The organism is Paraburkholderia sp. UCT31 (genome assembly GCF_014397655.1).
Taxonomy (GTDB): domain Bacteria; phylum Pseudomonadota; class Gammaproteobacteria; order Burkholderiales; family Burkholderiaceae; genus Paraburkholderia; species Paraburkholderia tuberum.
In genome coordinates, this window is the sequence record NZ_VZQP01000047.1 from 1 (window position 1) to 57,671 (window position 57,671).

General features: G+C 61.9%; 48 protein-coding genes and 6 pseudogenes (1 of these 54 running past the window's edge). 24 read left to right on the top strand and 30 right to left on the bottom strand.

Annotated features, from left to right (window positions below; translation table 11 throughout):
- Positions 1-523 precede the first annotated feature (523 nt).
- Positions 524-886, top strand: coding sequence for a DUF72 domain-containing protein (locus tag F6X40_RS30715; protein WP_187630418.1), 363 nt, complete (start codon positions 524-526; stop codon positions 884-886).
- A 72-nt stretch (positions 887-958) separates the two neighbouring features.
- Here the strand turns inward: F6X40_RS30715 and F6X40_RS30720 are convergent, their stop codons facing one another.
- The gene (locus tag F6X40_RS30720; protein ID WP_311540379.1) at positions 959-1,300 is read right to left on the bottom strand and encodes a LysR substrate-binding domain-containing protein; all 342 of its coding nucleotides are present in this window, start codon (positions 1,298-1,300) and stop codon (positions 959-961) included.
- Between the two features lie 191 nt (positions 1,301-1,491).
- On the opposite strand from F6X40_RS30720, the pseudogene F6X40_RS30725 reads away from it, so the two are divergent.
- Positions 1,492-1,725 (top strand): annotated as a pseudogene (locus F6X40_RS30725) (GntR family transcriptional regulator); the annotation flags it as partial.
- On the opposite strand, the pseudogene F6X40_RS42725 reads toward F6X40_RS30725, so the two are convergent.
- Positions 1,718-1,882, bottom strand: a pseudogene (locus tag F6X40_RS42725) (DDE-type integrase/transposase/recombinase); the annotation flags it as partial. The pseudogenes F6X40_RS30725 and F6X40_RS42725 overlap by 8 nt on opposite strands.
- Before the next feature lie 352 nt (positions 1,883-2,234).
- On the opposite strand from F6X40_RS42725, the gene F6X40_RS30735 reads away from it, so the two are divergent.
- Complete coding sequence (locus F6X40_RS30735) at positions 2,235-3,302, top strand: purine-nucleoside phosphorylase (protein ID WP_184044550.1); 1,068 nt, start codon at positions 2,235-2,237, stop codon at positions 3,300-3,302.
- 350 nt (positions 3,303-3,652) lie between these two features.
- On the opposite strand, the gene F6X40_RS30740 is transcribed toward F6X40_RS30735, so the two are convergent.
- The 4 genes and pseudogenes from F6X40_RS30740 to F6X40_RS30755 all read right to left on the bottom strand — a co-directional run bounded on the left by F6X40_RS30740 (position 3,653) and on the right by F6X40_RS30755 (position 6,653).
- Positions 3,653-4,189 carry a nucleoside deaminase gene (locus tag F6X40_RS30740; RefSeq protein ID WP_187630419.1) on the bottom strand — a complete coding sequence of 179 codons (537 nt, stop codon included), beginning with the start codon at positions 4,187-4,189 and terminating at the stop codon, positions 3,653-3,655.
- Positions 4,190-4,215: 26 nt separating this feature from the next.
- The gene (locus F6X40_RS30745; protein ID WP_187630420.1) at positions 4,216-5,328 is read right to left on the bottom strand and encodes a BMP family ABC transporter substrate-binding protein; all 1,113 of its coding nucleotides are present in this window, start codon (positions 5,326-5,328) and stop codon (positions 4,216-4,218) included.
- A 288-nt stretch (positions 5,329-5,616) separates the two neighbouring features.
- Positions 5,617-5,856: pseudogene (locus F6X40_RS42730) on the bottom strand (DDE-type integrase/transposase/recombinase); the annotation flags it as partial.
- Complete coding sequence (locus F6X40_RS30755; RefSeq protein ID WP_316251864.1) at positions 5,817-6,653, bottom strand: transcriptional regulator; 837 nt, start codon at positions 6,651-6,653, stop codon at positions 5,817-5,819. The gene F6X40_RS30755 and the pseudogene F6X40_RS42730, both read right to left, overlap by 40 nt.
- Before the next feature lie 326 nt (positions 6,654-6,979).
- On the opposite strand from F6X40_RS30755, the gene F6X40_RS30760 reads away from it, so the two are divergent.
- The 4 genes and pseudogenes from F6X40_RS30760 (at position 6,980) to F6X40_RS30775 (ending at position 11,566) form a co-directional block, all read left to right on the top strand.
- Positions 6,980-7,909 carry a LysR family transcriptional regulator gene (locus F6X40_RS30760; RefSeq protein WP_187630421.1) on the top strand — a complete coding sequence of 310 codons (930 nt, stop codon included), beginning with the start codon at positions 6,980-6,982 and terminating at the stop codon, positions 7,907-7,909.
- Between the two features lie 95 nt (positions 7,910-8,004).
- A pseudogene (locus F6X40_RS30765) lies at positions 8,005-8,340 on the top strand (hypothetical protein); the annotation flags it as partial.
- A gap of 185 nt (positions 8,341-8,525) precedes the next feature.
- Positions 8,526-10,523 carry a PhoX family protein gene (locus F6X40_RS30770; protein ID WP_187630422.1) on the top strand — a complete coding sequence of 666 codons (1,998 nt, stop codon included), beginning with the start codon at positions 8,526-8,528 and terminating at the stop codon, positions 10,521-10,523.
- Between the two features lie 440 nt (positions 10,524-10,963).
- Positions 10,964-11,566: an SCO family protein gene (locus F6X40_RS30775; RefSeq protein WP_187630423.1), complete on the top strand. Its 603-nt coding sequence runs from the start codon at positions 10,964-10,966 to the stop codon at positions 11,564-11,566.
- A 329-nt stretch (positions 11,567-11,895) separates the two neighbouring features.
- Here F6X40_RS30775 and dmeF read toward each other — a convergent pair.
- Together dmeF and F6X40_RS30785 are read right to left on the bottom strand one after the other, a co-directional pair.
- Positions 11,896-12,441, bottom strand: a pseudogene (dmeF, locus tag F6X40_RS30780) (CDF family Co(II)/Ni(II) efflux transporter DmeF); the annotation flags it as partial.
- A gap of 8 nt (positions 12,442-12,449) precedes the next feature.
- On the bottom strand, positions 12,450-12,725 hold the full coding sequence (locus F6X40_RS30785) for a metal/formaldehyde-sensitive transcriptional repressor (RefSeq protein WP_187630424.1): 276 nt from the start codon (positions 12,723-12,725) through the stop codon (positions 12,450-12,452).
- Between the two features lie 493 nt (positions 12,726-13,218).
- Here F6X40_RS30785 and F6X40_RS30790 point away from each other — a divergent pair, with 493 nt between their 5' ends.
- From F6X40_RS30790 to F6X40_RS30805, 4 genes are all read left to right on the top strand, one after another.
- Positions 13,219-13,500, top strand: a complete 282-nt coding sequence (locus tag F6X40_RS30790; RefSeq protein ID WP_167368795.1) for a CopD family protein — start codon at positions 13,219-13,221, stop codon at positions 13,498-13,500.
- A 241-nt stretch (positions 13,501-13,741) separates the two neighbouring features.
- Positions 13,742-14,344: a DUF1326 domain-containing protein gene (locus tag F6X40_RS30795; protein WP_184071866.1), complete on the top strand. Its 603-nt coding sequence runs from the start codon at positions 13,742-13,744 to the stop codon at positions 14,342-14,344.
- A gap of 433 nt (positions 14,345-14,777) precedes the next feature.
- A complete protein-coding gene (locus tag F6X40_RS30800) occupies positions 14,778-15,113 on the top strand; it encodes an ArsR/SmtB family transcription factor (RefSeq protein WP_184071864.1) in 336 nt (111 codons plus the stop codon).
- A 256-nt stretch (positions 15,114-15,369) separates the two neighbouring features.
- Entirely contained in the window at positions 15,370-15,717 is a 348-nt protein-coding gene (locus F6X40_RS30805; protein ID WP_090811191.1) for a hypothetical protein, read from the top strand.
- Between the two features lie 80 nt (positions 15,718-15,797).
- Here F6X40_RS30805 and zigA read toward each other — a convergent pair whose 3' ends face one another.
- Complete coding sequence (gene zigA / locus F6X40_RS30810) at positions 15,798-16,988, bottom strand: zinc metallochaperone GTPase ZigA (RefSeq protein ID WP_090811193.1); 1,191 nt, start codon at positions 16,986-16,988, stop codon at positions 15,798-15,800.
- A gap of 103 nt (positions 16,989-17,091) precedes the next feature.
- Positions 17,092-18,099 carry a CobW family GTP-binding protein gene (locus tag F6X40_RS30815; protein ID WP_187630455.1) on the bottom strand — a complete coding sequence of 336 codons (1,008 nt, stop codon included), beginning with the start codon at positions 18,097-18,099 and terminating at the stop codon, positions 17,092-17,094.
- A 227-nt stretch (positions 18,100-18,326) separates the two neighbouring features.
- On the opposite strand from F6X40_RS30815, the gene F6X40_RS30820 reads away from it, so the two are divergent.
- Genes F6X40_RS30820 through F6X40_RS30835 form a run of 4 tightly spaced genes read left to right on the top strand, consistent with a single transcriptional unit; the run spans position 18,327 to position 21,963 of the window.
- Positions 18,327-19,343, top strand: a complete 1,017-nt coding sequence (locus F6X40_RS30820) for a metal ABC transporter solute-binding protein, Zn/Mn family (protein WP_262421601.1) — start codon at positions 18,327-18,329, stop codon at positions 19,341-19,343.
- Between the two features lie 5 nt (positions 19,344-19,348).
- The gene (locus tag F6X40_RS30825) at positions 19,349-20,170 is read left to right on the top strand and encodes a metal ABC transporter ATP-binding protein (protein ID WP_187630457.1); all 822 of its coding nucleotides are present in this window, start codon (positions 19,349-19,351) and stop codon (positions 20,168-20,170) included.
- Between the two features lie 6 nt (positions 20,171-20,176).
- Positions 20,177-21,088, top strand: coding sequence for a metal ABC transporter permease (locus F6X40_RS30830; protein WP_184071860.1), 912 nt, complete (start codon positions 20,177-20,179; stop codon positions 21,086-21,088).
- A gap of 2 nt (positions 21,089-21,090) precedes the next feature.
- The gene (locus F6X40_RS30835) at positions 21,091-21,963 is read left to right on the top strand and encodes a metal ABC transporter permease (RefSeq protein WP_260336598.1); all 873 of its coding nucleotides are present in this window, start codon (positions 21,091-21,093) and stop codon (positions 21,961-21,963) included.
- Here the strand turns inward: F6X40_RS30835 and F6X40_RS30840 are convergent.
- A complete protein-coding gene (locus F6X40_RS30840; RefSeq protein ID WP_262421603.1) occupies positions 21,885-22,073 on the bottom strand; it encodes a hypothetical protein in 189 nt (62 codons plus the stop codon). The genes F6X40_RS30835 and F6X40_RS30840 overlap by 79 nt on opposite strands.
- Before the next feature lie 137 nt (positions 22,074-22,210).
- Between F6X40_RS30840 and F6X40_RS30845 the strand changes: the two genes are divergently transcribed.
- Complete coding sequence (locus F6X40_RS30845) at positions 22,211-22,930, top strand: IS6 family transposase (RefSeq protein ID WP_187630425.1); 720 nt, start codon at positions 22,211-22,213, stop codon at positions 22,928-22,930.
- Between the two features lie 55 nt (positions 22,931-22,985).
- Complete coding sequence (locus F6X40_RS30850; RefSeq protein ID WP_187630426.1) at positions 22,986-25,766, top strand: LuxR C-terminal-related transcriptional regulator; 2,781 nt, start codon at positions 22,986-22,988, stop codon at positions 25,764-25,766.
- Between the two features lie 230 nt (positions 25,767-25,996).
- Here the strand turns inward: F6X40_RS30850 and F6X40_RS43645 are convergent.
- The 12 genes and pseudogenes from F6X40_RS43645 to F6X40_RS30910 form a co-directional block, all read right to left on the bottom strand.
- Positions 25,997-26,230: pseudogene (locus tag F6X40_RS43645) on the bottom strand (IS3 family transposase); the annotation flags it as partial.
- Positions 26,231-26,433: 203 nt separating this feature from the next.
- On the bottom strand, positions 26,434-26,904 hold the full coding sequence (locus F6X40_RS30860) for a YbhB/YbcL family Raf kinase inhibitor-like protein (RefSeq protein WP_187630428.1): 471 nt from the start codon (positions 26,902-26,904) through the stop codon (positions 26,434-26,436).
- A gap of 466 nt (positions 26,905-27,370) precedes the next feature.
- Positions 27,371-28,108 carry a GntR family transcriptional regulator gene (locus tag F6X40_RS30865; protein WP_260330550.1) on the bottom strand — a complete coding sequence of 246 codons (738 nt, stop codon included), beginning with the start codon at positions 28,106-28,108 and terminating at the stop codon, positions 27,371-27,373.
- An 84-nt stretch (positions 28,109-28,192) separates the two neighbouring features.
- A complete protein-coding gene (gene hpxZ / locus F6X40_RS30870) occupies positions 28,193-28,591 on the bottom strand; it encodes an oxalurate catabolism protein HpxZ (RefSeq protein ID WP_090811898.1) in 399 nt (132 codons plus the stop codon).
- 5 nt (positions 28,592-28,596) lie between these two features.
- The gene (locus tag F6X40_RS30875; protein WP_187630429.1) at positions 28,597-29,259 is read right to left on the bottom strand and encodes a cysteine hydrolase family protein; all 663 of its coding nucleotides are present in this window, start codon (positions 29,257-29,259) and stop codon (positions 28,597-28,599) included.
- A 43-nt stretch (positions 29,260-29,302) separates the two neighbouring features.
- Entirely contained in the window at positions 29,303-30,916 is a 1,614-nt protein-coding gene (locus F6X40_RS30880) for an ABC transporter ATP-binding protein (protein ID WP_187630430.1), read from the bottom strand.
- A 2-nt stretch (positions 30,917-30,918) separates the two neighbouring features.
- Entirely contained in the window at positions 30,919-31,611 is a 693-nt protein-coding gene (locus tag F6X40_RS30885) for a cysteine hydrolase family protein (RefSeq protein WP_090811211.1), read from the bottom strand.
- Positions 31,612-31,682: 71 nt separating this feature from the next.
- Entirely contained in the window at positions 31,683-32,609 is a 927-nt protein-coding gene (locus F6X40_RS30890; protein ID WP_187630431.1) for an ABC transporter permease, read from the bottom strand.
- A complete protein-coding gene (locus tag F6X40_RS30895; protein WP_187630432.1) occupies positions 32,602-33,756 on the bottom strand; it encodes an ABC transporter permease in 1,155 nt (384 codons plus the stop codon). Before F6X40_RS30895 ends, F6X40_RS30890 begins: the two co-directional genes overlap by 8 nt.
- Before the next feature lie 30 nt (positions 33,757-33,786).
- A complete protein-coding gene (locus F6X40_RS30900) occupies positions 33,787-34,884 on the bottom strand; it encodes a BMP family ABC transporter substrate-binding protein (protein WP_187630433.1) in 1,098 nt (365 codons plus the stop codon).
- 32 nt (positions 34,885-34,916) lie between these two features.
- Positions 34,917-36,767 carry an allophanate hydrolase gene (atzF, locus tag F6X40_RS30905; RefSeq protein ID WP_187630434.1) on the bottom strand — a complete coding sequence of 617 codons (1,851 nt, stop codon included), beginning with the start codon at positions 36,765-36,767 and terminating at the stop codon, positions 34,917-34,919.
- A gap of 957 nt (positions 36,768-37,724) precedes the next feature.
- Complete coding sequence (locus F6X40_RS30910) at positions 37,725-38,444, bottom strand: TetR/AcrR family transcriptional regulator (RefSeq protein WP_184071848.1); 720 nt, start codon at positions 38,442-38,444, stop codon at positions 37,725-37,727.
- 344 nt (positions 38,445-38,788) lie between these two features.
- On the opposite strand from F6X40_RS30910, the gene F6X40_RS30915 reads away from it, so the two are divergent.
- The 5 genes from F6X40_RS30915 (at position 38,789) to hydA (ending at position 45,951) form a co-directional block, all read left to right on the top strand.
- Positions 38,789-40,054: a Zn-dependent hydrolase gene (locus tag F6X40_RS30915; RefSeq protein ID WP_184054146.1), complete on the top strand. Its 1,266-nt coding sequence runs from the start codon at positions 38,789-38,791 to the stop codon at positions 40,052-40,054.
- A gap of 127 nt (positions 40,055-40,181) precedes the next feature.
- Entirely contained in the window at positions 40,182-41,576 is a 1,395-nt protein-coding gene (locus tag F6X40_RS30920; RefSeq protein WP_187630435.1) for an NAD(P)-dependent oxidoreductase, read from the top strand.
- Between the two features lie 38 nt (positions 41,577-41,614).
- Positions 41,615-42,895, top strand: a complete 1,281-nt coding sequence (preA, locus tag F6X40_RS30925; protein ID WP_187630436.1) for an NAD-dependent dihydropyrimidine dehydrogenase subunit PreA — start codon at positions 41,615-41,617, stop codon at positions 42,893-42,895.
- A 53-nt stretch (positions 42,896-42,948) separates the two neighbouring features.
- Positions 42,949-44,451 (top strand): NCS1 family nucleobase:cation symporter-1, encoded by a 1,503-nt coding sequence (locus tag F6X40_RS30930; protein ID WP_187630437.1) that lies wholly within the window; start codon positions 42,949-42,951, stop codon positions 44,449-44,451.
- A gap of 42 nt (positions 44,452-44,493) precedes the next feature.
- Positions 44,494-45,951: a dihydropyrimidinase gene (gene hydA, locus F6X40_RS30935; protein ID WP_090811231.1), complete on the top strand. Its 1,458-nt coding sequence runs from the start codon at positions 44,494-44,496 to the stop codon at positions 45,949-45,951.
- Positions 45,952-46,178: 227 nt separating this feature from the next.
- On the opposite strand, the gene F6X40_RS30940 is transcribed toward hydA, so the two are convergent.
- The 5 genes from F6X40_RS30940 to F6X40_RS30960 form a co-directional block, all read right to left on the bottom strand.
- The gene (locus F6X40_RS30940) at positions 46,179-46,769 is read right to left on the bottom strand and encodes a hypothetical protein (protein ID WP_187630438.1); all 591 of its coding nucleotides are present in this window, start codon (positions 46,767-46,769) and stop codon (positions 46,179-46,181) included.
- A 76-nt stretch (positions 46,770-46,845) separates the two neighbouring features.
- A complete protein-coding gene (locus F6X40_RS30945) occupies positions 46,846-47,553 on the bottom strand; it encodes an IS6 family transposase (protein ID WP_410452551.1) in 708 nt (235 codons plus the stop codon).
- 186 nt (positions 47,554-47,739) lie between these two features.
- Positions 47,740-49,176, bottom strand: a complete 1,437-nt coding sequence (locus F6X40_RS30950; RefSeq protein WP_187630440.1) for a CoA transferase — start codon at positions 49,174-49,176, stop codon at positions 47,740-47,742.
- A gap of 40 nt (positions 49,177-49,216) precedes the next feature.
- Positions 49,217-50,809 (bottom strand): sodium:solute symporter family transporter, encoded by a 1,593-nt coding sequence (locus F6X40_RS30955; protein ID WP_316251865.1) that lies wholly within the window; start codon positions 50,807-50,809, stop codon positions 49,217-49,219.
- Positions 50,806-51,063 carry a DUF485 domain-containing protein gene (locus F6X40_RS30960; RefSeq protein WP_187630441.1) on the bottom strand — a complete coding sequence of 86 codons (258 nt, stop codon included), beginning with the start codon at positions 51,061-51,063 and terminating at the stop codon, positions 50,806-50,808. The genes F6X40_RS30955 and F6X40_RS30960 overlap by 4 nt, the downstream gene beginning before the upstream one ends.
- Here F6X40_RS30960 and F6X40_RS30965 point away from each other — a divergent pair.
- Both F6X40_RS30965 and F6X40_RS30970 read left to right on the top strand, forming a co-directional pair.
- Positions 51,053-51,463: a hypothetical protein gene (locus F6X40_RS30965; protein WP_187630442.1), complete on the top strand. Its 411-nt coding sequence runs from the start codon at positions 51,053-51,055 to the stop codon at positions 51,461-51,463. The genes F6X40_RS30960 and F6X40_RS30965 overlap by 11 nt on opposite strands.
- A complete protein-coding gene (locus F6X40_RS30970) occupies positions 51,445-52,389 on the top strand; it encodes a LysR family transcriptional regulator (RefSeq protein ID WP_187630443.1) in 945 nt (314 codons plus the stop codon). Before F6X40_RS30965 ends, F6X40_RS30970 begins: the two co-directional genes overlap by 19 nt.
- A 762-nt stretch (positions 52,390-53,151) precedes the next feature.
- Here F6X40_RS30970 and F6X40_RS30975 read toward each other — a convergent pair.
- Both F6X40_RS30975 and F6X40_RS30980 read right to left on the bottom strand, forming a co-directional pair.
- Positions 53,152-56,331 (bottom strand): EAL domain-containing protein, encoded by a 3,180-nt coding sequence (locus tag F6X40_RS30975; protein WP_187630444.1) that lies wholly within the window; start codon positions 56,329-56,331, stop codon positions 53,152-53,154.
- Positions 56,332-57,096: 765 nt separating this feature from the next.
- Positions 57,097-57,671 carry the 3' portion of a TetR/AcrR family transcriptional regulator gene (locus tag F6X40_RS30980; protein WP_187630445.1) on the bottom strand. Its footprint extends 145 nt past the window's final position, so the window shows 575 of its 720 coding nt (coding positions 146-720); the start codon falls outside the window, past its right edge; the stop codon is at positions 57,097-57,099.

Here is a 57,671-nt window from a genome sequence, read left to right on the forward strand (position 1 = left end):
ACCATGCGCACGGCTTCTATCATGAATTCCTGCGTGTACCGTGCTCTCGGATTACCCATCTTTCCTTCCTCCTCGCGTGAGTTTTACACACTCAGCAAGGGATCCATTTTTTACGGGCAAGCTCAGACTGCTGGTTTGGACCATCGCGCGACTATGGAAACAGAATAAGTGAAATGACATTTAATTCAATCAATTCGTCAAACTGTTATAAGACAAAGGGTGCGAATTAAGCGTGCTCCATCAATTCCTTTCATTCCAGATCTTGACTTCTATCCCGCGACAAAGATTGGGCTGACCTGGTTACGGCCTGACTGGCTTCCGGCACGAAGGCGGCGCGTGCCCGTCTCCAGCACGATCACGGTGGCAAGCGTTTGTCCAATGCCGGGTACTGGAGTAAAGAGGGCGCAGTCCGCGTGTGTGCGACGTTTTCCCGAAGGCGCTTTTCCACGATGGCGATCCGTGCGGAGAGCGTCGTAATGACCGCGACGTTCGCGCGGACCGCGAGCGCAACGTCGTCGGCGAGATGCAGCTGGTCGACAGGCGCTTCCACCCCCTCGGCGCCGAGGCTCTTGCCGAACAGAACGAGCGGGAGTCGACGCCCGCAATGGAAAGGCAGCGCGGGATCGCGCACGTCATTGTCGATGCGCCGGAGCTCGCGATCGTGCGGCTGCATGGCCGCAACGCGCAGACTTGGAGCGGCGCAGACTCGGCCGCCGGCCGGTTCAACCAGGCGTACTCCGAGGACGATCTGCGCGCGCTCGCGCCGGAAATCGAGGCAGTAGCGAAGAACGTCGGGCGCACGCATGTCTTGTTCAATAACTGCTATCGGGATGTCGCTCGGCGCAACGTGGGAATGATGATGCGGCTGCTCAACGCCGAACGGTAGGGGCTCGGAAGGCGCAGTTCGGCCGGGAGTTGCCGTTCGCGCAACACACAAAGTCGTCATTCCAACGGCTGTTCACCTGGCGGATTGCTGTCGGTGGCGGGAGCCTCCCGAGGGGTAGCTGGCCAGCAATGCAGAGCAGCGCTCGCGCAGGAAGGCATTCAACGCGCTGATCGTCGGTGTCAGTTGCGCACGGTGAGCACAAATCAAGTGCAGCGGCGAAGGCTCGCAATACGCCGGCGGAAACAACTCCACCAGTCGACCTGCCTTCAGATCGTCGATGAGGTCCAGTCGCGACTTGTAGACAAGGCCTTCCCCGGCTATCGCCCAGCGACGAACTGCATCGGCATCGTCGCTGATGCGATTACCCGTGACTGCCACTGTGCGTTCGCCGCCAGGCGGGGTAAAGCGCCAGATCCGAGACCCTGACCTGGTGGATACCCTGAATCGGCGACATTTTCAGAAATTGCGCTTGCGCCAAAATTCGACTTCCCGCATCTTGTCTAGACAAGATGAAACCGCGATTGGCTCGCTACCGGGGCGGTCGGTACTTGAGGCTGGCGTCGCGCGGCGCCGCGCAAATCGTTCACGGTGCAACCAGGACAGTCATGACTGAGGCGGCGCGGGCGGGTGGAGAGGCGAAGCGGTTGAAGCTGCAGCGCAAGCTTGCGCCAGCATACGAACAGATAAAGCGCTATGCAATCGAGCGCATAGCCGATGGCACCTGGAAGCCTGGAGACGCAATCCCTTCGGAAACCGAGTTGGTCAAGGAGTCCGGAGTCGCACGCATGACCGTTTCGCGCGTGTTGCGCGAGTTGAGCGCACAACGTGTGCTCACGCGGCGGTATCTTTGAGGCCGAGCTTCGCCAGGTTGAATTGGCCTTTGCGAATGCGATGCGTCAACTCAATGCCTGCCAGAGTGATCGCGGCGTTCCTGAAACGGTTGAAGCCGAGCATGACATTCGTCCGGGACTTGATGTTGCGGTGGTCCTGCTCGACGTCGGCCCTCATCTCCCGCACAGCACGGTGTGAGGCGGCATAGCCATCGAGCGTAATGGTCTTTGGCGGCTTGCCCTGATGTTTGGTTGCCAACACTTTAATCGATTCACCTTCACTATTTGCGCCAGAACCAGTCGCTGTACATTGTGTCCGCCGTTGCCGTTTCGTCCGCATCAACATTCGCCGCCGCCTGGCAATACAGATTTTTCTCTGCTTATACTCACTGTCACCTGAACGGCTCACGCCCAGGTCCCACGCTGCACGCCGACAAAAAACCACGACGTCAGTCGACAACACGGCACGCGACTCACGTTTCGCAACCGCAGTTCTTACATATCAGGTGGGACCTCTTATGCTAAATCGTGCTTTTGGTGCAGCGATTTCATCGTTGCTCGTGGCAGGCGCGGCAGTTGCACCGGCCATCGCGCATGCCGACGACAGCTTCGCGCAGGACGACGGCGCGTCGCATGGCCGGCCGGTCAAGGTGATGATCATTTCGATGTTCGGTCCGGAAGGCCAGGTGTGGCTCGATCATCTCGGCCCGTGGCAGGACATCACCGTCGCGGGCCTGTCTCCTGACTACCCTGCCGTACACTGCAATCGCAAGGAGGTCTGCGTGATGACGACGGGCATGGGGCACGCGAATGCCGCCGCGTCGATCATGGCGCTGACGTTCTCGCCGCGTTTCGACTTGCGTCATACGTACTTCATGGTGGCGGGCATCGCTGGTATTGATCCGCTTCAGGGCACCGTCGGTTCCGCTGCGTGGGCGAACTGGCTCGTCGACTTCGGGATTCAATGGGAAATCGACGGACGCGAAATTCCGCCGGGCTGGAATACCGGCTATCTCGGCATCAACACGACGGGCCCGACGCAGAAGCCGCCGCTCGACTATCGCACCGAAGTGTTCCAACTCAATCCGGCGCTTTCGAACGCGGCATTCGCGCTGTCGCGCAACGTGACGCTGACCGACGACGCACAGGCGCAGGCTGCCCGCGCCAAATACAACTATGCGCCCGCGAACCGTCCGCCGACCGTGATCCAGTGCGACACGCTGGCGGGCGATACCTGGTGGTCGGGCACCGATCTCGGCGAGCGCGCGCGGCAATGGACGAAGATCCTGACCGACGGCAAGGGCACCTATTGCACGACGCAGCAGGAAGACAACGCCACCTTCGAGGCGCTGACGCGCGCGGCGACCGTGCATCGCGTTGACCTGAACCGTGTCGCGGTGCTGCGCGCTGGCTCGGACTTCGACCGGCCGTACGCGGGCCAGTCGAGTGCGGACAATCTGCTCAACTACTCGTCGCAGGGCGGCTTTACGATCGCGATCGACAATCTGTTCCTCACGGGCAATCCGCTCGTGCAGGACATCGTCACGCATTGGGGCGAGTGGCGCGACGGCGTACCGCAGCGGTAGCGCGTTTGCGGCGTGGTGGAGGGTACCGCGTGCCGGTCTGCACAGCGATCGTGTCCACCGTTGTCGTCAGTTGCCGCGGCGCGAGCGGTGGCCGCGCCTACGCCAACGCAGACCGGTGGTGTGCTCGGAGCACCGGCATGCGGCCTCACGGGATCTGACCGCGCCATCTCAGCATTTGTGCTCCTACCTCAGCGTGGAGGTACGTTCGGGTGGTCTGATCCGGCGAACGGCCGCAACTGCGCAAGGCCCGAACTGAGTCCTGCGGGCGCGCTGGCTGCGGCGGCCGCTGCGCGGGCGGTGGCGGCTCCGCGCGCGGCATGATGCGAACATAAGGCCGCGATGCGCCATGCTCATCGGCGTCCCCAGAACCTGCGCTGCACCTGCATCACTTGTTCCTCGACCTCGGCCACGGGCCCAACCAGTTCAATGCGCTTCTGGCAATGGTCGAAGACATACCGCGACGACACACTCATCGTGGGATTCTCTGCATGATTGCCCGTGGCTCGCAGCAGGCGCTCTTCCGTCATTGCAAAAACCACCCGCCCAATGTTGGCCCAATATGCCGTGCCTGCGCACATGCAACATGGCTCAACCGTCGTATAGAGCGTGCAACCCCACAAGAATTGCGGCGTAAAGTTGAGCGCGGCGATACGCGCGAGCACCGCTTCCGCATGATTGACGGAATCGACATTGCCCTGTTCTATTAGAACCGACTCCTGATCGGGCCCGACGAGTATGGCGCCAAACGGGTGACGGCCCAACAGCATCGCACGTTCTGCGATGACGCTTGCATGACGCAGATGGCGGACGATCTGCTCGCGTGTCGGCGCGAGCCCCTGCTCAGGGAACGCCGACGCGTTCTGTTTCGGGGAAATGACAAGGCTCAAAGTGTGTCTCCTCCACGTTGGCTGAGTTACTTCGGCAACGTGCCCTCGACCCCCTGCACGAACCAGTTGAGCCGCAGCAACTCGGCGTCGGGCAGCGACGTGCCGGCTGCCACCTTGATCGCGCCATTCTGATCCCTGATCGGTCCGGAGAACGGATCGAATCTGCCCGCGATAATGTCGTCGCGCTTTTGCGCCAGCGCCTTTTGCGCGGCAGGCGATACGGCTGCAGTGTTGATGTCAGCGAGGTCGATTGCTTTTTCCTTGAGACCCCACCACGTCGGCGCGTTGGTCCACGTGCCGGATTGCACCTGTTCGATCAGGTGAGAGTAGTAGACGCCCCAGTAGCTCACGCATGCACCCAGTTGGGCATTCGGGCCGAACTTCTTCATGTCCGAGTCCCAACCGAACGCGTGCACTTTCCTCTGCTCGGCAGTCTGCATTGTCGCCGTCGAATCGGTGTTCTGGATCAGCACGTCGGCTCCCTGGCCAATCAGCGTTTCGGCCGCCTGTTTCTCCTTGCCTGGATCGAACCAGCTATTGATCCATAGGACCTTTACCTTCGCATTCGGATTGATCGAACGCGCACCCATTGTGAAAGCGTTAATGTTGCGCACCACCTCCGGGACCGGCACCGAGGCGACGAAGCCGAGCGTATTCGTCTTCGTCGTATAGCCGGCGACGAGCCCAGCCAGATAGGCGCTCTGGTACGTGCGCACGTCATAGGTCGCAAAGTTCGTGGCCTTCTTGTATCCGGTCGCATGCTCGAAGACGACGTCGGGATAATCCTTTGCAGTCTTCAGTTCGAAGTCCTGGAATCCGAAGCTCGAGCCCACGATAATCTTGTTGCCCTTGTTCGCGAGGTCGCGAAACACGCGCTCCGAGTCAGCGGATTCGGGTACGTTCTCGACGCGCGTGACCTTGATCTTGTCACCGAACCTCGCTTCGATCGCCTTCACACCCTGTTCGTGTGCGTAGGTCCAGCCAGCGTCACCGGGGTTGCCGAGGTAGACGAACGCGACGCCCATCGGCACCGCGGCGGTGGCAGTGGGGCTCAACGCGACATAGATGCCAAGCGCGGCTAAAAGCGTAACCGCAGGGCGCAGTGAGCGCACCACCGCGCGAGCGAAGTTTGTTCTCATGGAGTCTCCGAAGATGGGGAACTGGAAGGAGACGACGCCAGTCGTCCAGACGACTGGCTGCGTCGCGTCAGCGATGATGGTGAGTCAATATCAAGGCCGAAATATTGATTCGTTATGTGTTGTATAACGGAATGGATATGAAGCCATTGGGAAATTGGCCTGCGGATCGCGGAGTTCGAATAGGAGACCGCGCCAAAGCAGGGGCACTACGCCGCGGTATGGCGAGGGTTCTGGTGCAAATAGACGGTCTTGAAGAGATGGTTCCTATAGAAAAGATTTCTTATCGGCCTTCATCTCCCGCACAGCACGGTGTGAGGCGGCATAGCCATCGAGCGTGATGGTCTTTGGCGGCTTGCCCTGATGTTTGGTTGCCTCGCTGAAAAAGGCTTTGGCCGCCTTCACGTCACGTTTGGCCCTGAGCAGGAAGTCAACCGTCTGACCCGCCCGATCCACCGCCCGATAAAGATAGACCCATTTGCCGCGGATTTTCAGGTAAGTCTCGTCGGCACGCCATGATCTTGCATCAGGCGAAGCGGTTCACGACTCGTTACCATCACACGCAGAATTTCGCTTGCCGCTACGAGTGCGTCGACGATCCGCGCGACGGCGTCGATCACATGCTCGGCGTTATCCAGCACGAGGAGCAGACGTTTGCCGGAAACCGCCGCAGCCAGTTGCGCAATGTCGACTGCAGCATCGAGCGTGGACAGCCCGCATGCTTCGGCGACCTCGCATAGGACCGCATCTTCGGTTGTTGCCGTGGCAAGTTCGACAAAACACACAGCGCGGGAAGAATCGTTCGATGCCTGCCGTGCTACCGCTATAGCCAGGCTCGTCTTCCCTATACCGCCGGCTCCCGTGAGCCTCAATACCTGCGTAGTTTGGATCAACGTGCTGATCTGCCGAACGGCTGCGTCGCGGCCTGTGAGCCGGGTTTCGCGTAGCGGCAGGCTACGTCTGAAGGGTCGGGACTCGACCGCAGGAGCCCGGCTCTCAACAGGTCGTTGTCGCAACTGATACCCGCGACCAGGGATCGTGACAATCAGGTTGCGATCCTCACCAAGTATTTTGCGTAACGCGGACAGATGGACCTGGATATTGTTTTCTTCGACGACGGTTTTCGGCCAGACACTATCCAACAATTCGTCTTTCGTAACGAGTCGTCCAGCGGCCGACACGAGCACGGCAAGAATATCGAAGGCGCGAGATCCGACAGGTACGAGCGTGCCGCTTTGGTGCAGCGTCCGCATCTCCAAATCGATCTGAAACCGGCCCAGGTCGATCATGCTGGTGCCGCAATTCGCGGGTCGCTCGGTAACCGTCATGTTTGTGCTCGCATTGATCGAGGGGAGTTGCGCGCCGGCTTTATGCCGATGTCAGTCGCATTCCGGCTAAGCAGAGTAGTTGCCCGCCTGGTCTGCGCAAGCCTGAACGTCGGGTCGTATGTCTCCAGAAACAGCCTGTTTGATTTATCAAATCTCCGTGACATTGGAGAAAGTTTTGTCTCACCAGACTCGACAGCGCGCCTGCGCCCTCCGGCGGCTGCATTCCCTCGCGAAGGAATTGAGGATTCTGACGGACCGAGTCTGCCAGCTTTACTTTTGTTCACAAACCGGTCTATAAACAAAATTCTTTTGAAAGAACATCAAGAATGAATATCACCCTCGACGAATTGGCGACTTTCATGGCCGTGGTCGATACCGGCTCGATGACGGCAGCTGCCCAACATCTCGACCTGACAGTGTCGGCGGCCAGCCGGACGCTGGGGCGCCTCGAGGAAAAGCTGAAAACGACTTTGATGCGCCGGACCACGCGCAGGATGGAGCTGACCGAGGAAGGGCGCGCGTTCCTTCAACACGCGCGCGCCATCATCGATTGCGTGGAAAGCGCGGAGGAACAGATGGTCGCGCGGCGGGAAAACCCATCGGGGCTCCTGCGGATCAATGCAGCGTCGCCTTTCATGCTGCACGTGATCGCACCGCTTGTGCAAGGCTACCGCGTGCGCTATCCGCACGTTCACCTGGAGCTGAACACGAACGACGGCATCATCGATCTACTCGAGAGCCGCACCGATGTCGCTATTCGAATTGGCCGGCTCAAGGATTCGACGCTGCATAGCCGGCTTGTTGGCAGTAGCCGCATGCGTGTTCTTGCGAGTCCCGACTATCTTGAGGCGCACGGACATCCGCGCGAGGTCGCTGACCTTGGCAAGCACGTACTGCTGGGCTTTACACAACCGGAGTCGCTCAATGTCTGGCCGTTGCTCGGTGCCGACGGTGAGCCGTACCGAATCGAGCCGGTGGCAAGTTCATCGAGCGGCGAGACGCTTCGTCAACTGGCGCTCGAAGGCGTGGGCGTTGTCTGCCTGTCGGATTTCATGACCGACCGGGACCGCGAAACAGGGCGTCTCGTGCAGATCCTCGCCCGTCAGACCAAGGACGTCCGTCAGCCAATCCATGCTGTCTATTACCGCAATACAGCCGTTTCTTCGCGAATAGCGTCGTTCATCGATTATCTGATGGGCGAGATTGGAGGCAACGGGGCGACTCAGCATCAGACTGCGTGGGCGCGTCAAGCTTAGCCCGGATCGACTACAGCCCGTGCCTGGCTATTTGCGAGGTTTAACGTTTCCAGTCGCTTGAACGTCCGTTACGGAGAAATCCAACTGTCCCTTGTGGGCCGTGGACGATGGGCCGCAACAAGAAGGATCCGAAACCCCTCGACACGTCGGCGTTCAACACGCTGGTGAAGACCGCCTCAGAAGTCCTGCGCCGCCATGAGCAGCAACTGCGTGCGCAACTCCATAAAGAAGTGCGGGTGGCGAGCGCGGATGGTAACGACGAACTCGACATCACGCTGGACATCGTTGCGGACGACATCGAACCGTACGCGCTGCTGACCGCGCTCGACACCTTCGGCGAGCAGTTGGCGCAAGTGCAGGTCGCGCCCAGCTTCAAGCTCAGCAAGGCGAGCGCCGTGGCCTGGGTCGAAAACGAATTTCGCCGCCCGGGCTGGAGGCGGGGCAGGCCGGCTGACCAGGCTGACTCAAAAATTACTAAAGCCTGTCAAGATACTTTCATATTAACTTCATAGAATCCTCGCGTCATAGCGGCGCGAGCGTGAACCATGTGGTTTGGGGCTGACTGCGTGCCGGCTGTGCATTCACCCACGCTACCCGAACCCTGGATCACGACAACATGGCAGAGCCGTTCGACATTTCCCGCCGCAAGGCCCTTAAACTACTTGCCGGTGCGCCGATGCTGCCGCTAGGCGGCATCGCCACGGCGTCGATGCTGACCGCTTGCGGCGGCGATCTGGCGACTCCGTCGGCCAATTCCGCCACGCCTGCTACGCCTGCCACCCCGGTCGCGAACTTCACTTCGGCGTCTTTCACCAGCATGCCGGCGCCGTCGCTCGCCAACCCGTCGCTGATGGCAACCACCACGGTCGGCTCAGGCCTGACGGTTTCGTATTCCGACGGCTCCCAAAAGGCTTACAAACTCGCGTACCAGCCGTTCTTCATGACCGGCGATCTGGTCCCGGACGGCAACGGCGGCACCGTGCTGGCAGGCGGGTACTTCGACATCAACAACCAGCCGATCGACGACGATTCGGTGCCCGCGCAACGGCGCCAGTTCTTTTCGGACTCGCCGGACGGTACGTCGCTGCTGAAGATCGATGGCGCGAAGGTCGCCGGCGTAAAGGGCAACACGGTGTTCGCTGTGGTCCAGTTCGAATACACGACGCGCTCGCAGTCCGGCAGTGACATGTATGGCCGCCTCCCGTCGCCGATCGCGGTGCTGACGCTGGATCAGGATCCGGCCACCGGCAAGTTGACGCTCGTCAAGTATCACAACGTCGACACGTCGCCCGCGAATGGACTGTGGATCACCTGCGGCGCGAGCCTGTCGCCGTGGAACACGCATCTGTCGAGCGAGGAATACGAGCCGGATGCGTTCACGGCCAGCTCGAGCAATCTGGCGCAGTACAAGGCGTTCAACGATAACCTGTACGGCAACACGAACATTGCTTTCAACCCGTATCTCTATGGTCATCTGCCGGAAATCACGGTCAAGGCGGATGGCACCGGCTCGGTCAGAAAGCACTATTGCCTCGGGCGCATTTCGCACGAACTGGTGCAGGTGATGCCGGACAACCGCACGGTCCTGATGGGCGACGACGCGACCAACAGCGGCCTCTTCATGTTCGTGGCGGACAACGAGAAGGACCTGTCGGCCGGCACGTTGTATGTGGCGAAAGTGGGCGCGGGCTTCTCGGTCGATCCGGCCGCGGCGGGCGCGGACCTGACGTGGATCAGGTTGGGTCACGCGACGAGCGCGGAAGTCGAGGCCATGGCGAAGTCGAATCGGCCGCAGGACGTCATCGACGTCAAGTGGACCGATCCTGCCGACGCTAACTACCGGAAGATCTTCGCCGGCGGCACCGCGCAGTGGGTCAGGATCATGCCGGGCAAGGAGAAGGTTGCGGCTTTCCTCGAAACCCATCGCTACGCTTACCTGGCGGGCGGCAGCATGGGCTTCACGAAGATGGAAGGGACGACGGTCAACATCAAGGACAAGATCGCGTACTCCGCTTTGCAGAACATCGTCGACTCGATGGTGAAGGGCAACGCGAAGGGCTGGAACGCGGAGAGCAACATTTCCGTCGACGCCGCGATCAACGCCGGCGGCGTGCTTCAGCACAAGCTCGCGGGCGGCCAGAAGGATAACCAGGGTGCCGCGATCAACAGCGAGTGGGTGCCGGTGCACACCAGCGCGCTGCTGGTCGGCAAGGACATCGCCGCCGACGCGCTCGGCAACAAGGCCGACCCGGAGTTGGTCGCCAACCCGGACAACCTGAAATTCTCGGAGAAGCTGCGCACGCTCTTTATCGGCGAGGACAGCGGCTACCACGTGAACAATTTCCTGTGGGCGTACAACGTCGACACGAAGCAGCTCACGCGTCTGCTGTCGACACCCGCCGGCGCCGAATCGACCGGTCTGCATGCGGTCGACGAACTCAACGGCTGGACCTACATCATGAGCAACTTCCAGCATGCCGGCGACTGGGGCAGCCAGCATACGCAGGCGCTCAGGGACACGCTCGATCCGCTTGTGCGCGCGAATTACAGGGATCGCTTCGGCGCATCGGTCGGCTATCTGACAGCAGACCCGACATCGATCAAGCTGGTGTGACGGCAAGGCTCGCAGAGATCCTCGCAAGTCTCATTGTGGGGAAATTGATGGCGCGTTGATCCGATACGAAAAGCACGGTTCGCGAGCGGTTCATCGCCCCCTCTCTGGAGGGGGTTTTTTATTGGAGCCGGGAGGCAAGGTTGTGTGTTCGCAAGACACTCTTCGAACTGTGACATACACCTGCATTCAGGCAACTGCGTGGTGATAGTCAGCGACTACGGGGCGGATTGCGGTCGGCTGGCTCTTCGCTTCCCGCCTTACGCGCGATATTTTGGCGCGCTCGGGTGACGCGGCCTGTGGCGCAACGGCCCTCGAATGGAGCCTTGTCGTTGAGAGTTGTAAAGCGGATGAGGCACTACGCGGGCAGACGAATGAAAGCTCTCCGCAATAGACTGTACTTCTCGATCCTGATCTTTGCGACGGCAATGCCGCACCAATCCATGCCCCCATTCTTTGATCGCTGTGTGCGTCTCGTTGTCGGCGCAACGCTCTCTGTTTCACTTGCCGCCTGCCACCATGAAGAGCCGTGGAAGCTCACGGACGTCCAGGGGCATTTGCCCGATCTGGATTTCGCGCTGACCTCCGACGCCGGCAAGCAGATTAGCCAGGCGAACCTGGCAGGTGATGTCACACTCGTCTACTTCGGCTATACGCATTGCCCGGACGTATGCCCGGAGACGCTGGCCAAACTGGCCCAAGTGACGCATCAACTGGGCGGCGCCGCACAGCATGTGAAGGTCCTGTTCGTGAGTGTCGACCCGGCGCGGGACACGCCCGCAGTGATGCATGCGTATGTCGATGCGTTTGACGCAAAGCACGACGTCGGCCTGACCGGTTCCGACAGCGCGATCAAGGCGCTCGCGCAACGCTATCGCGTCGCGTACCAGGCTGACAAGCCCCGCGCGAACGGTGGATACGAGGTAACCCATAGCTCGGCGATCTACATATTCGATGCGAAAGGACACGCGCGCCTGATCGGTGCGGACGACGATCCGGTCGACGCATTTGTGCACGATCTGCGTCAATTGGCCGACGAGGCCTGACGACAGGCGCCCGCGACGGTGCGGAAGAGGCCGCGAACGAGCCCGCGCACCCACGGTGTTTTCAACAGATAGAGTCGGACGTACGTCGGAGATTCCGGCCAGATTCGCCCGGAGGAGCGCTTGTTGTCGCCGCCCGAAGTTCCACGCATACCACCGCGTTCAGCTGGTCAATAACCGGCTACGACCAGAATCCCTATGCACGCTCAACGCAAGGTTTCCCGGCATACAAGTGTGTGGCGCCAGTAGCATCGTGGATCACGCCACCGCTTGAGCAGGCTGGACCTCGACCGTGACATGGGACAACCCCTTAAAGCGCTGGAGCACCGCATGATGCCATCTTCGAAGATGGAAACGGCAAACACACCGGACGGAGCGAAGATCTTCTGCGCCTCGTCTTCGTAACCATGCCCGTGATGGTCGCCGAGCAGCCACGCGCTCGCCAGGTTGACCAACAGGCCTACCACCGCGATGGGAATCGCTTCGCCGAAATGAATCGATACTGGCGACAGAAAGCGCGACACAGCCTCGTACCCAATCAGCACTGCGATCATGGCAAGCACGATGGCACTCGTGAAGCCCGCGAGACCGCCAAGCTTGCCAGTACCGAAAACGAAGCGGGGGTCGGCAGCATGCTTACGCGCGTATATGTACGCGAGGGCTGCAATCAGCATTGCTCCAGCGTGCGTCGACATGTGCAGACCGTCTGCAACAAGCGCCAGTGAGCCAAACATATTGCCGCCGATGATTTCAATCAGCGTCATCGCGCTGCACAGCGCAATGACCGCCCAGGTCCTGCGCTCGTTCTGCTCGTGAGCCGCGCCCAGAAAGATGTGGTCGTGTCCTGCGCCGAACGCCGAGTCTTTGAAATCACTCATGTGCTGCTCTACTTGAAATAGCTGTGAACGACTTCGATGAGCTGGTCAGTCGCGCTGCCGGCCGGCTCTTTGTGGGTTTCGGCATCGACGAGATGCGTGCGGATATGCTCCTCGAGCACTACCGCCAGCAGGCCATTCATCGCGCCGCGCCAACTGGTTATCTGCTGCAGGACGTCGATGCATCCACGCTCTTCCTCAAGCGCCCGCTCGATGGCTTCCACTTGCCCCTTGATGCGGCGGACCCGGTTGAGAAGCTTCTGTTTCTCACGAATGGTGTGGCTCATGAATGACCTCCGATATATCGCAGGAGAGTATATGTATGCCAGATAGGGTGGAGGGGTATGCTAGTTCTCCCCGGTGAACGAAGGCGAATTGAAAGAATTTGACTGCATTAGACCCGGCTTCGCCTTTCGGGCAGCGGCCTTTAGGGATGGACTTTGTTTGCGCGAGGACGGCACGTGCGGGCGAATCCACGATACGCGATAGGGCGTCACCGTCCCACCGGGACGCGCCAGGCACGCGATCATTGCGATTGGCTCGTGCCGCGTTGGCGTCCGGTCACCAGGAAGAACCAGGCATACGTTGTCCTGACGTGATCGGCTGCTTCTGGCCGGACACAGCATCGTGTGATAAGAATATGCGCCGCGTGCTTCAGATGCTGCGAGCGACGCTACGCGAATCCGCCGGCCAACAAGTGACGTTCGCGAACGTCACTTTCAGTCGTTTTGTCCGCACCGGGCAGTCTCGGCCTGCTGCCACACGGAGCCCATTTATAACGTGACGCAGGATACGGCCCACCTCACTGCCCCGTTACTCAGCGTACCGTATGGACGCCCGCTCGCGTTTAAGTTCGTGTGCGTCACGCTGGCGGTGCTGCTGGGCGGCTACAACCGGATGATCCACTTGCCGCGCTCGCAGGCCGCGACGGCAGATGGCGGTCCCGCTTACCCTGACGCTCAACGCGGCTTCGACCGTCTGCTGGCCGTCGAAGCCGTCGCCATGCTGGCGGTACTGGCGGCCGCCGGTGTGCTTGGCCACACGGCGCCCTCGGGCGAATAGGCCTGGTTACGTTAGAGCCATCGCTCGCATCACCCGGGTATCCGAACCCCGACAGTCCGTCGCTTCGACGAACGCGGATCAGGCTCACTAATGATCGAGAGCCGGCAGTTCGCGCCAATGAACGCGCCTTCTAGTGTGAATCCGCGCCTTTCAGGCCAGCATCAATGGTCTATTCTTGATGCCAGTAGCCGTTGAAGGCGAGGTGACGGCGCGAGGGGTGTAAAGGCGCAAGGAGGCTAACGTGAGCTACAAACTCGACGGCAGTATTCTGGAAGTGTGTAATTGCAACGTACTTTGCCCTTGCTGCATAGGTGAGGATGCCGACAATGGCAGCTGTTGCGCCGCGATCGCCCACCACTTCGACAAGGGCTCGATCGATGACATTGAGGTCTCTGGATTGACGGTGGCCTGTGCCACCTTCATTCCTGGCAATATCCTGCAGGGCAACTGGCAGGTAGCCGTGTACATCGATGACCGGGCCACCGATGTCCAGTTTGAGGCGCTCTCCAGCGTCTACCGGGGCGAGCGCGGCGGCCCGCTGGCCGACTTCGCCCATATGTACGGAAAAATCGTCTCGATCGAGCGCGCGCCCATTATCTTCGACCTTCAGGGCGGTAAAGGCAAACTCGATATTGGCGTGGACATTCATGCGGAACTCGAGCCGTACTGGAGTCCGAGCGGCGCCCCCGCGGTGCTTCTCGGTAATTCCATCTCGACGACACCATGCTCCCCGGCGATCATCAGCAAAGCGAGCGCTTACCGGATGAAAAACCCTCTGCTCAAGGTCGACCTCAACCTGACGGGTCATAACGCCACCCAAGGCCATTTCAACTTCCAGGCCTGACTCTCCTCCAACGGCCACCGAGCCTCGCGATGAAGTCCGCTTCGCGCTCAGGGCTTTTTCCGCCATTGCTAGCCGGGCTGATGCTTTCGGCCTGGCTGGCACTGTGGGGATTGGATGAAGGACCGTATTCACGCTATCTGAACCATACCGGTTGAATCCGCCAACCCGTCGCGGCCGTTCGACCTGGCTCCGATCGAAGGGCTATCTTGATGGTGCAGCCGCCATCGCTCGGTTGCGGATAGCTAATCGCCCAATTCGACCCTTCGTACATAGCCTTTTCGTCGCGCCTGGGTCCCGGCCACGTTAATGTGTCGAGAACCATTGGTCGACTTCGATATCCCGATGGCCCCTGGCATGAGACGGGCAACGGTGGCATTTCCGTGCATGCGGCGGTGCGCCATCTATAGGCGACGTGACTCTTTGGAATGCAAAAATGCAGGCATCCGAGTTGACCGACGACCAGGTCGCGGAACTGGTAGAGATGTTCCGGCAGATCGGCGATCCGACCCGCCTGAAAATAATTGCAGCATGCCTTCGCGCGCCGATGTGCGTTTCCTACATCGCGGCACAATATGGCTTGGCGCAAACGCTCGTCAGCCATCACCTGCGGCTTTTGCGAGCAGCCCGGGTGCTGCGCGCCGATCGGTGCGCAAAACAGATTTTCTGTGTAGCAACTGACGAGCACGTAGAGCGTGTCATCAGCGACATGGCTGAACACGAGTGTGAGCATCCGCCGTCCGAATTTGATGAGCCACCGAAGGAGGAATGACGCGTTTTGCAGCTGACCCGCAAGGCAAGCCCCGATGTTTTCCGGCTATCGAACCCACCGCGCCGGTTAATTAAAGCACAGACGCGTTTACTTCATCGGGGGTATGGCATCATCTAGACGGAAAAAAAGGGCGTTGACTTCGGCGTGCGTAAGGAGGATCGCTTTAACATCTGGCCGGATTAACCGTTGCCCATTGGGGGCACGCCGCGAAGCCCACGTCATGCGTTCACTATCACGTGAGTCGAGGAGCACCACTATGAGCACCTGCAACGAACCGCATCATGCCCATCATGACCATCAGCATGGTCCGAACTGCGGACACACTGCGATCAGGCATGGCGATCACACTGACTATCTGCACGATGGCCACCTGCACCATCCCCATGGCGATCACGTGGACGAACACCGGCTGGAGGTGAGCGCAAAAAATCCGGATCAATGTACTTCCAACTGCGGCGGTCATGAGTCGGGACATGTCCACGGGCCGGCATGCGGCCACGAAGCGGTACCGCATGGCGATCACGTCGACTACCTGGTCAACGGCCACCTGCACCATCCGCACGGCGATCATTGCGACGACCACGGCCCGGTTGAGCTCGCCTGAGTGCCCGGCGCCAGGCAGGCGACGTACCTCAATACGATTGAGTATGTATGGTGCCAGGTTACTGCGTGGGTGGACACACCTTACTGCGTCCACTCAGGGAACGGGTCGGTAAATTTGTGCCACTCGACTTCATCACGGGCCAGTTCGTCCTCGCTTAGCAGGCAGGCATCAAAGGACGCGCGCAAGGCTGCCTCGTCCATTCCGGTGCCGATCAGGACCAGCTCCTGTTGACGATCCCCGAAACGCTCATGCCAGCGGCTTCGGATGATAGCCTGTGCTTCGGGCTCCTGCGGCCAGGCGTGCCTGGGCACGGCCGCCCACCAGGTCCCGGCGCGTCCGTGACGCGAGACCGCGCCGGCTTGCGACCATTCGCCGACCGCATGGTTGCGCGAGGCCAGCCAGAAGTACCCCTTTGAGCGCACGACGCCCGGCCACTCGCTCTGAATCCAGTCGAAGAAACGCTGCGGATGAAACGGACGGCGCGCGCGGTAGACGAAGCTGGTGATGCCATATTGTTCGCTTTCGGGAATGTGTTCGCCGCGCATCTCCTTGAGCCACCCAGGCGCTTGCGCAGCGGCTTCGAAGTCGAACAGGCCGGTATCGAGAACCTGCCCGATCGGCACCTGGCCAAAGCGGCTTTCGACGATCTTCGCGCGGGCGTTCAGCACCCGCAGCACGCCTTTGAGCAACTCCAACTCGCTTGCGCTCACAAGGTCCGTCTTGTTCAGCACGATCACGTCGCAGAACTCGATCTGCTCGGTCAGCAGATCGACCACGGTGCGGCGGTCTTCCCCGCCCATCGTTTCGCCGCGATCCGCCAGGAAGTCGTGGGAACCGTAGTCGCGCACAAAGTTATAGGCGTCGACGACCGTCACCATCGTGTCCAGGCGAGAGATATCCGAGAGGCTGTGACCTTGTTCGTCGCGAAACGTGAAGGTTTCCGCCACCGGCAAGGGCTCGGATATGCCCGTGGATTCGATCAGCAGATAGTCGAAGCGCTTCTCCCGCGCGAGCCGCTGGATCTCGATCAGCAGGTCCTCGCGCAATGTGCAGCAAATGCAACCGTTGCTCATTTCGACGAGCTTTTCGTCGATGTGCGAGAGCTGGCTGCCGCCGTCACGAATCAGCTGAGCGTCGATGTTGACTTCCGACATATCGTTCACGATTACGGCCACCCGCTTGCCTTCGCGGTTATTCAGGACGTGGTTCAGGAGCGAGGTCTTGCCCGCGCCGAGAAAGCCGGACAGTACGGTGACGGGGAGCTTGTGCATGGGAAAAGTGGAGCCTCAAACATGGTGAAGAAGATCGCATGAATCGACACGGCCAGCCTGCTGGCCGAGGCGGGTGCGCGGCAAGCAGGCGCGATCCTTCGTGTCAGTTCTGCAGGACTTCGCCAACCATACAGTTGTCGAGGCCCGCCTTGAAAAGATCATGTGGCAACTGTTTGCCGATGAAAACAATCCGGGTTTCGCGCGTTTCATTCGCGCCCCAGGACTTACCGATATCCGCGCCAAAAATCATATGTACGCCCTGGAATACTGCGCGACGGTCGACACCCGCCAGGTTCAGCACACCCTTGTAGCGCAGCATCGCGGCACCATGGATCGCAACCGTGGCGCTGAAGAACGCCTCGAGCTTGTCCCGATCCAGAGGCGCAGTAGCGCGGTAGACGAAGGACGTCACATCGTCGTCATGCTCGTGCGAAACGTCTTCAAGGAAATCGGGCTCGATGTCGACAATGGCATCCAGACTGAAGCTTCGGATGTCGAGCAGTTGCTTCAGGTCCGTCTCGCCAAAATGTGCCGGCCTGATCGTCGCGCGCGGGTTCATCTGCCGCAACCGGCGCATCAGTTGCTGCGCCTGCTCTTCGCCAACGAGGTCCACCTTGGATACGAGGATACGGTCCGCGAATCCGACCTGCTCCTGCGCTTCGTGATGTTCGTCGAGCTGCTCGCCGCCATGCCGTGCGTCGACCACCGTCACGATGGCGTCGAGCAGGTATTTCTCCTGCACGACATCGTCAACAAAGAACGTTTGCGCGACGGGCGCCGGATCGGCAAGCCCCGTTGTCTCGATGATGACCCGCTCGAACGCGAGTTCTCCTGTCTCCCGTCGCGCGGCGAGCGTCGAAAGAATGCGCACCAGGTCGCCACGCACCGTACAACAGATACAGCCGTTGTTCATTTCGACAATCTGCTCGTTACTGTCCTGCACCAGCAATTCGTTGTCGATGCCCGCTTCGCCGAACTCGTTTTCGATGACCGCGACCCGTCCGCCGTGATGCTCGGTCAGGATGCGGTTGAGCAAGGTCGTTTTTCCGGCGCCGAGGAAGCCGGTCAGGATGGTCGTCGGGATACGCTGGAAGCCGGTTGCATCTTGCATTGCATTCTCCTGTGAGCGGCACGCGCTCAAGCATGTTCGCCCGTCGAGGTGCCCGGGCGCCGAGCAAATGGTTACGGTCGAGATGGCCCCATGCGGTGACAGCCCGCTTCGCTGATGCCACGCTCCGGGACGGCCAGTCTGTCTGCCGGGAACGCTGGACACCACATGTGTTATGTTATAACGTATCTAATCCTATCGGATTGTTATTTTTCGTGCCAGGAACGCCAATGAAAAAAATCGCCGCCAGGCTTTGCAACTCCGTTCAGCACCGCGCATCCTGGAGTTCAGGACAGCCAGACCGGTTTGTTTGGCGCGCCGCACTAAAGCCCATTGGTAGCCTTTCGGCTGCATTGGTACTGCTTGCCGTGCATCAGGGAAGCGCCATGGCGGCATCAGCAGCGGCTGGCGTAATCAACGCCATCGGTGTCGAAAACGAGTACGCCGACGTCATCGCCCAGATCGGCGGCAAGTACGTTCAGGTGAGCGCGATCGAAACGGATCCCAATACGGATCCACACACGTTCGAGGTCAACCCGAAGGTGGCAGCGCAGCTTGCTTCCGCCGATCTGATCGTCAAGAACGGCGTGGGATACGACGCCTGGGCCGACAAGATCATCGCAGCCGCGCCCAATAGCAAACGCAAGGTCATCGACGCCCAACACGTGCTCGGCCTGCCCGACAGCACGCCGAACCCGCATCTCTGGTACGACCCGAAAACCATGCCGGCGGTTGCGAAGGCAGTGGCAGCGGACCTTTCCGCATTGAACCCCGCGCAGGCAGCCTACTTTCAAGCCAACGTGAAGAAGTTCGACGCATCACTCAAGCCCTGGCTGGCTGCAATTGCATCGTTCAAGGTGCACTACGCGCAAACGCCTGTCGCGGTGACGGAGCCGGTCGCCAACTACATGCTCGAAGCGGTCGGCACCGATATCGCCACACCCTTCAGCCTGCAGGCGGCGATCATGAACGGCACCGATCCCTCTCCGCAGGACGTGACGAAACAGAACAGCCTGTTCACGGACCACAAGGTCAAGGTGTTCGTCTACAACCAGCAGGTCACGGATGCGCTCACACAGTCGTTCCTCAATCTGGCCAGGAAAAATGGTATTCCGGTGGTCGGCGTCTACGAGACCATGCCAACCCCCGGCTTTACTTACCAGTCGTGGATGCTGGCGGAAGTCAATGCGCTGGAAAAGGCAGTGACTTCCAAAGTGTCCACCGAAACCTTGCAGGCTGTGCAGTGAGCGGCATGTGCCCTGGCAACGAGGTCCTTGCGGTCGACCGGGTGAGCGTCTCTTTCCCGGGGCACAGCGTGCTACATGAGGTGAGTTTCAGGCTGGATGCGGGAGAGTTCTGCGGCCTTATCGGTTCGAACGGTTCGGGCAAGACCACGCTGCTGCGTACGATCCTCGGCTTCCAGGTAGCGAGTGCAGGTAGCATCAGGATCAATGGTGCGCGCAGCCTGACCTCGGCGGGTTACGTCCCGCAGAAGATCGCGCTCGACCCCTACCTCCCGATGCGTGCGCGGGATCTGGTGTCGCTCGGCCTCGAGGGCCACAGGCTCGGCTTGCCGTTACCGTCGAAAAAACGCCGCGAGGCGGTCGACGGGATGCTCAAAGCCGTGGATGCAGAGCCTTTCGCGGACCAGCGCATCGGGGAACTGTCCGGAGGCCAGCAGCAGCGGGTACTGATCGCACACGCTCTGGTTCGCCGTCCGCGGCTGCTGTTGCTGGACGAACCTCTGGCCAACCTCGACATGCGCAGCGTCGCCGAAATTGTCGCGCTGTTGCGCCGCCTGAGCGTCGAGCACGGGCTTGCGGTCCTGCTTTCGGCGCATGACATGAATCCCTTGCTGCCGGTGATGGACCGGATCGTCTACCTCGCCAACGGCCACGCAGCGAGCGGGGCGACGGACGAAGTGGTGCGTACCGAGGTCCTGAGCAGACTGTACGGCTATCACATCGATGTCGTCCGCGTGCACGGCCGCGTGCTGGTGATTGCCGCCGGCACCGAGGCCGAAATGCTTGCCGCCGTTCGGCGAGACCCCGCCCACATTGTGCAGGTTCCCTGATTCAAGATGGATTCCCTGCTCACCCTCATCTTTGAACCGGGCTTCTTTAGCAGCGAACCGGTGCATACCGCGATGGTAGTCGGCGGCGGCGCCGCAGTCGTGTCCGGCGTAATTGGCGTATTCACCGTCATGAGGAGCCAGTCCTTCGCCGGCCACGCGCTGGCCGATGTGAGCAGCGCGGGCGGTGCTGCGTCGTTCCTGCTCGGCATCAACCCGTTGCTGGGATTTCTCATCATGGCGGTCATGGCAGCGGGCGGCATGGAACTGGTGCGGGTGCGCCGCGCCCGTGAGCGCGATCTTGTGACCGGCGTCGTGCTGGGCGCGGGGCTTGGCCTTGCCGCGCTGTTTCTTTACCTCGACGTGACATCGAAAAGCACGACTGGAGCGGCGATCACCGTCATGTTCGGATCAATGTTCGCCATTCCGGCATCGATCATTCCGCTCGCACTGGCGGTGGGCACGGGGGCGTTGATTGCCGCGGGCGTGCTTTATCGTCCCTTGCTGCTCAGCTCCGTTGACCCAGAGCTGGCTGCGGTCATGGGCGTGCGGGTACGGACGGTCGGACTCCTGCACCTGCTGGTATTGGCGCTGGCCGTTTCCCTATCAGCTATTACGGTCGGCGCCATCCTGTCGACCGCACTCCTGATAGGTCCGGCGGCGATCGCCTTGAGGGCGGCAAAGCGGCCAGGCTGGGCCACGGGTCTGTCCGCGTTAATCGGCTTGGGCACGACCTGGGGTGGCATCCTCCTCGCGTACGACAGCTACTACTGGACACCCGGGCACGGCTGGCCAGTGAGCTTCTTCGTGGTGACGCTTATCTTCGCCCTGTATGTCATCACAGGTCGCGCCGGACCTGCACGGAAGCCCCCAACGGGCGCGCGGATCGCCCTGAACGCCCGTGAACCGGGTGAGGCCTGACCATGTTCTCCAGCTTCATGACCAACACGTGGATCGTGGCGAGCATCGTGGCAGCAGTCGCCGGATTCATCGGTTTCTTCGTGGTGATTCGAGGCGCCTCGTTCGCCGCGCACGCCTTGCCGCTCGGCACCTTTCCGGGTGCTGCAGCGGCAAGCCTGCTCGGTATCAATCCGCTCTTCGGCCTGATCGTCTTCGCTGGTCTCGGCGTGATCGGAATCAGTTGGCTGAGCCGGCGCGGAAGACACGAAGTCGCAACCGCCCTGTGCCTCGTCACGCTGCTAGGCTTCGGGGCGCTGTTCCTGAGCATGACGAGCGAGTATTCACAAGCGGTCTATGCCCTTCTCTTCGGCGAAGTACTGGGCGTGAGCAACACCGATCTCGCGCCGGTTGCCGCGATCAGCGGGTTCTCGATTGCGGTTGCGGTTGTGCTCTTCCGGCCACTCCTGCTCAGTTCGGTATCGCCCGATCTGGCGAAGGCGAGAGGCGTATCGAGCCGCGCGATGGAACTTGCGTTCATGAGCATCCTGGCGCTTGCGACGGCAATGGCGCTCCCGGTAGTGGGCGCGCTGCTAGTGTTCAGCCTGATGATTGGACCCGCGGCTGCGGCCCGCTCGCTGACTGACCGGCCGATTCTTGCGATATGCGTGTCGGTTGGAATTTCGCTCGTCACGGTGTGGACATCGATTGCCCTCTCCTATGTCTCCAACTGGCCAGTCGGTTTCTTCGTTGGCATGCTTGGGGCCGCCTGTTACGGAGTGGGGCAGGTGTGGACCCGGGCACGAGCCTTCGCGCGCCATCACGACGAACGGCCGGCCTCGGAGGCACCAGTCGGCTCACTGACGGGACCGCCAACCGGCGTGAAGCCGAGCGCATGAGACTTGGCCTCGATCGCGGCAAGCGACGTGCGGTCCTCGTCGAATGTGAGGGCCAGGCTTTCCTGGCCGTAGCTAACGTTGATGTCGGACACGCCTGGCAGCCGCTTCATCGCGTTCTCGATCTTCAATGCACAAGACGCGCAGTCCGTGCCCCCGACGCGCAGTTTCAGCGGCAGAGAAGAGTTGGGTCTGTTGCAATAGCGGAGGCTGGCATGCTGCGGGACCTAACAGAATGATGTGAACGGCAATGAAGGCGCTGAGTCCGGCGGTAGCCGAAGTGCTGAAGCGGTTGCACTATCCGCTCGAGATAATGTTGGTGCGCGTACGTTGGTACGTGGCCTACCCGCTGAGCTTGCACAATCTCGAGGAGATGATGGCCGAACGCGGGATCGCGGTCGATCATTCGACCGTGCATTGGTGGGCCATCAAGCTTCTGCCAGTGCTTGAAAAGGCGTTCCGCCGCTGCAAGCGTCCGGTCGGCAAGAGCTGGCGGATGGACGAAACCTATGTGAAGGTCCGCGGCACATGGAAGTATCTCTACCGCGCCGTCGACAAGGCAGGCAACACGGTCGACTTTTTGCTGCGAGCCAAGCGGGACAAGGAAGCGGCCCGACGGTACTTCGAGAAGGCCATCGATCAGAATGGCGCGCCCGAAACCGTAACCATCGACAAGAGCGGTGCCAATCTGGCCGGGCTGAACGCCGTGAACGCCGGGCGTGAGACGCCCATCAAGATCCGTCAGGCCAAGTATCTCAACAATATCGTGGAACAAGACCATCGGGCGATCAAGCGCCGTACCCGACCCATGTTGGGATTCAAGGATTTTCGCTGTGCCCGCATCTTGTTGAGTGGCATTGAACTCATGCCTATGATCTCCAAGGGGCAGACGGTGCGGCGGGGTCGCGGGTCTGATGTCAGTCTGCTGAGTGACCTGGACGGAGCGGTGTGCAATGGGTCGCAGCAATAGCGCTGGCAAAATTTCGCGCTATTATTTCTGGATTGGGGGCCAGTAGAGGACAAACATGGATGCGTCTTCAGACAGTACCGATCGCCCATGGAGCGTGTCGCTGATTCAGACCAAGATGCTCCCGCCCCGTCTTCCGTCTGGCTGCGTGCAACGATCCGTGTTGCTTAAGTGGTTGCGTAAGCAGCCGGTTCGCAGCATCACCGTCGTGACCGCCCCGGCGGGGTTCGGCAAGACGACATTGCTTGCTGGTTGGTGTGAAGCGCTGTCGCAGCGAAAGCATGTTGTTGCATGGCTCAGCCTCGACGCAGAAGACGATGATCCGCAGCAGTTCTGCGCTTACCTGGTGGCCGCATTCGCCAGGGCCTCGGCGGAAATTGCCTCGCAAGCGCAACAGATCCTTAATAACGATCCGCTGACTCCTATCAGAACGGTCATTTCACTACTCCTGAACGGGATCGCTGCATCCGGCAGGCGCGTTTTCCTCGTGCTGGATGACGCCGACCGTCTGACTGCGAAACCAGTTCTTGCGATTACTTCCCGTCTGCTTCGCTATGCCCCCGAGAACATGCATATCCTGCTCGGGGTGCGAGGTGAACCGGCCTTGATAGTTGGTCAGTTTCGAGCTCCAGAGGAACTGGTTCGTATTGATGTCGACGATCTCCGTTTTTCGATCGCCGATGCGCAGGCATTTTTTGACCGGACAGGCACCGTGCCGCTTGACCGGAACAGTGTTGAGTTGCTGAACGAGGCAACGGAGGGGTGGGTCGCTGGCTTGCAACTTGCTGCTCTTGCGCTACGCGATGTGGGCGATGCGGCCAAGGTCGCCGGTGCGCTGGTCGGAGTCAGCTCCGGAATCGATTCGTACCTGAACGATACCGTGCTCGCACATCTGCCGCTCCATATGCTGAAGTTTCTGCTGTACACGTCGATTCTTGAACGACTCGCCCCTGAGTTGTGCGATGCCATCATGGGCAAGGGAAGTGGAAGCGGGGGCGAGCTCGACTGGCTCGAGCGGCACAGCGTGTTCATCCGGCCGCTGGATGAAACACGGCACTGGTACCGCTATCATGCGCTCCTGTCCGACGCACTTCGTCGGCGCCTTCTTCGCCAGATGCCGCAACACGTCCCGTTGCTGCACCGTCGTGCGTCCCAATGGTTTGCAGGAGCACGTCTTTGGCCCGAGGCAGTCAGACATGCCTTGGCTGCAGGCGAACTCGAGCAGGCGGCACAGTGGGTTGAAAACTGTGCGACGGAGATGCTCGAGCGCGGTGAGTTGAACACGTTGCTAGGATGGATCGGAAAACTGCCACCGGATGTCATCCAGAGACGGCTTCGTTTGCGCCTTACGAAAGCATGGGCGCTCGTGTTCTCGATTCAGCCGGACGCCGCCTCGAGGGAGGTTGCTGCTGTTACCAACGAATTCTTTCGGGGGCGTCGCAAGGATACCCGCATGGTAGAGGAAGCGGCATTGGCGGAGATCAACGCGGTCAGCGCACTGATCGCCACTATGGTAGAGGACAGCGAGCGGGCACTCGAACTGGGCCATGCTGCTCAAACCTCAGTGGCGCCTACGGCGCCTTGGGTGCAGCGCTGCGCGCAATACGCGCAACTCTTCGGCTTGATGCACCGGGGCAGGTTCGACCAGATACGTGAAATACGCGACGCCGTCGGCGAGCGAGTTGAACAGGGTCAGGAGCCCGACTACTCGGATATGTTTCGGCGCTCGTCGTTCGGTGTTGCTGCATTTGTGCATGGCGAGCTGTCTGAATCAAGGCGAATTTTTGAGGCGATGTTCCACCGCATCGAAAAAGCATGGGGCCACTCGTCATCCTGCGCGACCTGGGCGGCCAGTTGCCTTGCTGCGATCTACTATGAGTGCGACGAACTGCCTGAAGCGCGGAGGATGATCGCGGGCCGCACGACCGCTGCACTGGAAACCTCGCCGCTAACTGGTTTGATGCGCCATATACTGTCTGCAGCACGCTTGCTGTGGCGCGACGGGGAGATGGGTTCGGCGCTGGCTATTCTCGAAGACGGTCGACAGGCCGCCGTAACCCGACACTGGCTACGTCTGAAGTTGGCGCTGGATGCCGAAACGGTAAGATTGCTCCTTGTAGAAGGCAACGTTGCTCAAGCGAGGCAGATCGCCGACGAGCTGAGCAAGAGCGTGCCAATGATGTGCGAAGGGCGGGCTGGGTGCGCGGTAGACACCTGGACAAGCTATTGTCTCCTGCAGGCTCGCGTACTGATCGCCGGGGATCGTGCAGATGAAGCCGTCACGCTTCTCACACCTTTGCTTGATACTCTGGCTGCTACGGGCAGGCGCTATTCGGAGGCTGTGGTTTCCTTGCTGTTCTCATGCGCGCTCGCGCAATGTGGAGCGTTCGAAAAGGCGCTTGGTGCGCTCGAACGAGCGCTACGGCTCGGAAGGCAGAGCGGCATGATTAACAGCTTCGTGGATGAGGGGCCACCCGTGCGCGCGTTGCTACAGCAATTTCGCTTGGCTTCAGCGAATGTTCCTACGGCAGAAACGGCGTATGTCGACAGGCTGCTTACAGCTTTTGATGCCTTCGGCAATTCATCGGCTGCGTCGCCCGCGCATGTTGAGGCCGTGCCGCTGTCACCGGATGTTCTTAGTGCGAGGGAGTTTGAGGTACTCGAGTGCGTTGCCCGCGGTCTTTCGAACAAGGAAATCGGCCGGTCGTTGAAACTGGCACCCGAGACGGTCAAGTGGCATTTGAAAAATATCTTCGAAAAGCTCGACGTAAATTCGCGAATTGACGCCGTACAGAGAGTTTTTGGACATGGGGTAGGAGAGCGCCGCGCGGCCATGTAGTGGCGAGCCATATGCAATAGCCCTCACCAGATCCGGCGCGGACATCCCCAGATCGCCTGGACTTTTTTCTCAGATCACAAGCGCAGCCGCTTCCGCCAGCGCCTTCTCCTTGCGCTGCAATTCCTTCTCAAGCTGCTGGATGCGCTTCTTGTCATCTTTCGACTGATGACGCTGCTCGCGCGCCTGCTCGGCAGCATTCGCGTCGGCCGCCTGGCAAGCAGCCCGCCACGCCGCAATCTGTTCGGGATAAAGACCTTTGCGGCGGCAATACTCGGCCAACTCCGCTGCGTTGAGCGGCGCGGTTTCCAGCACTACCGCAAACTTGTCTTCCGAAGACCATCCTTCGGGATTCTTCCCATCGCCCGGCACTGCGACTCCTTGTCCAGCGCCGAAACCAGCGCATTTTCTGGCGGCATCATGCGGCGCACTAACGCTTCTTTTCTTTCTGCTGAGTAGGCTTTCATTCATCCTTTTGCGACAGCAACGCTGTTCATGTCGCCCCCCCCCCCGGCGTCAGAATAGATACTGTGGTCCCCGTCAAGCATTTTGTAGTTCGGGATCGAAGCACTTGCCTGACCTGATAACACCGAATGCGACGTGAACGAGCTTGCGCAGCATCGACGCGGAATCGACGATCCCGGACAAGTAGCGTCCAGGGGTCTGCGTGTTACTTCTTGAATGTCCCGAGCAGTTCGGTGTGCGCCACGACATGGCCTTGCATCGCCTTTTCCAACGCCGCCTTTGTGGGCTTGTGAAGATCGGGCAGCACGGTGTCGAGCGCGTAGAGCTTATGGAAATACCGATGACGGCCAGTGGGCGGGCATGGGCCGCCATACGTGGTGCGATGGAAGTCGTTGGTGCCTTCAAGTGTGCCTGCCGGAAGCGCGCCCGAAGTGACGCCCTCCTGAACACCAGGAGCCGTCGTCGGGATGTTGTAAAGCACCCAGTGGACCCATGTCATCCGTGGCGCGGCGGGGTCGGGCGCGTCGGGGTCGTCGACGATCAGCACGAGGCTTTTCGCGTTGGCGGGTACCCCGGACCACGAGAGCGGTGGGGAGACGTCCGCGCCCGTGCAGGTGTAGCGCCGAGGAATCTCGCTTCCTTCGTGGAAAGCTTGTGAGGTGAGGGTGAAGGCCATGGTGCGCTCCTCGGCGTCAGCCCGCGCCGCCAGCTAGTGCTTGCGATGCATCCAGCTCATATGATGTGTGTCGAGCCACTGACTCAGGCTCTCTCCCGGGTGATCGCGCCTGTAGCGCCTAGACAAGGCCGATGCAACGACAACGAGAACCACAAGGCCAACCCAAAAACTGATCATTGATTGAGTCATGGCAGCCTCCTTGGGGAATGCGACGATCCCTGAATTGTAGTCATTGGCGGCCGAACTGGCTCAACTCGAGAAGGCGGGTTACAGCCCGAACGGCTACGTCGACGATCCTCCCAATCTCCAGCGTGCCGAAACCCGTTTTTGCGTGATCGCCACCGCATCTGTTGCAGTGCGGCACTCCCCAATCGACCCAATATGCGGGACGAGCCTGGATTGCCGCGCCGCTGCGCTGCCCCTACCATCGCCAGATAGTTGCACCAAAGCCCCGCAAAGGCACTCTCTAGCTGACGAAGGGCAGCTTCTCGTCGCGCGCAGTCGCGAGCATCGACAGCGTGATCTTTCGCACCTCGAGCTTGCTTTGCGTAATGTGAGCGCGCAGCAGGATGGCAGCCTCGCCAAACTTGCCGCGATCGATGAGATGGAGCATCGCCGAATGCTCGTCGTACGTCGCGCTCGTGCGATGCGCCTTGAGAAAATCGAGCCGCCGCACGATGCGGATGCGCTCGGTCACTTCGTTGTGCACGCGCAGCATCTCATTGTTGCCGGCAGCACTCACGAGGCCGCGGTGAAAGCCCTCGTCGAGCACGAACATCGTGGCCGGACGGCTTTCGCGTTCCCGTTCGTCAACGCACCATACGGCTCGCAACGCATCCATCGCATCGTGTGGGGCACCCGAGAGCCGCTCGAGCGCCGCCAGTTCGAGAACGATGCGCAGGTCATACAACTGGTCGAGTTGATTGAAGTCGATATCGCAGACTTTCCAGCCGCGCCGGAACCCCACCTCCAGATAGCCTTCGCGCGCGAGACGGAACAGCGCATCGCGCATCGGCGTGCGCGACACGCCGTGGTGTTGGGCAATGTCGTTTTCGGAAAAGCGGTCGCCGGGAAACAGTCGAAAACTGAAGATGTCCTGCTTGATGAGCTGATACACCTGCTCGGCAAGGGGGTTTGCGCTATAGGTCACCTTCGTGCCAGATGCTGCGGGTGCTTCGGCGGCGGCTTCGGTCAAGTCGTCCATGAGTCAGGTATCGATAACGTCGAGAGTGGTGCGGCGCGTCGGTGCAATGGTGGGCGACGGGGGCCAGCTCCCCATTATCCGCCCTTAAACGGGCTCGATGAGGCTCACGTGCGCCGCCACGATCGTCCAGCCGCCGAACATATCGTTCGCCTCATGCAGCCGCGCCCAGGTCTGCATCTGGCGGCCCGTCAAAGGCGTGGTGTCGCTCGTGAACTCAGTGCTCACCGTCGCGTAGTCGCCGCCAAACGTCGTGACCACGGTGCGGTGCAACCGCCGCGAGCGGGGCACCGGCACGCAGGTTTCCCGCCAGCGGAGGATCGCGTCGCCACCATGCTGGATTTCGGCGATGCCATAGCGCACCGTTTCGGGTGCGTCCCAGAACAGGGCGTTCATCGTCTCGACGTCGTTGTCGACGAGCGCTCGCTCGTAAGCCTCGAAAGCTGCCGCGACCTGCGCGACGATCTCGGGCCGGTTCACTTCCATCGTCATCAGTCTGCCCCCAGCAGGGCGTCGAGTGGAGCGGTCCAGCCGACGATGCCGCCCTGCGAATGAATCATTGCAATCGTCGCTTCACGAAACGCCGGTATGTAGCTTGCCGTCGCGTCCTCGACCAGCAGACACTCGTAGCCCCGATCGTTGGCCTCGCGCATCGAAGTCTGCACGCAGACCTCGGTCGTCACGCCCGCGAACACGAGATGCGTGATGCCTCGTATCGACAGTTCCTCGCCGAGCTGCGTTGCGTAGAAAGCGCCTTTGCCGGGCTTGTCGATGACGAGTTCTCCGTCGATCGGCGCGAGCGTGTCGATGATCGCGTTGCCGGGCTCGCCGCGCACGAGGATGCGGCCCATCGGTCCTGCGTCGCCAATGCGCGCATCTGGCATGCCGCGCATGCGTTTGGCCGGGGGGCAGTCGGAGAGGTCGGGTGTATGCGATTCGCGGGTGTGCACGACCTGCCATCCCGCCGAGCGCGCATGCGCGAGCAGCCGCGCGACGGTCGGCACGATGCCTGAAAGCAGCGATACGTCGTTGCCGAGCGCTTGGCCAAAGCCACCCGGCTCGATGAAGTCGCGCTGCATGTCGATCACGATGAGCGCCGTATAACGCGCGTCGAACGTGAACGGCGCGGGCTTTGCGCTGGCGATGGTTGTCATCGCGACATTTCTCCGTTTGCGTTGTGTATCGTTCGCGCGCCGCTCAGGCGCTTGCGTGCAGCTCGGCCGGCTCAGCCGTCTGCGGCCTGCCTTCGTCGCCATGGCCCGCCATGTGACGCCCAAGCACCACTCGATCCGCCTCGTTTGCTGCAGTCTCGTAGACGAGGCGTCCCTCGGCCATCACCACGATCCGGTCGGCAAGCTCCAGCAGTTCGTCGAGATCTTCGCTGACGAGCAGCACGGCCGCACCGGCATCGCGCGCCGCGAGAATGCGGGCGTGGATGTCCGCGACGGAAGCAAAGTCGAGTCCGAACACAGGATTCGCGACGATCAGCACGTTCACTGCGTGCCCAAGCTCGCGAGCCAGCACGGCGCGCTGTACGTTGCCGCCCGACAGCGCGCCGATGGCGCGCTCGGGCAGCGGAGGCCGCACGTCGAATTCGGCGATCAGCCGCTCGGCGCGCGAGCGCATGGCGCGACGATCGAGCCACCATCCGCCGCGCCGCAGCGGCGCGCGGTCGAAATCCCGCAGCGCCATATTCTCGGCCACGCTCATGCCTGCCACGCAAGCATTGCGCAGCGGCTCCTCGGGAAGGGCGAACACGCGCATGCGTGTCATCTCTACGCGCGTCGCGGCATAGGGCGAACCTTCCACGGCCATCGCGCCCGACTGGGCCTTGCGCTGCCCGACGAGCGCTTCGATCAGTTCCTTCTGACCGTTGCCGGAGACGCCCGCAAGCCCGAGGATCTCGCCCGCGCGCACGCTCAGCGACGCCTCGCGCACGGCAGCGTGCCCACGCTCGTCGACGACCGAAAGGCTCGATAGCGAGAGCCGCACCGGAGCGTCGGGCGAGTTCGGCCGGCGCGCAAGCCTGAACTCATCGGTGTCTTCAGCGGCGCCCTCACGCGTTTGCACGCTTGCGTCGCTGCCCATCATCCAGGCGGCCAGCCGGTCGCGGTCGGTGTCGGCCACCGCGCAGGTGCCGACGAAGCGGCCCTTGCGCAATACCGTGACGTTGTCCGAATAGGCCATTACCTCGCGGAACTTGTGAGTGATCATCAGCACCGTGAGGTCACCGCGCGAGGCAAGCGTGCGCATGAGGCCGAGCACTTCGTCGGCTTCCTGCGGGGTGAGCACGGAGGTGGGCTCGTCGAGAATCAGGAAGCGCTGCTCCAGATACAACTGCTTGAGAATTTCCAGCTTCTGCTTTTCTCCCGCCGCGAGTGACGAGACCGGCGCATCGAGTTCGAGGCGAAACGGCATGCGGCGCATGAAGGCGTCGAGCGCGTTGCGCTCGGCCGCCCAGTCGATCTTCCATGACAGGTTGCCGCGCGCAAGGAGCAGGTTCTCCTCGACGCTGAGCCCCGCCGCGAGTGTGAAATGCTGATAGACCATGCCGATGCCGAGCGCTTGCGCATCGCGCGGGGATGCGATGCGCACCTCGCTTCCATCGGCCACAATCGTGCCGTGATCGAGCGGGCCGTAGCCCACGAGCCCCTTCACGAGCGTGCTCTTGCCTGCTCCATTTTCGCCGAGCAGCGCGTGAACCGTCCCGGGTGCAACTCTGATCGAAACGTCATCGAGTGCGCGGAACGTCCCGAACGACTTGCTCGCGCCGATCACCTCGACGCCGAGCGCGCGTGTCGCGGTGATCATGGTCACTGCTCCAGGGCAGCGACGAGCGCCGCCGAACTGGACACCGTGCCGAACACGCCGCCCTGCATCAGGACCATGTTCAGCGCAGCGTCATGGTTGCCCTTATCGGTCGCGCCGCAGCAGTCCGCGAGCAACGTGCATTCGAAGCCGCGGTCGTTTGCTTCGCGCATCGTCGTGTGGACGCACACATCCGTCGTGATGCCCGTGAGCACGAGATTCGCAATGCCGCGCGTGCGCAGGATCAGTTCGAGGTCCGTCGCGCAGAATGAGCCTTTGCCAGGCTTGTCGATGATGATTTCGCCCGGCAGCGGGGCGAGTTCGTCGATGATTTCCCAGCCCGGCTCGCCGCGCACGAGTATCCGGCCGCACGGTCCCATGTCACCGATGCCGAGACCGTTCGTGCCCGCCTGACGGCTGCGCCAGCGCTTGTTCGCCGGCAGATCGGACAGATCCGGCCGATGCCCTTCACGGGTGTGGATGATCGTGAAGCCGAGTTCGCGCATCGGCCCCAAAACGCGCTTGATCGGCTCGATCGGGGCGCGCGTGAGCGAGAGGTCGTAGCCCATCTTGTCGACGTAGCCGCCGTAACCGCAGAAGTCGGTCTGCATGTCGATGATGACGAGCGCCGTGTTGTCGGGGCGCAGGTTCCCGTCGTAGGGCCAGGAATAGGGACGGGCTTCGATGGTACGGGTCATGTTGATTCTCCGGTCGCGCGCTACGCGAGCGCGGGCGATTCTGGATTCGGTCGGTCGGAAGCTGTCCGCGCTCAGCGCGTCAGGCTCAGCTCGCCGGGTGCGCCCGCCAGCGTGCGGTCCGGCCTGCAGTTGATGATCATGAGCGCGAGCGTCAGCACGTAAGGGGCGGCGTTGAAGAGGTAATAGCCGCTGGTCACGCCGATTGCCTGCAGGGCGGGGCCAAGCGCTCCGGCAGCGCCAAACAGCAGCGCAGCCCAAAGACAGCGCAGCGGTTGCCAGCGTGCGAAGATCACGAGGGCGACGGCCATCAGGCCTTGCCCGCTCGAAAGTCCCTCGTTCCAGCTGCCGGGATAGACGAGCGAAAGATAGGAACCGCCCACGCCCGCGAAAAAACCACCCACCGCCGTCGCGATGACGCGTATCCGCGTAACGGGATAGCCCATTGCACGCGCGCTCTCGGCGTTCTCGCCGACGAGCCGCAGCGTCATGCCCCAGCGCATCGAGCGCAGTCCCCACTGCAAAGCGACGGCAAGCACGATGCCAATCACGAAGAGCAGATTGATATGCAGCGCGTTGTGCACTTGCTGCGAGGCGGCCCACGCGCCGAGATCGATCGACGGGAGTATCGCTGCCTGCGGCTCGATGAACGGCTTGCCAAGATAGAACGCCAGGCCGGTGCCGAACAGCATGAGCGCGATGCCGAACGCGATATCGGAAACACGCGGCAGCGAGCAGACCAGCCCATGCAGGCAGCCGAGCACCAGACCGGCCGCCGCCGCCGCGAGCACGCCGATCCACGGCGAACCCGAGAGATACGAGCCCGCATAGCCGCACATGGCGCCGGAGACCAGGATGCCTTCGAGACCAAGATTCACGCGGCCGCCTTTCTCGGTGAGGCACTCGCCGAGGCTCACGAACAGATAGGGCGTACTCACGCGAATGGCCCCCGCAAAGAGCGAAATCAGCAGTACCGCAGCGGGCGAATGAAGGTCAGACATGGCGGGTACGCTCCAGTGAAGCAGACGAGGTGTCGAGCGCGACGGCCTGAAGTTTCACGCGCCAGGCGGCAAGACGGGGAGCAAGTGCCTCCCAGGCCAACAGGTTCGCGAAAAGCAGCCCTTGAAGCACGAGCGTGGCGGCGTCGGGCAGCTCGAGGTGTCGTTGCAGCAGACTGCCGCTCGCCTCGATGCCGCCGACCATCAGCGCGCACGCGATCACGGCGAACGGATTCTGGCGTGCCGCGAACGCGACAAGGATGCCCGCATAGCCGTAGCCCGAGAGCAGCGATGCATTCGCGCTGCCTTGCACGGCCGCAACTTCGAACATTCCGGCAAGTCCCGCCGATGCGCCGCCTAGCGCGCAGGCGGTGAGCGCGAGCGCGCCCACGGGCAGGCCGACGAGGCGCGCCGTGTGCACGTTGCCACCCGTTACGCGCATGGCGAAGCCGAGCGTGCTTTGGCGCACGAGCACCCAGGCAGCGAGACACGCGAGCACGCCCCAGAAGAGGCCCCAGTGCACGTCGAGTCCCGGCAGCGAGCCGATGGTCATGGCGTCGGGGAGGGGCAGCGTCGACGGTTTGTTGAGACTGGCGGGATCGCGCAGCGGCCCTTCGACGAGAAACTTGAAAACGGCGATGGCGATATACGACATCAGCAGGCTGCTGATGGTCTCGTTGACACCACGCCATTGACGCATCGCGCCCACTGCGCTGATCCACAGGCCCCCCGCGAGCATGCCTGCAATCGCCATCAGCGGCGTCGCGACGATCCACGGCGTAGCATGCGGCAGGCACTGCGGCACGACGGCGGCCGCGAGCCCGCCCAGCGCGAGCGCGCCTTCGCCGCCAATCACGATCAGGCCGACTTGGGCAGGCAGCGCGACGCACAGAGCCGTAAGCATGAGCGGTGCGGCGCGCAGCAAGGTGTTCTGCCATGCGAACGACGAGCCGAACGCACCTTCGCCAATGAGACCAAGGGCCTGGATGGCCGGCTGTCCCTGCACGAGCAGGAAGATGCCGAAGATCGCCAGAGTTGCCACGATTGCACATACTGTCGGCAACGCAGGCAACAGGGCAAGCAGCAGGCGCGCGAGGCTTGCAGGCAGCCTTCGCGACGGCCCGTGAGCGGGAGAAAGGGATGCGGACATCAGGACTCCTGGCGAGGACGCTTACAGTCCTCAGATCTGGCCAACCACACCGGCAACCAGATAATTCATGCTTTCGAGCGCGATATCGGTCTGTGCGTAGCTCGTGCCGGCCGCAATGGCGCTGCCGCCCTTGTTGTCCTTCATCGGTCCCTTGAAGATGACGTAGTCGCCCGCGACCATCTTCGCCTTCACGGTGTCGGCTTGCGTGCGGGCATCGGGTGTCACCTTCGCGCCATACGGAGACATCTTCACGAAGCCTTCGCGCAGACCGCCGCGAAGAATGTTCGGCTGCGGCTTGCCCGTCTGCGCGTTTGTGACGAGCAGCTTGTAGGGCGTCGCCCAGTCCCATTCGGCGCCCGTCAGATAGCCCTTCGGCGCCAGCGCCGCCTGGCTTGCGTGGTAACCGCAGCTCATCGCGCCGCGTTTCTCGGCTGTCTCGATCACGACCTTGGGTCCGTCCACGTGACACGTGAGCACGTCGCAGCCCTGATCGACGAGGCTGTTGGCGGCCTCCGCCTCCTTCACCGGCATCGACCAGTCGCCCGTGAAAATCACGTGCGTGGCGATCGACGGATCCACCGACTGCGCGCCCAGCGTGAATGAGTTGATGTTGCGCAGCACCTGCGGAATAGGCTTGGCCGCGACGAAGCCCAGCTTCTTCGTCTTGCTCGCATGGCCTGCCACGACGCCGTTCAGATACTGGCATTCGTCGATATAGCCGAAGTAGCTGGAGATGTTGGCCGGATTGCCGCTCTTCCAGAGACCGCCGCAGTGGGCGAAGCGAACCTTCGGATATTTGGCTGCCATTTTCAGCACATGGGGATCGAAGTAGCCGAACGAGGTCGCGAAAATGAGCGTCGCACCGTCCTGCTCGATCATCGCCTCCATGGTCTTTTGGGCGGCGACGGTCTCGGGCACGTTTTCTTCCTCGACGACCTTCACGTTCGGCAGCTTCTTGATGACAGCCGCAGCTTGCGCTTGTGCCTGGTTGTAGCCGTAATCGCCGCGCGAACCGACGTAGATGACGCCGACCGTAAGCGGCTCGGCACCGAAAGCGAGGTCGAATGGGAGCGCGCTGCCGAGGGCGAGGGCGCCAGCGCCCTTGAGAAAATCGCGACGGTTTGTCATGGTTGGACTCCTCGTGAGTTCAATGCATATATTCAGAATTGCCGATCGGATTGGGCTTGCGTTCCGGGCGCCGTTGCGAGCCATGCACGCCAGCCGCCGGATGCAGTGATGTCGTGTGCGCCGCTGCCTGGTGCGACCGCCGAGGGCTCGCTGATAAAGCCCTTGACGATGAGTCCATCGGCTGTCTGCACGCTGCCGATGCCGAGCGGCGCCGGCACGTGGGCAACGAATGCGCCGAAGCTGCGCAGCGGCACTTCCCAGAGCTCGATTTCGATGGGCTGGCCGGCCTCGTGCGGCGTACGCACCAGAGCGGGCTTGGCCGGCTTCGTACCGGCGAGCGCGTAAAGGCGGTAGTGCGAAGACGTGGTGGTGGTCTCGACGAAACGCGCACCAGCTTCGAGCAGTTGCCAGCAGAGGGGCTGCCCGCGCAGATGAGCGCCGACCACGGCGAGTGTCACCGTCGGCTCTTCGAAGGGCAGCGGTCGCGCGGCAATCCTGGCAGCGTCGTCGGGTGTAGCGTGCGCCATGAAGAGCGCCTGGATGCGTGCGCCGAGCACTGCCAGGCGCTGGTCCGCGCCCGCTGGGGCGATCAGCGTCACGCCGGCTGGCAGGCCGTCCGCGCGGCGAACGCCCGGCACCGCCAGAGCGCACAGATCGAGCAGATTCACGAAGTTGGTATAGACGCCAAGCTGGCTGTTCGCCCCGATCGGGTCCGCACGTACTTCGTCGAAAGTTGGATGCGTGGGCGTGGTCGGCACGATGAGGACGTCGATCGCCTCGAACAGCGTTTCCACTTCGCGGCGCAGTGCGGCGAGTGCATACTGTCCGTCGAACGCATCGACAGCGCTGTAGCCGTCCGCTTTGGCAATCACCTCGGCGACAACCGGATCGATGTCGGCGCGATTCGTCTCGAAGAAGGAACCGAGCGCGGCACGGCGCTCCGCTACCCACGGGCCGTCGTAAAGCAGCGCGGCAGTTCGCTGCATGGGTTCGAACGGCACGCTTGTTGGCGAAAGCGCAAGGCGCGAAGCGATCGTGTCGAGCGTGGCGGCAAAGGCCTGATGCGCCTGAGCGTCATCCTGGAAGGTCAACTGATCCGGCACGGCGAGGCGCAGTGGTGCATGGGGCAGTCCGAGTGCCGGCACTCGGCGCGCATAGCTGTCGTCTCCATCGTACTTCGCCATCTGCAGCAGGACCTCCCAGGCGTCGCCCACGTCATGCGCGAAGATTGACACGCAGTCCAGGCTCCGGCACGCCGGTACCACGCCGCGCTTGCTTACGATGCCAGGCGTTGGCTTGAGACCCACGAGGTCGTTGAAGCCGGCCGGAACACGCCCCGAGCCAGCGGTATCCGTGCCGAGTGAGAACGCAACCAGCCCAGCCGCAACAACGACCGCCGAGCCGGAGCTTGATCCGCCGGAGATGTGCGCATCGGATTCGAACTGTCGCACGCCGCCATACGGCGAGCGTGTGCCGACCAGGCCTGTGGCGAACTGGTCGAGATTCGTCTTGCCGATGAGGATGGCGCCGGCGTCGAGCAGACGATCGACGGCGAATGCCGAGGCTGCGGGCATGTACGCGAAGGCGTCGCAGGCCGCGGTGGTTGGCATGCCGGCGACGTCGATGTTGTCCTTCACCGCGAACGGTACGCCGAACAGCGGCATCCGCTCAAAGATCGCGGCGCCCAGGCGCGCGCGCGCTTCTTCGAGCGCGGCAGCCCGGCTGCCGAGATCGGCGGCACTCACGCGCGATATCCAGACTTCGGGGCGACAGGAGGCTTCGATCCGGGCGATCACCGTGTCGACGATGTCGCGAGGCGTCGTGCTTTTGGTGGCGTAGGATTCGAGCAGCGCTCGAACCTTGAAGAAGGCGTCGGGAAGCATGAGTTCAATCTTGAATACAAGTTTGAGCTCATGCTCGCAGCAACTGTGCCAGGCAGGGGAGGTTGGCAGGAAGTCCTTGCCCGGCAACGATTTTTACATTGGCGTAGACGCTGGTACTTGTCTACCCGTGATCCAGTGTGGGTCGCGATTGGTTTGGGTTGGTGCACGTGTCCCGCTCATCGTGCACCAACCAGAGGGAAGGGCGCGAGCGGTGGTTCGCTCGGCTATCGCCCCATCGTTGGCACCCACCGGATCCTGACGCTCGCAGGACTGAGCGAGCGGTAGTTAAGGCACTCCTGGCCGAAGCGAGGAAGCCAGGCGAAGACCATTACCACCGGCTCGGAGAGGAACTGGACGAGCATGACGGCCCACCGCCCCGCGAAGTTCACAAGTGGGTGTGTTTGGGCGGGCGATACGAAATCCGTCTCGAAATAAGACCCGCATATGCCCAGCCCGTGCCACCATCTTCGTGCTCCGGGTTTGGGACACAAGGCAAGACCGCTGATCAACGGGCGTGACCAGCCGGTCACTTTCCAAAGCTGCACGATCGGGGCACAAAAAAGAAAACGCCCGTGTTATTCACACGGGCGTTTCCGTGGCCCCGCTACCGCGCCCCAATGAACGATTTCTCGTCCGCTTCTGCATCAGGGGCCGGCTTCCGCGCGGCTCTCTTCAAGTATAGGGCGCCTGGCGGGATATCCAAGTCGGCGAGACCCGCTTTTTGCACGGAACGCGAGCGGATGATTCAGACGTTTGAGTACTCGCGCCGCCTCTGGACTCAACGCCGTCATTGAGCTTTCAGCCGTTCATGCCGTTCGGTACATGAAAGCGACAACCTTACTGCAAAGCCGGCTGGGTATTGCTGCTTGTTGGACGTGTTAGCGCTTACATTAACGCGCAAAACAGCGACCGCGGCAACGAGAAAATGACGTCATCAGGGAAACTCCCCAAAACAATTCATCGGACCGGCGATCGCGCTCCGCTCGCCCGCAGGATCATGCTCACCACTTCTTCCGTCGTAGCCTCGAAGCGCTTCGTCGAGAGCGCGCGTTTGCCCGAGAGGGCGCATATTTGAGCCTCGAAATCGGCGTAGTGCTGCGTGGTCGCCCAGATCATGAAGAGGAGCGTCCGAGGGTCGACGGGCGCGAGCAACCCTTTGGCTATCCATCGCTCGATCAGCTTCACGCGTGTGTCCATCCACGGCTTCACGCGTTCGAGCAGGATCTCTTGCATGTGCAGCGCCCCGCTGATTATTTCGTTGGCCCACACCTTCGATCCAAGTGGGCGGCGCCGTGACAGGGCCATCTTGGCGCGCACGTAGCCGCCAATCGCCTCGACCGGATCGTCGCTTGCATCGAACAGGTTGGCGGCGGCGTTCCATTCCTCGAACACATCGTCGAGTACGCGCCAGTACAGCGCCAGCTTGGTCGGGAAGTAATAGTGCAGATTCGCCTTCGGTAAACCCGCGCGCTCGGCGATCAGCGCCGTGCTCGCGCCTTCGAAGCCGCGTTCGGCGAACACGGCTTCGGCACAGGCGAGCAGATGGGATTCATTCGACGCACGAATGGAGGCTTTGCGCCGATGTGGCTTGTGCGATGTGTCGGCGGCTCGTTGCGCCTGCACGGTGCCGCGCGTCGCGAGGGGCGCGGCTCGCGTGGTGGGTTCGTCGTCGCGCATGTTCGGTCCATTCGGAAGAGAAAAGGAGCGCGGCGGCCGCGCGCATGCGGGAATCATTGTAGCCACGATGCAAGTGCGTCGCGAATTCACCGACATCAGGAGAAACGCGCAGCACGGACGGCTGGTTTTTTCACGCACTGCAGCATCAATGGCACGCTTTTCGCTCGTAACTCCGCATTGAATTCGCGAAGTTTCTCGTCTAAAACCTGTCCAATCGGACAGGATTCGAAGGGCTGGGTTTCAGGGACAGCGCAGTGCCATCGAGACGTGCACCGTTGTGATCCTTCGCGCCCCAACACGGTGGCATGCATGCACGTTTGACAAGCACGGACAGGAGAACACGCATGAACGCAGTAAGCGAAGCCGCGCTGACGACCGCGATCCACGTGAACGGTCAGCGATTGTGGGACAGCCTGATGGAGATGGCCAGGATTGGCGCCACGCCCAAAGGCGGCGTGTGCCGTCTGGCGCTGACCGACCTCGACAAGCAGGGCCGCGATCTCATCGTGCAATGGGCGAAAGAGGCGCGCTGCACGATCAGTGTCGATCAGATGGGCAACGTGTTTATGCGCCGCGCGGGGCGCAACAACGACCTGCCGCCCGTGATGACCGGCTCGCACGCGGACTCGCAGCCAACCGGTGGGCGCTTCGACGGTATCTATGGGGTGCTCGGCGGCCTCGAAGTGATTCGCTCGCTCAACGATTACGGCATCGAAACCGAGCGCCCTGTTGAAACGGTGATCTGGACCAACGAAGAAGGCTCGCGCTTCGCGCCGGCGATGGTCGCCTCGGGCGTATTTGCGGGTGTGTTTGCGCTCGAGTACGGACTGTCGCGCAAGGACGTCGACGGCAAGACCATCGGCGAGGAATTGCAGCGCATCGGCTACGCGGGCGCGTTGCCGTGCGGCGGCCGCAAGATTCACGCGGCGTTCGAACTGCACATCGAACAGGGGCCGATACTCGAGGCCGAAAACAGGACGATCGGCGTGGTCACCGACGCGCAAGGTCAGCGCTGGTACGAAGTCGTGCTCACGGGCCAGGAGGCGCATGCGGGGCCTACGCCCATGCCGCGCCGCCGCGACGCGCTGCTGGGCGCCTCGCGCGTCGTGCAGCTCGTCAACGAAATCGGCCTGCGTCATGCGCCGCTCGCGTGCGCGACGGTCGGCATGATGCAGGTGCATCCGAATTCGCGCAACGTGATTCCGGGCCGCGTGTTCTTCACCATCGATTTTCGCCATCCGCAGGACGAGGTGCTGGCGCAGATGAACGCAGAGCTGCGCGAAGGCATCGCGAAGATCGCGGAACAGGGCAAGCTCGAAGCCGACGTCGAGCAGATTTTTTACTACGCGCCCGTGCCGTTCGACGAGGCGTGCGTGAAGTCCGTGCGCGCGGCGGCCGAGCGCTTCGGCTATTCGAATCGCGACATCGTTTCGGGCGCAGGTCACGACGCGTGCTATCTCGCGACGGTCGCGCCGACCTCGATGGTGTTCGTACCGTGCATCGACGGCATCAGCCACAACGAAGTCGAGGACGCGACGATCGAATGGATCGAAGCCGGCGCGAACGTGTTGCTGCACGCCATGCTCGAACGCGCGAGCGAGCCCGGCTGACGCAATTTCGATCGAACGCAAGCGGTCTCAGCGCCGCGCTGTCTTTCCAACGATTCCCCACGTACCGGCCGCGCACGTCACGCACACGGCCGGCGGACCCGTGTTTCGCCGCGCAAGGAGCATCCGGATGTCCCAGACCACCTCGAATGCCGCCAACGGCATCGCGCCAGGCCGTCTCAGTGCCGAGCAACTGGGCTGCAATTTCGCCGACGTCGCGCCGCCGCTTTCCGCGAATGCGGCCGTGATCGCCGCCGACCGCTGTCATTACTGTTACGACGCGCCTTGCGTGAACGCGTGCCCCACGGGCATCGACATTCCCGGTTTCATCCGCAAGATCGGCAACGGCAATCTCAAGGGCGCGGCGCGCGATATCCTCAGCGCGAACCCGCTGGGCGGCATGTGCGCACGCGTGTGCCCGACCGAGATTCTCTGCGAAGGCGCCTGCGTGAGAAATCATCAGGATGGCGAGCCCGTTCAGATCGGCGCGCTGCAACGTCATGCCACCGACTTCCAGATGGCCCGCGAAGCCGCCGGTGCCCCTGCGCTCTTCAAGCGCGCCAACGAAACAGGCCGTCGTGTTGCCGTGGTCGGCGCGGGTCCCGCGGGTCTCGCCTGCGCGCACACGCTCGCGCTTGCCGGGCATCGCGTGAGCGTCTTCGACGCGCGCGAACATCCGGGCGGCCTGAACGAGTACGGCATAGCGGCGTACAAGACCGTCGACGACTACGCGCAGCGCGAAGTGCGGTGGCTTCTTTCCGTTGGCGGGATAGAACTGCGCCAGGGCCAGCGACTGGGGCATGACGTGACGCTTGCGGAGTTACGCGCGGCGTATGACGCGGTGTTCATCGGCGTGGGCCTTGGCGGCACGCATACGCTCTCCATCGAAGGCGAACTGCTCGACGGCGTGCTCGATGCCGTGGATTTCATCGCGCGCGTGCGCGAGGCCGACGATCTGGCCAGCGTGCCCGTCGGTCGCAAGGTGGTGGTGCTCGGAGGCGGCAATACGGCAATCGACGCCGCCGTGCAGAGCCGCAAGCTGGGCGCGGAGCAAGTGACGCTCGCCTATCGTCGCGGCGCGGCGCAGATGAGCGCCACCTGGGCCGAACTGGAATTCGCGCGTAGCCAGGGTGTGACGTTGGCCGAGTGGATGAAGCCGCTGCGAATCGTCGGCGACACGCAGGTGCGGGCCGTGGAATTCGAGCGCACCGGGCTCGATATGAGCGGCGCATTGCGTGGCACTGGGGAGATCGTGCGCGTGGAGGCCGATATGGTGCTGAAGGCAATTGGCCAAACGCTGTTACCCGAAGGCCTCGACGGGTTGCAACTCAGCGAGGAAGGCGGGCGCGTCGCGGTGGATGCGAACGGCGCTACGTCCCTTGCCGGCGTTTTCGCAGGCGGCGACTGTGCCGGCCACGGCGCCACCGATCTGACCGTCCAGGCCGTGCAGGACGGCAAGCTTGCCGCGCACGCGATCGACCGCTTCCTTGCGAGTCAGTCCGCCAGGGCCGCCCGAGCCGCGTGATAGCTACACCGAATCAGATAAAACGAAGGAGTCGCATCATGGCCGACTTGCGCTGCACGATTGCCGGCATTCAATCGCCCAACCCGTTCTGGCTCGCTTCCGCGCCGCCCACCGACAAGGCCTACAACGTCAATCGCGCCTTCGAGGCGGGTTGGGGCGGCGTGGTCTGGAAGACGCTCGGGCTCGACCCGCACGTGGTGAACGTAAGCTCGCGCTATGGCGCCACCACCTGGCGCGGCCAGCGCATGGCGGGTCTGAACAATATCGAGCTCATCACCGACCGGCCGCTCGACGTGAACCTGAAGGAAATCGCGCAGGTGAAGCGGGACTGGCCCGACCGGGCGCTCATCGTCTCGCTGATGGTCCCTTGCAACGAGCACGACTGGAAGTGGATTCTGCCTCAGGTGGAAGACACTGGCGCGGACGCTGTGGAGCTGAACTTCGGCTGTCCGCACGGCATGAGCGAGCGCGGCATGGGCGCGGCGGTGGGTCAGGTGCCCGAGTACATCGAAATGGTCACCCGCTGGGTGAAGGAAAGCACGCGCTTGCCTTGCCTCGTGAAACTCACACCGAACGTCACCGACATTCGTCACGGCGCGCGCGCGGCGATGAAGGGTGGTGCGGACGGCGTCTCGCTCATCAATACCATCAACTCGATCGTCGGTGTCGATCTCGACGTCATGGCGCCGCTGCCCACCGTGGACGGCAAGGGCACGCATGGCGGCTATTGCGGTCCTGCCGCGAAGCCCATTGCACTGCACATGGTCGCGGAGATTGCGCGCGACCCGCAAACGCAAGGCTTGCCCATCTCTGGCATCGGGGGCATTTCCGACTGGCGCGACGCCGCGGAATTCATCGTGCTGGGAGCGGGCAGCGTGCAAGTATGCACCGCGGCGATGCACTACGGTTTCCGGATCGTCAGCGACATGATCGACGGTCTTTCCAACTGGATGGACGACAAAGGGTACGCCAGCCTCGACGCGATTCGCGGCCGCGCCGTGCCGAACGTCACCGACTGGCAATACCTGAACCTCAACTACGACATCAAGGCGCGTATCGATCAGGACCGCTGCATCCAGTGCGGGCTCTGCCATATCGCCTGCGAAGACACCTCGCATCAGGCGATCACCGCCACGCGCGACGGCAAGCGCCACTTCGAGGTGGTCGATGCGAACTGCGTCGGGTGCAATCTATGCATGCATGTTTGCCCGGTCGATCAATGCATCACGATGGAGCGTGTCGATTCGGGCGAGCGCTACGAGAACTGGACCACGCACCCGAACAACCCGGCGCGTGTCGCCGACCCGAAAGCCGCCTGACATTTCGAAGCCGGATCGAGCCGGACCCACGACAAGCACGGAGAACCCACGTCATGAGCCAGCCCTTTGCAGTCGACGCCAATGCGCGCCGCGCCGAAAGCGAGCTATACAACGATGACCTCGCGCCCACCGGCGTTGCGCAGCGCACATGGCGCTGGTATCACTTCGCGGCACTATGGGTAGGCATGGTGATGAACATCGCCTCCTACATGCTCGCCGCCGGCCTCACCGAGCAGGGCATGGCGCCATGGCAGGCCGTGCTAACCGTGCTGCTCGGCAATCTGATCGTGCTCATGCCGATGCTGCTGATCGGTCATGCGGGTACGAAGTACGGCATTCCTTATGCGGTGCTCGTGCGAGCGTCGTTCGGCACCCAGGGCGCGAAGCTGCCAGCCATGCTGCGCGCCGTCGTGGCGTGCGGCTGGTACGGGATTCAATCATGGCTTGGCGGCAGCGCCATCTATACGCTCGTCAACATCCTCACGCACAACGCGCTGGTGGGCGACGCACTGCCGTGGCTCGGCATTTCGATCGGACAGGCTAGCTGCTTCCTCGTCTTCTGGGTGTTCCAGCTGTACTTCATTCTGCACGGCACCGATTCGATCCGCTGGCTCGAAAGCTGGTCCGCGCCCATCAAGGTGGTGATGTGCGCAGTGCTCGTGTGGTGGGCATGTTCGAAGGCAGGCGGCGTGGGCTCGATGCTGTCGCAACCGTCACAGTTCGCCGCCGGCGCCAAGAAGGCGGGCCTCTTCTGGGCGACGTTCTGGCCGAGCCTCACGGCCATGGTGGGCTTCTGGGCCACGCTCGCGCTCAACATTCCCGACTTCACGCGTTTCGCAAAAACGCAAAAAGACCAGTTCGTGGGCCAGGCCATCGGCCTGCCCATTCCGATGGCGTTGCTCTCGGTGGTCTCCGTGGTCGTGACCTCGGCAACGGTTGTGATTTACGGAAGGGCGATCTGGGACCCGATCGACCTCACGAGTCGCATGGAGGGCGTCGGTGTGGGCATCGCGCTCATCATCCTCACACTGGACACGATGTGCTGCAATCTCGCCGCGAATCTCGTCGGACCAGCTTACGACTTCTCGAGCCTCTGGCCCAAGGGCATCTCTTACAAGACGGGCGGTCTCATCACCGCGGGTATCGCCATCGTGATGATGCCGTGGAAGATCCTGGCCACCACCCAGGGCTACATCTTCACGTGGCTCGTCGGTTATTCGGCGCTGCTTGGGCCTGTGGCCGGCATCCTGATGGTCGACTACTTTCTCGTTCGCAGCACACGCCTCGACACGGCCCAGCTGTTCGAGGAAAACGGCGAATACGCCTACTCGAACGGCTGGAATCCGGCTGCCGTGATCGCGCTGATCGCAGGTGTGCTGCCGAACCTGCCGGGCTTTCTCAATGTCGCGTTCCCGAATGCGTTTGCCACCGTGCCCGATGCGTTCAAAAGCATTTACACCTATGCGTGGTTCGTGGGGCTCGCCATTGCGGCGCTCGTCTATGGCGTGATGATGAAGCTCGGCAAGAGCCGGCGCCCACGTGTTGCGAGCGCGTGAGCGTTTCAAGCGTGAATGTTCAACTGAAGGAGACTTGGCATCATGGCGATCCTGATTCGAGGCGGCACCGTCGTCAATGCAGACAAGAGCTGGCGTGCGGACGTGCTCTGCGAAAACGGCGTGATCCAGAGCGTTGGCGAGAACCTCGACGCGCCTGCGGGCGCGACCGTGGTCGACGCCGGTGGCCAATATGTGATGCCTGGCGGCATCGATCCGCATACGCATATGGAGCTGCCCTTCATGGGCACGACCGCCAGCGACGACTTCTACACGGGCACGGCGGCGGGGCTTGCGGGCGGCACGACATCGATCATCGACTTCGTCATCCCCAACCCGAAGCAACCGCTGATGGACGCCTTTCGCGAGTGGCGCGGCTGGGCAGAGAAAGCCGCTTCCGACTATGGCTTTCACGTGGCGGTGACGTGGTGGGATGAAAGCGTGTATCGGGACATGGGGCTCCTCGTGAACGAGCATGGTGTCTCGAGCTTCAAGCACTTCATGGCCTACAAGAACGCCATCATGGCCGACGACGAGATTCTCGTGAACAGCTTTGCGCGCTCACTCGAACTGGGCGCGCTGCCTACCGTGCATGCGGAAAACGGCGAGCTCGTATTCCAGTTGCAACGCCAGTTGCTTGCGCGCGGTTTCACGGGGCCCGAGGCGCATCCGCTTTCACGGCCACCCGAAGTCGAAGGCGAGGCAGCGAATCGCGCCATCCGCATCGCGCAGGTGCTTGGAGTGCCGGTGTACATCGTGCATGTCTCGGCGAAAGACGCGCTCGAGGCGATCGCGCGCGCACGCGGCGAAGGGCAGCGCGTATTCGGCGAAGTGCTCGCGGGGCATCTCGTGATCGATGAGTCGGTCTATCGCGACCCGGACTGGACGCGCGCCGCCGCCCACGTGATGAGTCCGCCGTTCCGTACCCAGGAGCATCGCGACGCGCTCTGGCGCGGGCTTCAGGGCGGCCTGCTGCACACCACCGCAACCGACCACTGCGTGTTCTGCGCTTCGCAGAAAGCCATGGGCCGCCATGATTTCACGAGAATTCCGAATGGTTGCGGCGGCGTGGAAGATCGCATGGCGGTGTTGTGGGATCAAGGTGTGAACACCGGCCGGCTCACGCCGAACGAATTTGTGCGCGTCACCTCCACCAATGCGGCGCAAATCTTCAACCTGTACCCGCGCAAGGGCACGGTGGCCGTGGGTGCCGACGCCGATCTCGTCGTCTGGGATCCCGAGGCCACGCGCGCGATATCGGTCAAGACGCATCATCAGAACGTGGACTTCAACGTGTTCGAAGGGATGACGGTTCGCGGCGTGCCGACACACACCGTCTCACAAGGCGAACTCGTGTGGGCGGACGGCGACCTGCGCGCGCGGCGCGGAGCCGGGCGTTATCTGAAGCGGCCCGCGAATCCCGGCTATCTGCAGGCGTCGCGCCTCGCGAAGAGCCTGAAGCAGACGCAGCCGGTGCATCGCGAAGGTGACGCGCCACAATAAACACGGCAACGCGTGGAGGCACTGCAGGGGAAATCGGGGGCTCGACGCGACAGGATTCGCGTTGCGCCCCGGTAGTTCGAGTGCAAACCGGTCGGCGTTTTTTATCTGCGTCGGAGTTCGCCATTGAGCGATCAGATATGAGAAAAGCGCGAGCCGGGGTGCGGTCATCGTTGAATGAGTAATCCGTATCTCGCGGTTAGCGTTTCCCGCGTTCCGCGATCCATGCGCTATCCGGTCGCTGTTCCAGTCAGCGATTCACAGGCCTGCCAGAGGCGTCTTGCATCGGTTCCGTTTCTTGCCTGACTGGCGACGTTCGCTGGTCCCACGTCTCGACCCCGTGTTTCGAACAATCCGAGCGGACCATAGTAGCCGCCGTCGACGACATCGGCTGCGGTTGCGGCATAGAGCGTGGAAAGCGCGCCGGTCTGGTCACTGTTGAACAAGATATCGATCAGTCCGCCTAGCGCAGAGCGGACGATCGGGCTTGCGGCAAAATGGTCGGCACGGAACAGATTCGTATTGGCAACGCCGGGATGCGCGGCAACGGACATCACGCGCGATCGTGCGGCGCGCAACCGGCGATCGAGTTCGAACGCGAACATGAGGTTGGCGAGCTTCGACTGTCGATAGGCGGTCATCGGACGGTAACGACGGGTTGCCTGAAGGTCGTCGAAGTCGAGCCGCCCGGTCTTGTGTGCGATAGAGGCAACCGTGACCACGCGCGGCCGCTCGGCAGACGCTCCTGCCGCCATCTCGAGCGCAGGCAACAGCAGGCGCGTCAGGGCGAAATGCCCGAGTACATTGGTGCCGAACTGCAATTCGAAGCCGTCGACCGTTTGGCTCTGGTGCAAATAGGCAATCTGGACAAGATTTTTTTATAGAAAGGACACCGCATCAAGCAGACAGGACGGCCTCCCAGACTGAGGGCGCAGCGGTATCTTTGAGGCCGAGCTTCGCGAGGCTGAATTGGCCCTTGCGAATACGATGGACCAACTCAATACCTGAGAGAGTAATCGATGCGTTCCTGAAACGTTTGAAGCCGAGCATGACTTTCGTCCGGGACTTGATGTTGCGGTGGTCCTGTTCGACCAGATTATTGAGATATTTCGAGGATCGGACCTTCGTGTCCTCAGGCAGCAAGCCGTCGGTCTTCATCTCGCGCACGGCGCGGTGCGAGGCTGCGTAACCATCAAGCGTGATGGTCTTCGGTGGCCGGCCTTGATGTTTGACTGCCTTCCTGAAAAAGGCTTTTGCCGCCTTCACGTCGCGCCTGGCGCTGAGCATGAAGTCGACCGTCTGACCCACCCGATCCACCGCTCGATAAAGATAGACCCACTTGCCGCGCAGCTTGAGGTAAGTCTCGTCGACACGCCACGACTGGCCGGTGGGCCTGCCAAAGCGGTTCCACCGTTTGACGAATTCCGGCGCAAAGCGCCGCACCCAGCGCAGGATCGTCGTGTGCGCCAGCGACAGACCCCGCTCCGCCATCATTTCGACCAGATCGCGCAGGCTAAGCTTGTAGCGCAGGTACCACCGAACACACAGAATGATCACATCGCGGTCAAAGTGACGGCCTGCGAACAGTTCCTCCAGGCTCTTCAGCTTGCTCATCGTCGGTTCTCAATTCGTTCAACCCGACACCTTACCCGATTCGCCCCCTAGCTATTTGCACCAGAGCCATTGGCGCCTGGTAAGCTGGATGACTACGAAGCGCAATCCGTCTCGGTCGCCTCGAGGCTTGATTCCGTCATCGCGCTCAACGGCGACACTCACCAACGCAACACGCTCTCAGCGCCGCAGCCAGTCCGCCTTGCTACTCCCAGGCTCAGGCGTGGTGCCGAGCCAGGTGCATGGCGTTTCCGACATGCGTAAAACCGGCCCCAGCGTCTTCAGATCACCATAAACCGTATCGTCATCGCACACCGCCAGCGCCTCAAATTCGGCAGACGTCAGGCTGCCGGCGGCATCGCGAAAATCTTCGAGCAAGCCTTGCCGCTGGAGCAGCATCGCGGACTGGCACAGAGACACCTGCACACGATATGTTCCACCTTCGCGTACGCGCCGCGCTAGCGCGATCATCGCGCCGAATGTGGCGAGGAAACCTGTCAGAAAATCGCAAGTGAAAACCGGCGTCAGTTGCGGTTGACCCGCGCCCGTCGCGTGTCCCTGCGTGTGGCACATGCCGGTGACAGCCTGCGCGACCTGGTCCCAGCCCGCGCGATCCGCGAACGGGCCGCCCGAGCCATAGCAATTGACCGAGACATGGATCAGGCCCGGTCGCAGCTTGACGAGTTCGTCGACTCCAAAACCATGCGCCGCCAACCGGTTCGGACGATATCCGTCGATCAGCACGTCGGCCTCGCTCACCAGTTCGCGCAGACGTTCGGCTTCACCTGCACGATCCACGTCGAGAAAGCAGCTACGTTTTCCGTGACTCGTGTCGCGCACGAAAGAGGCCACCTGAGGCAGATGCGGTGCAGTGACCATCAATACGTCGGCGCCGTGTTCAGCCATGCCGAGCGCCGCAGTCGGCCCGGCGAGGATGCGCGTGAGGTCGAGCACGCGGATACCTGATAAAGGGCGGGTGCCGGGGGGCAGCGGCTCGGGTTCGCCGTCGGCGAGTTTCGTGATTTCGACGACTGGGCGGCTCGCCAGATACGCGCCGTGCGGATGCGCGAGCCACTCTTCAGGCGTGCGCACCTTGCCTGCACACGCCTGCGCCTCGGCGATGGCGTCTTCGAGCGCGTCCGAGTTCCAGCGCGCGACGCCCTTGCGGACCGAATCGACCGTGCTGTGGCTGTCGAGCACATCGAGCACGCGTCGTTCGAGATGCGGCAGATTCGTGTGCGGCAATACCCAGCGTCCGTCGCGCGCCTGCCACGGCTGCGTGAGCGACACCATGTGCTTCATCGCCTCGGAGTAGGGAATGGGTTGGTACTCGCCGTGCTCGTTGCGGCGCAAGGTCATGTCGCCACCATAGCGCGATGTCGCCGCCGCCGCGCGAACGTCGATGCTGATTTTCTGACGGTGACCCGTGCGCAATTCCCAGAGATCGTTGGCGGCGACGCCTCGTGCGGCCAGCGCGCCTGCGCAAGTTTCGCCCAGTTTGAACGGCGACACGTACATGGGATCCGCGCCGGTGATCTCAACTTCGTCCGCGCCGGGCGGCAGGCCGCCGCGTATCGTCATCAGTTCAGTGAATGCGTTGTTCTTGCTGGTACTCATTTTGTCTGCCTTGTTCGGTTAGGACGGTGTTGTCGTGATTTCACGAAAGCTTGCTGACGGGGGCACGCACCAGACTTCGTTCCAGCAGCGATACGACGATACTTACCGCGAACGCCAGCGGCACGGTGATGATTGCGGGCGGATCGATGGAGACGGCGGCCGCGGCGTGGCCGAGTACCGTGACCCAGATCGATGGGCCGAGAATCGTCATCAGCAGCGAGGCAGCGAGTCCCACTCCGCCGCCGCACAACGCGCCGAGCGTCGTGAAGCGCTTCCAGTAGATCGCGAGGATCAGCACCGGGAACGTCGACGAACACGAGATCGAAAACGCGAGGCTGATCATGTACGCAATGTTCTGAGTTCTGAACGCGAGGCTCAGCACGACCGCGAGCGCACCGATCAGCACGACGGCGATTTTCATGACGGTCATTTCCGTGCGTTCGTCGAGCCCGCCGCGACGGCGGCTGCGCATCAGACTGCCGTAGATGTCGTGGCTGACGGCCGCCGCGCCCGATAAGGTAAGGCCCGCCACGACCGCGAGAATCGTCGCAAAGGCGACAGCGGCGAGAAAACCGAACAGCGCGTTGCCGCCAAGAAGGTAGGCAAGATGCAGCGCCGCCGTATTGCCGCCGCCGAACAGCGCGCCGTGCGCGTCAAAGAATTGTGGATTCTTGCGCAGCAGATACAGCGCACCGAAGCCGATGATGAAAATCATCGCGTAAAAGCAGTTCATCAGGATGGTGGCCCACAGCACCGAACTGCGCGCGGCGCGTGCGTCCGGCACCGTGAAGAAGCGCATCAGCACGTGCGGCAGACCGGCCGTGCCAAGCATCAGCGCAATCCCGAGCGAAAACGCGTTGAGCGGCTGCTTCGCGAACGACGTCGGCGCGAGAATCCCGGAGCCCGACGTGTGCACGCTGACGGCATCCGCGAGCAGTGCACCGTAGCTGAAGCCGGTCTGATTCAGCACGAGTACGCACAGCAGTGCGCAGGCGGAAATCATCAGCACGGCCTTGACGATCTGCACCCACGTCGTGGCCATCATGCCGCCGAAGGCGACGTAGAGCACCATCAAGGCGCCAACCAGCAACACGGCATACAGATAGTCGATGCCGAACAATACCTCGATGAGCTGACCCGCCCCCACCATCTGGGCGACCAGATAAAACAGAACGATGATGAGCGACGCGCACGCCGAGAAGATACGGATCGACGGGCTGTCGAGACGCGCGCCGACGACGTCGATGAACGTGAAGCGGCCCATCTTGCGCATGCGACTCGCCATCAGAAAAACGACGATCGGCATGCCCGTCGTATAGCCGACTGCATAGACGAGACCATCGAAACCTTTGGAGAAAACGAGCGCCGTGAGACCGAGCAGCGCGCCGGCGGACATTGCATCGCCGGCTATCGCCAGACCGTTCTGGAAACCGGTGATCTGGCCGCCTGCGGTGTAGTAGTCGCTCGCCGAGCGCGTGCGCCGCGCGGCCCACCACGTAATCCCGAGCGTGATGGCGATGATGACGAGAAACAGGGCGATCGATACGCCGCTTGCCGCCGGTGCGTGCGCATCGACGGCCATTGCGGGGGAGGCGAGCGACATCAGCATGAGAGGGATGAGATAACGAGTCACGTGGCACGCTCCGAAAGACGGTTCGATACAGCGACATAGATGGCGGTCAAAACGATCCCGCACGCGATCACCGAGAGTCCCGCGAGAAACGACAGAGGCACGCCGATACCGAGCGCATCCTGTTGCAGAAGCGCTGGATGAAACGTGCATAGCGAGACGAACGAGAAGAAGACGATCACCTGAATCGCGGTCAGGACGATGCCGAGCCGCGTGTGCTCGTCCTGGTCGGAAGTCGATACGGCGATGCTGGACAAGCTGCGTTTTTCCATGATCGTGTCAGATATCGGGTTGAATGAAGGAACGTGTGTTTTTATGCACGGCATATGCCGCTTGAGTGAGCGTTCACCCATCGAGATACGAGACATTCCGTTCGATGATGGCGCGCGGAAGTTTTCACCTGAAAGCGGGATTGGAAGGTTCGGCATGCGCTCAACGAGCATGCGCGACCCTCGTAATGCAGGGCTTTCGTGCACCATGAATGCAGTCCGGCGCCAATGTGTGCTTCGATTTGGCGCGCCGATGTGCCATGGCAGTGCGGCGCCCATTGCGATTTTCGAAAAACCCGCGTGTGGCACGCATGTTGCCCCACATAAGCCTTCGCAGCGCAAACGTGTTGCAGCAACTGAGGACGACGTATGGATTCGGGCGATCTGATTTATTTCACGGCGGTGGCGCGCATGGGTAGCATCACCAAGGCGGCGCTGTTCCTCGATACCGTGCAGTCCAATGTCACGCAGCGCATCCGGCGCCTTGAAGAAGAACTCTCTGTGTCGCTATTTCACCGGCACGGACGTGGCGTTACGCTGACGCCAGCAGGCGCGCAATTGCTGCCGTATGCGAGCCAGATTGATCACATGATGGCGGAGGCGAAGCGTTCAATTGCCAGCAACTCGGTCCCCGGAGGCGTGCTGCGCATCGGATCGATGGAAACCACGGCGGCCGTGCGCTTGCCCGAAGTCCTTGTCGAATACGCGACAGAATATCCTCGCGTGGACATTTCCTTTGGCACCGGAACATCGCAGAGCCTAAGCGAGGATGTGCTTGAGCGGCGTCTCGAAGCGGCGCTGGTGTGCGCACCTGTCGATCACATCGATCTGTTGGCGGAACCGGTATTGAGCGAAGAACTCGTTGTCGTCACGGCCCCGTGGATAAGACATTCGCAGGACGGCTGCCGACCCGCATGGGCTGAGTTCCGCGGCGACGCAAAAATTGCGATATTCCGACATGGCTGCGCCTATCGGGAGCGCCTCGAGCGTTTGCTGATCCGGCGCGGCATCACGAGCATTAGGCGCATGGAGCTGGGCACGCTCGACGGCCTACTCGGCTGCGTCCGCGCCGGAATTGCGATCAGCCTTTTGCCGCGATCTGTGGTCGCGCCATTGGCGAAGGATGGCAAGCTCGCGGTACACGCGTTGACAGACGACGAAGGCCAGGCGCAAACACTGCTTGTGAGGCGGCGCGACGTGGCGGTGTCACTTGCATTGAACTGCTTCGCAGAAAAACTACGCGCGCGCTTCCGCTCAACCGACGACAACATTGGCCAGCAAGACGGTCAGACGGAAGCAACATCGGCACCGTAGTTGTGGTTTACCCAAGGTCGTCTGCGCCTCGCGCATTCCCTTGAGCGCGCCGGTGCACTGACCGGCAACTCGTGCTTCCGATAGATGGCCGTGTGCTACGTCAATCCTCTACGCCGGCTTGAGAACCGGATCCATCGGCGACGCGGACGAGCTCCCAGATTCGGCTGGGAACGCCGTCCGCAATCAATGAGGCTGTGTCGTTCGAACGACCGCTCCGCTCAGATACCGACCCTCGGAACTGCAACAGGGCCACCGGCGGCAAAGGGTCGTGAAGACTCATTCATCCACGACGTAGCTGACATTCACGGGCACCGGGTTCCGAACGTCAGCAAAGCGACCTGCAGCCGCCGCACGTCGCCCGACCGGCGAGCGTCAGCTAAGGCCGATGAAGCACCGTTCGTCCTCGCGAATTGAATGGCCGCTTGCTGGGGCGGATTCCGACATCTGAACGTCCGCGCAACGGTGCGGGCGAACGACGCTTCATGGCCGACTGTACGCGTTCACCCGTCAGCACCATAAGCCGACGTTCAGAAGCATTCGCTGCGCCTAAGGCAGTTTTGCGGCGTCGCAGCCTTGTGAGTGCAACCGGCCACGGAAGGACGGTCGACGGTATCCAATGAATGACGGTTCATCCGTTAATTTCCGCCGTTGGTCGAGGTTTTTCGGAGGTCGCTTGAGGGTCCGAGTGCAGCCAGTTGTGATCACGCTTGGCCGCTCCAGCCCCGGAGAATACTATCGCGCGAAAGAAAGCTACTGCGGCGCTCAAGCCACCTTGCGTACGCTACTCCAGGACCACAATTCGGTAGGCGACAATGCTTTCGAGAAGAGGAAACCTTGCAGTTCGTCGCAACCAATGTTTCGCAGGATCTGAGCCTGATGCTCGCTCTCGACTCCTTCGGCGACCACTCGGAGGCCCAGTTCGTGGCCGAGCTCGATGATTGCCCGAATAATTGCGAGGTCGGCCGGCGCATCGAGCATGTCTTGCACGAACGCGCGGTCGATCTTGAGGCGATCAAGCGGAAATCGGTTCAGATAGCTGAGGCTTGAGTAACCGATACCGAAATCGTCGAGGGATAGCTTGACTCCAAGCTTGCGGATCGCCTGGATCGTGGTGAGATAGTTCTCCGCGTTGTCCATCAACACCGTCTCAGTGATCTCGAGTTCGAGCCGATCGGGAGCCACGCCGTACCGCTCGAGACTGTCTGCGAGCGAGCTTATCAAGTCTGGATCGCGCAGCTGGATCGCGGACACGTTGATCGAGACGCGCAAATGCGTCAGCCCGCCGGCGTCCCACGCGGCGACCTGTCGGCATGCTTCGTCGGTTACCCAGGCACCGATCGGAATGATGAGTCGTGTGTCTTCGGCGACCGGAATAAACTGCGCAGGCGACACCGTGCCGATCTGCGGGCTGTTCCAGCGCAAGAGCCCCTCAACGGCAACCAGTTCGCCCGTGCGGGCATCGACACACGGCTGGTACGCAAGCCGGAACTCCTGCCTGGTGATCGCCGTGCGCAGGCACGCTTCGAGCGTCAACCGGTAGCGCACGCGTTCGGCCATATCAGGTGCGAAGAACTTGACGAGGTTACGTCCCGCGGCCTTCGCCTGGTACATTGCGGCGTCGGCGTTCTGCATCAGGGTCTCGATGTCCTCGCCATCGTCCGGGAAAAGTGCCACGCCGACACTGCATGACACCGGCAACGCGGCGTCGCCTAGTTCATGCGGCTGACGAACGAGCGGCAACAGACGATCCTCGATCGCACGGGTAACATCCGCCACATTGCTGACACCATTGAGGATTACCGTGAACTCGTCGCCACCGAGGCGGCTGACGGTGTCGTTGGTGCGCACGGCTTGCAGAAGGCGCCGCGCGACCGAGCGCAACAGGTTGTCGCCGATGTGATGGCCAAGCGAATCATTGATGTTCTTGAACCGGTCCAAATCAATGAAGAGCACGCCGACGCGTTGGCCGGCGTGGCGCGCATTGCCGAGTGCGACGCCAAGGCGCTTGATGAACAGCTCGCGGTTCGGCAGTTCCGTTAGCACGTCGTGTTCGGCGAGGAACTGAATGCGCGCCTCGCTCTTCTTGCGGTCCGTGATATCGATCAAGGTGCAGATATAGTGCGACAGGTTCGCCCGCCGGTCGCGCACCGCGCTCACCATTAGCCATGCCGGATAGTCGTTGCCGGCCCGCCTTCGCACCTGCGCTTCGCCATGCCACGCGCTGAGGCGATCGACAGAATCGATAACGGCCGGAAAAATGTCATCTTGCTCCTGCGTTCCAAAGAGGAAAGCAGGCTCCTTGCCCGCCACGTCGTCAGCGCGATATCCGGTCGCTCGATAGAACGATGCATTGGCAGTGACGAGCCGTCGTTGCTCATCCAGAATCAGAATCGCCTCGGATGATGCCTCGAACACCTTGCCCCACAATTCGAGGCGTTGCTCCATCAGCTTGATCTGGTTGATTGGAGTGAATGCAGTCAACACTGCGTCGCGCCCCTGGAAGTCGAGGCGTCGCGCCGACAGCATGGCCCACGTAGGTTCGCTGCCGGCCTTCCAGCGCACCTCGAATTCGTCTACGGCATCTCGGTCCGACAGTTGCTGGAAAAACCGCGCGCGTACCTCCGAGTCGAGACCGAAGCCCCAGGGGTCTACCGTGCAGCCGTTGAGCCAGGCAAGCGCTGGCCGGTTTGCGTGCAGGATCTCATGCCCCGGGATTGACGTGACGACCATCGGCACTGGAGTCGCCTCTACAAGAGCGTATTGCGCGGCCGACGCACGCGCTGTCGCGGCAAGCTCCTTCTGCGCGACGCGCTCGCGGTCAAGCTGCGCGAGCATGTCGTTGAAGCCGCTCACGAGCTGGCCGATCTCGTCCTGACTATGCCATCTGGCGCGCAGCGAGTGGTCTCCTGTGCGGCGCACGGTATCCATCACGCTCGCCAGCTGGCGCAAGGGGCGGGAAATCTGCTGCGCGACGAAGTACACCATGCTCAGGATCGCGCATAACAGAAAAAATGCCGTTCCAAGGTGCAGCCACATGCGCTCAAAGAGGCCGCGCACGCGCTCATGCAGAAGACTTTCGAGCTGGCTGCCGGTGTTACGCCACGCGTCGCTTACGCTCGTTACCAGGCGCTGCTGTGCGGAATCGAGCCGGTTCAGCGTGGCCGCATCCGCGCCAGCGTCAACTGCGGCTCCAGCCATGCGGCGATACGTTTCGACGGCGGCGAGCATGCGTTCGACCGACGGTCCAATCGTGCCGGTCAGTGTGCCGTTCGCGGCCGAAGCTTCAGCATAGTCCGAGCGCAGCCCCTGCAATACTGCGTCGAGCTGTCCCTCCAGCACGAGGTAGCGGGTACGCATCTCATCGTGGCTCATCGATGCGGCGTGAGGGTTCGCGCCGGCATCGTGCAGGTGGCGGCCGATCCGGTTGACGTCGCCGAGCAGCTCCGGGTAGCGCAGAATCGACAGTGACATTGAATAGTAGCTGTCCAGGTCCGGATCCAGAATCAGGTTCGACTGGTTACCGACCCGGGTCACCAGCGCGCGCGTCGCGTCAAGGCCGCGGTCCACCGTCGATGCGCTCGCATGCGGCGCCGAACTTGCTGCGAGTGCATCGCGGACCCGTTCGTTAATAACTGCGCTTTGCATGTTCGCGCCAAAGCGGCGCTCTGCGTCGTCGAGTCTGCTAGCAGTGCTCTTCAATTGGACCGCAGTCTGCGGCTGCCCAGCCCCCGCGAGTGCGAAGTCGATAAGCGCGTCATGCACGGCCGCGACGTAGGCATTCCCGATCAGCTCCTTGTCGGAGAAGTCAATTGCGATGTACTTTTCGCGGATCAGGATGCCGCTGATGTAAAGGACTGCGCTCAAGTCGAGCAGATAAATCAGGAGCAGCTTTCGGCCGACGCGGAGACGTCCGAGAAACCGGAAAAACAGGTTGCGTTTCATGGGCGTGGTCGCTCTATCGCAAAGTTTTCGTCCCACGTGCGGCAAGCCAGGCGTTTCACTGAGTTTCTCCGTGCAGGGAACGTCGGACCTCTGGTTCAGGTCCCACGGCGGGAAGAGCCCCTGATCAAGCTATCGACCGGTTGAAGAACTTCTTTAGTCTTTGCTTAAAACGCCCCATAACGGTGCTAGAAAAGCGACAACACGGTGCGAACATTTCGAAGGAGGGTGCCTTTTGGGCAGTCGTGCAATGGTGCCAGGACTTTGTCATGGCGAGCGCCTTTGGCAGGCCAGCAGTCAATATGCGAATTTTTTCGCTTCCGCGGCCAAGGGGGCGACCATTCGGACGTTGAATCCGCCTCTGCTTCCGGACGTTCGATTGTGAAAGACGGACGGTCCTTCATCGGCCATTGCCGACATTGGGACGGTCTGGGCGGTACGTCAGCAATGCGGCGGATTGCCGACGGTGGTGCCATCGAGCAACCCGATGGCAGCTTCGTGCAACAGCGAACTCACTCTCCCGAGCCGTTTCCGACGCCGAGCCTTCGCAGCGCCTATCCGCTACGCAATCTATATGCGGCCAGAAAACGGTCAGCCTTTCGGTATGGATGCGAAACGCAGCCACCCCGAGGAACTTAAGAAAAGAAATGAATCAAGCTGACAACCAGTTTCGGCCTCAGCGCACCGGTTCAAAATCCACATTCCTTGACATCCCCGGGCTTCGCTCTTCGGATGGAACCGGCGCGAAGCAGGCCGAGCGCAGCGACGTCACCCGGCGTGAGCCCTGGAGCTCGCCTCCAGCGATTTCAGTCCATCTGGCACTTCAATTTCCGGTAGCGGTTTTTCATTGAGCTGCCTGATAGTCGGGCGTGCCACGCGAAGCGCCGCGAGTGCCAACTGCATGACCTCGCGCGGGTGTTCGGCGGACGCCGCGCCCGACAAAACCGTCTCGACGCTCTGACGGATCGCGCCGATCAAAAGGTCCCTCGCAGCACGGACGTTGGTGAACTGGGCGATGCCTTGCTCCCGTGCTCTTGCGAGGTCACGCGGAAGATACACGTCCGTCAACCGTCCGCTGGCCCCGCCACGGATGCCCGTCCTCGTAATAAACGCCCCCCACGCTGGATGCTTGATCGCCACCTGCGTATAGAGCAGGCAGCCTGTCAACACCCGCTCGATGGGATTGTCGATCGCGCCCACACACACCTCGATGCGGGCAATGACCTCGTCGCTCAACTCCGACGTGACTGCGTCGAGCAGTTCGGAGGTCGTCTTGAAGTAGTTGTAGAACGTGCCGCGTGCGACGCCCGCTGCCGCGAGGAAGTCGTCGATCGACGCCGCGT

Bases quoted from the DNA above. Each gene is read 5' to 3' on its own strand.
- F6X40_RS30820 (WP_262421601.1), top strand. From the start codon at position 18,327: ATGAAAAAAATCGCCGCCAGGCTTTGCAACTCCGTTCAGCACCGCGCA.
- F6X40_RS30970 (WP_187630443.1), top strand. From the start codon at position 51,445: ATGGATTCGGGCGATCTGATTTATTTCACGGCGGTGGCGCGCATGGGT.
- F6X40_RS30885 (WP_090811211.1), bottom strand. From the start codon at position 31,611: ATGACCCGTACCATCGAAGCCCGTCCCTATTCCTGGCCCTACGACGGG.
- F6X40_RS30900 (WP_187630433.1), bottom strand. From the start codon at position 34,884: ATGACAAACCGTCGCGATTTTCTCAAGGGCGCTGGCGCCCTCGCCCTC.
- F6X40_RS30950 (WP_187630440.1), bottom strand. From the start codon at position 49,176: ATGAGTACCAGCAAGAACAACGCATTCACTGAACTGATGACGATACGC.
- F6X40_RS30930 (WP_187630437.1), top strand. From the start codon at position 42,949: ATGAGCCAGCCCTTTGCAGTCGACGCCAATGCGCGCCGCGCCGAAAGC.
- F6X40_RS30890 (WP_187630431.1), bottom strand. From the start codon at position 32,609: ATGTCTGACCTTCATTCGCCCGCTGCGGTACTGCTGATTTCGCTCTTT.
- F6X40_RS30850 (WP_187630426.1), top strand. From the start codon at position 22,986: ATGGATGCGTCTTCAGACAGTACCGATCGCCCATGGAGCGTGTCGCTG.
- F6X40_RS30840 (WP_262421603.1), bottom strand. From the start codon at position 22,073: ATGAAGCGGCTGCCAGGCGTGTCCGACATCAACGTTAGCTACGGCCAG.
- F6X40_RS30805 (WP_090811191.1), top strand. From the start codon at position 15,370: ATGAGCACCTGCAACGAACCGCATCATGCCCATCATGACCATCAGCAT.
- F6X40_RS30915 (WP_184054146.1), top strand. From the start codon at position 38,789: ATGAACGCAGTAAGCGAAGCCGCGCTGACGACCGCGATCCACGTGAAC.
- hydA (WP_090811231.1), top strand. From the start codon at position 44,494: ATGGCGATCCTGATTCGAGGCGGCACCGTCGTCAATGCAGACAAGAGC.
- F6X40_RS30920 (WP_187630435.1), top strand. From the start codon at position 40,182: ATGTCCCAGACCACCTCGAATGCCGCCAACGGCATCGCGCCAGGCCGT.
- atzF (WP_187630434.1), bottom strand. From the start codon at position 36,767: ATGCTTCCCGACGCCTTCTTCAAGGTTCGAGCGCTGCTCGAATCCTAC.
- F6X40_RS30830 (WP_184071860.1), top strand. From the start codon at position 20,177: ATGGATTCCCTGCTCACCCTCATCTTTGAACCGGGCTTCTTTAGCAGC.
- F6X40_RS30865 (WP_260330550.1), bottom strand. From the start codon at position 28,108: ATGGACGACTTGACCGAAGCCGCCGCCGAAGCACCCGCAGCATCTGGC.
- F6X40_RS30875 (WP_187630429.1), bottom strand. From the start codon at position 29,259: ATGACAACCATCGCCAGCGCAAAGCCCGCGCCGTTCACGTTCGACGCG.
- F6X40_RS30825 (WP_187630457.1), top strand. From the start codon at position 19,349: ATGTGCCCTGGCAACGAGGTCCTTGCGGTCGACCGGGTGAGCGTCTCT.
- F6X40_RS30745 (WP_187630420.1), bottom strand. From the start codon at position 5,328: ATGAGAACAAACTTCGCTCGCGCGGTGGTGCGCTCACTGCGCCCTGCG.
- F6X40_RS30895 (WP_187630432.1), bottom strand. From the start codon at position 33,756: ATGTCCGCATCCCTTTCTCCCGCTCACGGGCCGTCGCGAAGGCTGCCT.
- preA (WP_187630436.1), top strand. From the start codon at position 41,615: ATGGCCGACTTGCGCTGCACGATTGCCGGCATTCAATCGCCCAACCCG.
- F6X40_RS30800 (WP_184071864.1), top strand. From the start codon at position 14,778: ATGCAGGCATCCGAGTTGACCGACGACCAGGTCGCGGAACTGGTAGAG.
- F6X40_RS30880 (WP_187630430.1), bottom strand. From the start codon at position 30,916: ATGATCACCGCGACACGCGCGCTCGGCGTCGAGGTGATCGGCGCGAGC.
- F6X40_RS30715 (WP_187630418.1), top strand. From the start codon at position 524: ATGCAGCTGGTCGACAGGCGCTTCCACCCCCTCGGCGCCGAGGCTCTT.
- F6X40_RS30965 (WP_187630442.1), top strand. From the start codon at position 51,053: ATGCTGGACAAGCTGCGTTTTTCCATGATCGTGTCAGATATCGGGTTG.
- F6X40_RS30860 (WP_187630428.1), bottom strand. From the start codon at position 26,904: ATGGCCTTCACCCTCACCTCACAAGCTTTCCACGAAGGAAGCGAGATT.
- F6X40_RS30910 (WP_184071848.1), bottom strand. From the start codon at position 38,444: ATGCGCGACGACGAACCCACCACGCGAGCCGCGCCCCTCGCGACGCGC.
- F6X40_RS30735 (WP_184044550.1), top strand. From the start codon at position 2,235: ATGCTAAATCGTGCTTTTGGTGCAGCGATTTCATCGTTGCTCGTGGCA.
- F6X40_RS30770 (WP_187630422.1), top strand. From the start codon at position 8,526: ATGGCAGAGCCGTTCGACATTTCCCGCCGCAAGGCCCTTAAACTACTT.
- F6X40_RS30975 (WP_187630444.1), bottom strand. From the start codon at position 56,331: ATGAAACGCAACCTGTTTTTCCGGTTTCTCGGACGTCTCCGCGTCGGC.
- zigA (WP_090811193.1), bottom strand. From the start codon at position 16,988: ATGCACAAGCTCCCCGTCACCGTACTGTCCGGCTTTCTCGGCGCGGGC.
- F6X40_RS30755 (WP_316251864.1), bottom strand. From the start codon at position 6,653: ATGACGGTTACCGAGCGACCCGCGAATTGCGGCACCAGCATGATCGAC.
- F6X40_RS30775 (WP_187630423.1), top strand. From the start codon at position 10,964: ATGCCCCCATTCTTTGATCGCTGTGTGCGTCTCGTTGTCGGCGCAACG.
- F6X40_RS30785 (WP_187630424.1), bottom strand. From the start codon at position 12,725: ATGAGCCACACCATTCGTGAGAAACAGAAGCTTCTCAACCGGGTCCGC.
- F6X40_RS30845 (WP_187630425.1), top strand. From the start codon at position 22,211: ATGAAGGCGCTGAGTCCGGCGGTAGCCGAAGTGCTGAAGCGGTTGCAC.
- F6X40_RS30835 (WP_260336598.1), top strand. From the start codon at position 21,091: ATGTTCTCCAGCTTCATGACCAACACGTGGATCGTGGCGAGCATCGTG.
- F6X40_RS30815 (WP_187630455.1), bottom strand. From the start codon at position 18,099: ATGCAAGATGCAACCGGCTTCCAGCGTATCCCGACGACCATCCTGACC.
- F6X40_RS30760 (WP_187630421.1), top strand. From the start codon at position 6,980: ATGAATATCACCCTCGACGAATTGGCGACTTTCATGGCCGTGGTCGAT.
- hpxZ (WP_090811898.1), bottom strand. From the start codon at position 28,591: ATGGAAGTGAACCGGCCCGAGATCGTCGCGCAGGTCGCGGCAGCTTTC.